At 48.0% G+C, this 57,671-nt stretch carries 44 protein-coding genes (1 of these 44 only partly in view); 29 read left to right on the forward strand and 15 right to left on the reverse strand.

The genetic code is table 11. From position 1 onward, the window contains the following. The first annotated feature begins 456 nt into the window (after positions 1–456). The 6 genes from HMPREF0658_RS07965 (at position 457) to HMPREF0658_RS07990 (ending at position 6,361) form a co-directional block, all read left to right on the forward strand. On the forward strand, positions 457–636 hold the full coding sequence (locus tag HMPREF0658_RS07965; RefSeq protein ID WP_036883764.1) for a hypothetical protein: 180 nt from the start codon (positions 457–459) through the stop codon (positions 634–636). A gap of 20 nt (positions 637–656) precedes the next feature. Next, a complete protein-coding gene (locus HMPREF0658_RS07970; RefSeq protein WP_006950000.1) occupies positions 657–2,354 on the forward strand; it encodes a hypothetical protein in 1,698 nt (565 codons plus the stop codon). A 204-nt stretch (positions 2,355–2,558) separates the two neighbouring features. Continuing rightward, positions 2,559–2,984 (forward strand): HU family DNA-binding protein, encoded by a 426-nt coding sequence (locus HMPREF0658_RS07975; RefSeq protein WP_036883750.1) that lies wholly within the window; start codon positions 2,559–2,561, stop codon positions 2,982–2,984. 318 nt (positions 2,985–3,302) lie between these two features. Then, entirely contained in the window at positions 3,303–4,442 is a 1,140-nt protein-coding gene (locus HMPREF0658_RS07980) for a DNA polymerase III subunit (protein WP_024990855.1), read from the forward strand. 142 nt (positions 4,443–4,584) lie between these two features. Further along, entirely contained in the window at positions 4,585–5,868 is a 1,284-nt protein-coding gene (locus tag HMPREF0658_RS07985) for a PSP1 domain-containing protein (protein ID WP_006950004.1), read from the forward strand. 4 nt (positions 5,869–5,872) lie between these two features. After that, complete coding sequence (locus HMPREF0658_RS07990) at positions 5,873–6,361, forward strand: gliding motility lipoprotein GldH (protein ID WP_040557725.1); 489 nt, start codon at positions 5,873–5,875, stop codon at positions 6,359–6,361. Positions 6,362–8,224: 1,863 nt separating this feature from the next. Here HMPREF0658_RS07990 and HMPREF0658_RS07995 read toward each other — a convergent pair. Next, complete coding sequence (locus tag HMPREF0658_RS07995) at positions 8,225–8,629, reverse strand: OsmC family protein (RefSeq protein ID WP_006950009.1); 405 nt, start codon at positions 8,627–8,629, stop codon at positions 8,225–8,227. 266 nt (positions 8,630–8,895) lie between these two features. On the opposite strand from HMPREF0658_RS07995, the gene HMPREF0658_RS08000 reads away from it, so the two are divergent. The 17 genes from HMPREF0658_RS08000 to HMPREF0658_RS08080 all read left to right on the forward strand — a co-directional run bounded on the left by HMPREF0658_RS08000 (position 8,896) and on the right by HMPREF0658_RS08080 (position 28,390). Beyond that, positions 8,896–10,296, forward strand: coding sequence for an HmuY family protein (locus HMPREF0658_RS08000; protein WP_006950010.1), 1,401 nt, complete (start codon positions 8,896–8,898; stop codon positions 10,294–10,296). Between the two features lie 11 nt (positions 10,297–10,307). Further along, entirely contained in the window at positions 10,308–11,660 is a 1,353-nt protein-coding gene (locus HMPREF0658_RS08005) for an alpha/beta hydrolase family protein (protein ID WP_006950011.1), read from the forward strand. A 387-nt stretch (positions 11,661–12,047) separates the two neighbouring features. Further along, positions 12,048–13,577, forward strand: a complete 1,530-nt coding sequence (locus HMPREF0658_RS08010) for a Fic family protein (RefSeq protein WP_006950012.1) — start codon at positions 12,048–12,050, stop codon at positions 13,575–13,577. Between the two features lie 270 nt (positions 13,578–13,847). Next, positions 13,848–14,357 (forward strand): RNA polymerase sigma factor, encoded by a 510-nt coding sequence (locus HMPREF0658_RS08015; RefSeq protein WP_006950019.1) that lies wholly within the window; start codon positions 13,848–13,850, stop codon positions 14,355–14,357. Beyond that, entirely contained in the window at positions 14,348–14,815 is a 468-nt protein-coding gene (locus tag HMPREF0658_RS08020) for a hypothetical protein (protein WP_006950021.1), read from the forward strand. The genes HMPREF0658_RS08015 and HMPREF0658_RS08020 overlap by 10 nt, the downstream gene beginning before the upstream one ends. Further along, positions 14,805–15,242, forward strand: coding sequence for a DUF6108 family protein (locus HMPREF0658_RS08025; protein ID WP_006950025.1), 438 nt, complete (start codon positions 14,805–14,807; stop codon positions 15,240–15,242). The genes HMPREF0658_RS08020 and HMPREF0658_RS08025 overlap by 11 nt, the downstream gene beginning before the upstream one ends. Before the next feature lie 47 nt (positions 15,243–15,289). Next, positions 15,290–16,126: a hypothetical protein gene (locus HMPREF0658_RS08030; protein ID WP_040557860.1), complete on the forward strand. Its 837-nt coding sequence runs from the start codon at positions 15,290–15,292 to the stop codon at positions 16,124–16,126. A 281-nt stretch (positions 16,127–16,407) separates the two neighbouring features. Then, the gene (rimP, locus tag HMPREF0658_RS08035) at positions 16,408–16,875 is read left to right on the forward strand and encodes a ribosome assembly cofactor RimP (protein WP_006950028.1); all 468 of its coding nucleotides are present in this window, start codon (positions 16,408–16,410) and stop codon (positions 16,873–16,875) included. A gap of 71 nt (positions 16,876–16,946) precedes the next feature. Continuing rightward, positions 16,947–18,209 carry a transcription termination factor NusA gene (gene nusA / locus HMPREF0658_RS08040; protein ID WP_006950030.1) on the forward strand — a complete coding sequence of 421 codons (1,263 nt, stop codon included), beginning with the start codon at positions 16,947–16,949 and terminating at the stop codon, positions 18,207–18,209. A gap of 30 nt (positions 18,210–18,239) precedes the next feature. Next, positions 18,240–21,038 carry a translation initiation factor IF-2 gene (gene infB, locus HMPREF0658_RS08045; RefSeq protein ID WP_006950032.1) on the forward strand — a complete coding sequence of 933 codons (2,799 nt, stop codon included), beginning with the start codon at positions 18,240–18,242 and terminating at the stop codon, positions 21,036–21,038. Between the two features lie 101 nt (positions 21,039–21,139). After that, complete coding sequence (gene sufB / locus HMPREF0658_RS08050) at positions 21,140–22,585, forward strand: Fe-S cluster assembly protein SufB (RefSeq protein WP_006950033.1); 1,446 nt, start codon at positions 21,140–21,142, stop codon at positions 22,583–22,585. Positions 22,586–22,712: 127 nt separating this feature from the next. After that, a complete protein-coding gene (locus HMPREF0658_RS08055) occupies positions 22,713–23,456 on the forward strand; it encodes a hypothetical protein (protein ID WP_006950034.1) in 744 nt (247 codons plus the stop codon). Positions 23,457–23,481: 25 nt separating this feature from the next. Beyond that, the gene (gene sufC / locus HMPREF0658_RS08060) at positions 23,482–24,237 is read left to right on the forward strand and encodes a Fe-S cluster assembly ATPase SufC (protein WP_006950035.1); all 756 of its coding nucleotides are present in this window, start codon (positions 23,482–23,484) and stop codon (positions 24,235–24,237) included. Next, positions 24,237–25,604, forward strand: a complete 1,368-nt coding sequence (gene sufD / locus HMPREF0658_RS08065; protein ID WP_006950036.1) for a Fe-S cluster assembly protein SufD — start codon at positions 24,237–24,239, stop codon at positions 25,602–25,604. Before sufC ends, sufD begins: the two co-directional genes overlap by 1 nt. Positions 25,605–25,632: 28 nt before the next feature. After that, positions 25,633–26,850 carry an aminotransferase class V-fold PLP-dependent enzyme gene (locus tag HMPREF0658_RS08070; protein WP_006950038.1) on the forward strand — a complete coding sequence of 406 codons (1,218 nt, stop codon included), beginning with the start codon at positions 25,633–25,635 and terminating at the stop codon, positions 26,848–26,850. Positions 26,851–26,869: 19 nt separating this feature from the next. Then, positions 26,870–27,466, forward strand: a complete 597-nt coding sequence (locus tag HMPREF0658_RS08075; protein WP_006950048.1) for a ribonuclease HII — start codon at positions 26,870–26,872, stop codon at positions 27,464–27,466. 21 nt (positions 27,467–27,487) lie between these two features. Further along, a complete protein-coding gene (locus tag HMPREF0658_RS08080) occupies positions 27,488–28,390 on the forward strand; it encodes a helix-turn-helix transcriptional regulator (protein ID WP_006950050.1) in 903 nt (300 codons plus the stop codon). 509 nt (positions 28,391–28,899) lie between these two features. Here HMPREF0658_RS08080 and HMPREF0658_RS08085 read toward each other — a convergent pair. From HMPREF0658_RS08085 to purL, 14 genes are all read right to left on the reverse strand, one after another. Next, entirely contained in the window at positions 28,900–29,238 is a 339-nt protein-coding gene (locus HMPREF0658_RS08085; RefSeq protein ID WP_006950051.1) for a DUF2149 domain-containing protein, read from the reverse strand. Then, complete coding sequence (locus HMPREF0658_RS08090; RefSeq protein ID WP_006950054.1) at positions 29,235–29,840, reverse strand: MotA/TolQ/ExbB proton channel family protein; 606 nt, start codon at positions 29,838–29,840, stop codon at positions 29,235–29,237. Before HMPREF0658_RS08090 ends, HMPREF0658_RS08085 begins: the two co-directional genes overlap by 4 nt. Positions 29,841–29,857: 17 nt before the next feature. Continuing rightward, positions 29,858–30,541, reverse strand: coding sequence for a hypothetical protein (locus tag HMPREF0658_RS08095; protein ID WP_006950056.1), 684 nt, complete (start codon positions 30,539–30,541; stop codon positions 29,858–29,860). Between the two features lie 18 nt (positions 30,542–30,559). Next, entirely contained in the window at positions 30,560–34,939 is a 4,380-nt protein-coding gene (locus HMPREF0658_RS08100) for a cobaltochelatase subunit CobN (RefSeq protein ID WP_006950057.1), read from the reverse strand. A gap of 34 nt (positions 34,940–34,973) precedes the next feature. After that, on the reverse strand, positions 34,974–37,112 hold the full coding sequence (locus tag HMPREF0658_RS08105; RefSeq protein WP_006950060.1) for a TonB-dependent receptor: 2,139 nt from the start codon (positions 37,110–37,112) through the stop codon (positions 34,974–34,976). Between the two features lie 4 nt (positions 37,113–37,116). Beyond that, positions 37,117–37,779 carry an HmuY family protein gene (locus HMPREF0658_RS08110; protein ID WP_024990857.1) on the reverse strand — a complete coding sequence of 221 codons (663 nt, stop codon included), beginning with the start codon at positions 37,777–37,779 and terminating at the stop codon, positions 37,117–37,119. A 44-nt stretch (positions 37,780–37,823) separates the two neighbouring features. Next, positions 37,824–38,738, reverse strand: a complete 915-nt coding sequence (locus tag HMPREF0658_RS08115; protein ID WP_006950063.1) for a calycin-like domain-containing protein — start codon at positions 38,736–38,738, stop codon at positions 37,824–37,826. 708 nt (positions 38,739–39,446) lie between these two features. Beyond that, complete coding sequence (locus HMPREF0658_RS08120; RefSeq protein WP_024990858.1) at positions 39,447–41,246, reverse strand: hypothetical protein; 1,800 nt, start codon at positions 41,244–41,246, stop codon at positions 39,447–39,449. A gap of 179 nt (positions 41,247–41,425) precedes the next feature. Continuing rightward, positions 41,426–41,917 carry a 3'-5' exonuclease gene (locus HMPREF0658_RS08125; RefSeq protein WP_006950068.1) on the reverse strand — a complete coding sequence of 164 codons (492 nt, stop codon included), beginning with the start codon at positions 41,915–41,917 and terminating at the stop codon, positions 41,426–41,428. A 58-nt stretch (positions 41,918–41,975) separates the two neighbouring features. Then, on the reverse strand, positions 41,976–42,854 hold the full coding sequence (locus HMPREF0658_RS08130) for a DMT family transporter (RefSeq protein ID WP_006950070.1): 879 nt from the start codon (positions 42,852–42,854) through the stop codon (positions 41,976–41,978). Between the two features lie 22 nt (positions 42,855–42,876). Continuing rightward, positions 42,877–43,710, reverse strand: coding sequence for a DNA/RNA non-specific endonuclease (locus HMPREF0658_RS08135; RefSeq protein WP_006950072.1), 834 nt, complete (start codon positions 43,708–43,710; stop codon positions 42,877–42,879). 27 nt (positions 43,711–43,737) lie between these two features. Further along, entirely contained in the window at positions 43,738–44,313 is a 576-nt protein-coding gene (locus HMPREF0658_RS08140) for a chromate transporter (RefSeq protein ID WP_006950074.1), read from the reverse strand. A gap of 6 nt (positions 44,314–44,319) precedes the next feature. After that, positions 44,320–44,868, reverse strand: coding sequence for a chromate transporter (locus HMPREF0658_RS08145; RefSeq protein ID WP_006950076.1), 549 nt, complete (start codon positions 44,866–44,868; stop codon positions 44,320–44,322). 201 nt (positions 44,869–45,069) lie between these two features. Next, positions 45,070–48,810 (reverse strand): phosphoribosylformylglycinamidine synthase, encoded by a 3,741-nt coding sequence (purL, locus tag HMPREF0658_RS08150; RefSeq protein ID WP_006950077.1) that lies wholly within the window; start codon positions 48,808–48,810, stop codon positions 45,070–45,072. A 352-nt stretch (positions 48,811–49,162) separates the two neighbouring features. Between purL and HMPREF0658_RS08155 the strand changes: the two genes are divergently transcribed. From HMPREF0658_RS08155 to HMPREF0658_RS08180, 6 genes are all read left to right on the forward strand, one after another. After that, on the forward strand, positions 49,163–50,632 hold the full coding sequence (locus HMPREF0658_RS08155) for a leucine-rich repeat protein (RefSeq protein ID WP_006950078.1): 1,470 nt from the start codon (positions 49,163–49,165) through the stop codon (positions 50,630–50,632). Between the two features lie 53 nt (positions 50,633–50,685). Next, complete coding sequence (locus tag HMPREF0658_RS08160; RefSeq protein ID WP_006950081.1) at positions 50,686–52,659, forward strand: TonB-dependent receptor; 1,974 nt, start codon at positions 50,686–50,688, stop codon at positions 52,657–52,659. Continuing rightward, positions 52,656–53,804: a YncE family protein gene (locus HMPREF0658_RS08165; RefSeq protein ID WP_006950083.1), complete on the forward strand. Its 1,149-nt coding sequence runs from the start codon at positions 52,656–52,658 to the stop codon at positions 53,802–53,804. Before HMPREF0658_RS08160 ends, HMPREF0658_RS08165 begins: the two co-directional genes overlap by 4 nt. A gap of 7 nt (positions 53,805–53,811) precedes the next feature. After that, entirely contained in the window at positions 53,812–54,987 is a 1,176-nt protein-coding gene (locus HMPREF0658_RS08170; protein WP_006950084.1) for a hypothetical protein, read from the forward strand. A 77-nt stretch (positions 54,988–55,064) separates the two neighbouring features. Beyond that, entirely contained in the window at positions 55,065–56,810 is a 1,746-nt protein-coding gene (locus HMPREF0658_RS10700; protein WP_006950087.1) for a DUF5074 domain-containing protein, read from the forward strand. A gap of 518 nt (positions 56,811–57,328) precedes the next feature. Continuing rightward, positions 57,329–57,671, forward strand: partial view of a DUF4595 domain-containing protein gene (locus HMPREF0658_RS08180; protein ID WP_006950091.1) — the 5' portion only. 605 nt of this gene lie beyond the right edge of the window; only the first 343 of its 948 coding nucleotides appear in the window; its start codon is at positions 57,329–57,331; the stop codon falls past the right edge of the window.

The raw sequence follows: 57,671 nt of genomic DNA on the forward strand, positions 1-57,671 counted from the left end.
GCCTCTTTCACTACACTAACGGGGACATCTGGCAACGGTTTGTCCCCGTTTTCTTTTCCCCCCGCTCGTAGGGAACCATCGTGCAGGTTACGTCCTTTTTTAAGAAAACCTTTGGGCGTTTCACAAACTTTGCTTACCTTTGCCGCCATGAAGCAAATAAGTAACCATCATACGACGATGAATGCGGTGCAGAAGAAAGTGTGTTTTTCTGCATCTTTTAACGCTTTATATTTGCATACACCAGAAAAAAGTGTAACACACACACACACACACACATTCGCACCGCCAGTCAGATAACACTTTAAACATTTTCACATACGCGCGCGCGAAGCGTGTCGTATCCCCCATAAACAAAGGGCTCACAGGAGTTCCCTTTGTTCGCTTTTTCATGCCCATTTGCATGGTGCGGAAAGGCAGAAATTACTTCAATTTTATTCACTCAAAACAATTAGAAAGATGAAAAGAAATCAGGAAATCAAGCTCCCTTATCTTGCACCGTGGTGTGAGGTCATAGAAGCAGAAAACAATCAATTAATCTGCTCTACAGTTACGCCCCATAACGGTTCACAAGAGGAAGACTACGAAGACAAGGGCGACCAAGAGGGCGACGAGTTTGAAGTAGATTTAGGTTTTTAATCAGTAAAAGGAAAGAAAAGATGAAACAATTACTATGCAGAGCAAGTCTGTTACTCATGGTTGCCTTACCGATGGCTTGCAGCAACGACACGGACAACGACACGACAGAAGATAAAAGAATAACCATTGATGCCGGCAACTTGCAGTTTAGCATCGCAGAAGCAGCGTTTGGTGCCGACACAGAAATCCAGATGCGCAGTGCAAAACCCATTATTGCTCGACAAGAAGTGAATTTGGGAGAGAGTGTAGAAGCAGAAATAAGCATTGAACGCGACCCTGCTCCTGCCGCAACGCGAGCTCCGAAGCCAATGAGTGATGGCAATTACACCATCGTAGCCTACAAAGATGGCGTGCGCATACAACAGAAACTCACCTTTACAGTGAGTAGCGGATTTGTGACGTACACGAGTTCAAGAAGCGCATTCAAATCGTTACCAACCGGCAGTTATAGTTTTGTTTGTTTCAACGATAAGGTACAAGACAACAACGACGGCACATTTACCGTAGATCTTGCCAATGCAGAAACAGCATTGATTAATCACCAAGCAGCAGCCTATACCCAGCACACCAATACCATGGTATTCTTTACTATGCAACGTATGGGTGCACGCGTAAGAACAAAACTTATCGCAGCCATGGAACCTACGGGAGTAAATGGCACCTTGGGTTATCTTGCAAATCGCATTCCTGCATCAGCAGATTATAAGGTAACGTATACAGCAGGTTCATACATCGGTTCATACATACCAAGTACAAACAAGAACACATCTCCTGAGGACGAGGCACAAGCCTACAATGTCTCAGGAACGGTGAATGATGCAACTTTAGGTAGTCTGAATTCCTTGACCGGTAACCAGTATCTTTCGGTGCTTGCCGGCACAAAACCCGAGGATTTGGTGTATAGCATCACGGGCGGCTCGGTCTACAATTCTGCATTGAATACCAACGGCACGCGCAGTTTAAAGGGCTCCATACCCTTCGAAGCCAATGGTTCTTATACGCTTACCATCAAAATCCTGCCGCGCTACCTCTATTTGTATGAAGACGGCAAGACTGGTCACCTCAAAGATGCCGACCGCCAAAGCCACGTGCCCATCGCTGTTGTGTTCGATGCAGTAAACAAAAGAGCTATCTCTTTATGGGATGCTAATGGGGGAAATGGGGCACGATGGTATGCTATAAATGTTACTGATAGAGCAAATGATATTTGGTATTATTCAATGGATGATGCATGGAAACCAACAGAAGATAAAGGCTTATATTGGACATGGGAAAAAGCAGGAACTCGAACTCCTAATACAATAAAAGCGGATAAACCAAGTGAATATCCTGCATTTTATTATGCAGGATACTTTTATGGAAGTGGCGATTTAATTAGCCATTTAAAGGGAAAACCATTAGCCTCAAATTTGAATAAGCGGGAAGTATGGTATTTACCTAGTCTTTACGATTGGAGACAAATTGCTGAAAAATTAGGATTCCGAAACAATCTATCAGTAGGCAATGCAAGATGTAATATCAATGCAATCAATTACGCTTTTAAAGCTGCTAATGGTGCGTCTATAATAGTGTATAATAAATATTATTGGTCGAGTTCAGAATATGGATATGCTCCCGGTAGTAGTCTTATTACATATTTCAACGACATAATAATGAACATAGGGTATCGCCACAGATTATCAACAAATATCTGTGTCCGCCCCTTCGTGGCATATTAAAGCATAGAAAATCACGGTCGGTGAGCGGGCAAAAATGAGCTCACCAGCAGACAAAAGTTTGCTCACCAGCAAAAAGAAATCTGCTCACCAGCAAAATTCTGTCCGCTCACTGACTAAAGAATATAAGCCAAAAAGACGACCGGTAAAAGTAACTCAACCAACCCCGCCGGTGTCTCTTAACAAACGGGGCAACAACTAATGCCAATGGCAAACAAACCTTTACAATTCTTCGTACAGACGAAGACCATGAACGTAGGTCCCAACAAGGGACAAGAGATGCAGACGGCCATACCCACCGGCCGGAAACGTGTAGACTTCCGTAACTTTTGTAAACAGGTGGCCAAGAACACCACGTTCTCAGAACGAGAGGTTGCGGCCATGCTGAACGAGGCTGTCTCTACAGCACGCGACATTGTGGCCAACGGCGACAGCGTGGAGTTTGGCGACATGGGCACGCTTACACCCTCATTTCGCAGTCATGCCGTGCCCAAAGGCAAACCGTTTCATGCTGCCGAACACATCGTTAAACCCGTTGTCCGCCTCACGCTCTCGCGCAAATATTTCGAGCTAAAAGACGTGAGCTTTGAGCAAGTGCCGGCACCTGCGAAGAAAGAAAAGAAGAAACCATAAGGGGGAAACCCGCAGAAGAAAACTCTTTACTAATTGCTATTTGCTATTTGAACATCGGTGGCACGCGTCGAAATGATGCGTGCCACTTGTTTTGTATCGCAAAAGTCAAGTGCTCTATTCTGCTGTGGACATCAAGCGGAGGGCTATGGCATATTGCCTCGCCTGTGGTCTGCCGTTCCTTGGGAGCTTTCTGTTTGATGAGAAACCCATAGGCTCGGTGTTGCTGTGGGCATAGCTGCATGGCTATCAAAATAATGTGAAATACCCAACGAAGCGACTTTTTTTTTGTATTTTTGCACGCAACTACGCCGGTGGAAGATGAAATTTGCAGACGTCATAGGGCAGGAAGAGACGGGCAGAAGATTGCAGATGCTCGTGGAAGAGGGGCGCGTTCCTCATGCGCTCATGCTGTGCGGACCGTCGGGAAGCGGGAAGATGGCGCTGGCATTGGCTTTCGCCTCGCGTCTGCTCTGCACCCACGGACATGCAGACAGCGATGCTTGCGAGACCTGTCCGCAATGTGTCATGCTGCGGAAATGGGAGCATCCCGACCTTCATTTCACCTTTCCCACCATCAAACTCGCGGCGATGGGCAGCGAACATCAACCCGTGAGCGACGACTTCGCTAAGGAATGGCGACACCTGCTCTTGCAAAGTCCTTATTTCACGCTAAGCCAATGGATGACGGAAATGGGCGCTGCCAACCAGCAAGCGGTCATTACGGGTGCCGAAAGCGACGAGCTTTTGAAGAAGCTCAGTCTGAAATCGAGCCAAGGAGGCTATAAGGTGAGTATCGTATGGCTGCCGGAACGCATGAATCTCACCAGCGCCAATAAACTCTTAAAGCTGCTGGAAGAACCGCCGCAGCAAACCGTTTTCATCCTTGTGTGCGAAGACCCGTCGCTGCTTTTAGATACTATCAAGAGCCGCGTACAGCGCATCGACGTGAAGCGCATTGCCACATCGGCCATAGAAAAGGCACTGACGGAACAGCGAGGGCTCGACCCCGATACCGCCCGACGCATCGCCCGAATCGCCGGCGGCAGTTGGACACACGCCTTGGAAACCCTCGATGCCGACAACGAAAACAGGCTTTTCTTCGACCTTTTCATCCTTCTGATGAGATTGGCATACGCCCGCAACATCAAGGAACTGAAACGATGGACGGAGACGGTCTCCGCCTACGGCCGAGAGAAGCAGAAGCGGTTGCTCACGTATTTTCAGCGAATGATACGCGAAAACTTTGTCTACAACTTCAGAAACGCCGACCTCAACTACATGACGGCAGAGGAAGAGAACTTCGCCAAGCGCTTCTGCGTATTCATCAACGAGGCCAACGTTATCGACATCAGCGAGCTTTTAGGACGCGCACAGCGAGACATCGTGCAGAATGCGAATCCCAAAATCGTGTTCTTCGACTTGGCTTTAAAGCTTATCGTCTTGCTGATTAGGAAATAAAGAACAGCACATCACTACGGAACGCGACGGCGCCGACCGCCGCTTCTGTCACCCTATACACCGACCGCCGACAGAGGGCACGCTGCGGAAGTCCGTCTTCCGTTTCACGGCATCTTCGTTGCGGTCTTCAAAAAGCAAAAGAATGGATTTTAAAAACATGCAATTCAAAATAGCCGACCAATGCGGATGCGAAGGTTGCAGCAAAGGTTGCGGCCGGCAAAAGCGGCAACTCAACACGTTCGATTGGCTGTCTGATGTTCCCGGAAACGCAGAGAGCACCGACTTGGTTGAGGTACAGTTCAAGAACACCCGTAAGGGATATTATCATAATGTGAATGCTCTCGACCTAAAAACAGGCGATACCGTGGCCGTGGAAGCCAGCCCGGGACACGATATCGGGGTGGTAACGATGACGGGACGCTTGGTAAAGCTCCAAATCAAGAAAGCAAATCTCAAGTCGGCCGACGACATCAAACGCATCTATCGCTTAGCTAAGCCCGTGGATATGGAGAAGTTTTACGAGGCAAAAGCACGCGAACACGATACGATGATTAAGAGCCGGCAGTTGGCCAAGCAGTTAGGCTTGCAGATGAAGATTGGCGATGTGGAATACCAAGGCGACGGTAATAAAGCTATCTTCTATTATATCGCCGACGAACGAGTGGACTTTCGCCAGCTCATCAAGGTGTTTGCCGACGCGTTCCACGTGCGCATAGAGATGAAACAGATAGGGGCGCGCCAAGAAGCAGGGCGCATCGGCGGAACAGGACCTTGCGGGCGCGAGCTTTGCTGCGCAACTTGGATGAAGAACTTTGTCTCCGTGAGTACCAATGCAGCACGCTTCCAAGACGTTTCCCTCAATCCTCAGAAGTTGGCTGGCATGTGCGGCAAACTGAAATGTTGCCTCAACTACGAGGTTGATACCTATGTGGAAGCCGGACGAAAGATACCGGCCAAAGACATCATTTTACAGACAGCCGATGCGGATTTCTATCATTTTAAGAGCGATATATTAGCCGGACTCATCACCTACTCTACCGACAAACACATGGCCGCTCATCTCGAAACCATCACGATAGCACGTGCCCACGAAATCATAGAGATGAATAAACAGGGAGAAAAGCCGTTGTCGCTCATAGAAAACGACCGGCAGAAACAGCCCGAAAAGCCTGTCGATTTGTTAGCAGGAGAGAGTTTGACCCGCTTCGACAAAGCCAAAAAGAAGAAAAAGCGCAACAAAAACCGCAACCGTGCAACTGCTCTGTCCCGCAAAGAAGGAGAGGAAACCACCCCCAATGCTAACGAACAGGCACCCCGACAGGCTCGGCAACAGAGTAACAGACCCCATCGCCACAGCCGGCAGGACAGCAACGGACAGGCGAACCGCGAACCCCGACAGTCGCAAAACCATCCATCGACCCATTGAAAACATGAGCCGCATCTGTTCCACCTTATATATAATAGCGGTCATGGGCATGGGGCTTCTATCTTCATGCAACCGCCATACGGTGTATGACCACTACAGTCATACGCCGATAGCTGGCTGGGAAAAGAACGATACGCTGGTGTTCGACATACCGAAGCTAACTGCCGGCGGCATGTATCAACAGTTCTTAGGATTGAGAATCAATGGGGCTTACCCCTTTATGAACCTTTATCTCATTGTGGAGCAGACGATAGAGCCCCAACATCGTGTGCTGACAGACACGCTGAACTGCCGACTCATCAACCAAAAAGGCATCAGCGAGGGGCAGGGTATCAGCTACTACCAATACAATTTCCCCATTACACGCATCGATTTGCAAGCCGGCGACAGCCTGCATGTGTGCATTCGTCACGGCATGAAACGCGATATCCTGCCCGGTATCGCAGATATTGGCCTGCGAATGATACGCGATGACCGGCAGCCAGCTCACTAACGGACAATACATACGCTCTTTCAGAGCTTACTCCCGTTATTATGAACGGGTAGAAGATGCATTGGTGAAAATCGCAATTACATGCCATTAATGATTAGAAGGTAAACGCTGTAAGTGCGACAGACCTTTTTATTTCATTTCCAAGTTGATGTTTGATAAAGATGTATCGCACTTACAGCGCTCTATTTCGGGGATTGCTCTATACCCAGCGCTATGCGCTGGGCTGATATCTTACGCGCTTACAGCGCTTACTTCAGAAAATGTTATCTACTCGGTGTTGTGTGCTGGGCTAATATCTTACGCGTTTGCAGAGCTTACATTACATCTCACACTATTCTAATATGGTGTTGATACACCCCACAATCATACTCTTTTAGAACTTATTCCTGCCTCATGAGCGAAACGAATATGGGGCGGTGGAAGCCGCAACTATATGCTATTAATGATTGAAAATAGAGCGCTGCAGGCGCGCAAGATGTCAGCCCAAGGCAACGCCTTGGGTAAACGACCGGCAGAAAAAGGAGCGCTGTAAGTGCGACAGACCTTTTTATTTCATTTTCATATAGATGTTTGATAAGGATGTATCGCACTTACAGCGCTCCATTTCGGGGAATGCTCTATACCCAGCGCTATGCGCTGGGCTGACATCTTACGCTCTTTCAGAGCTTACATTACACCTCACACTATTCTAATATGGTATTGATACACCCCACAATCATACTCTTTTAGAACTTATTCCTTCCTCATGAGCGAAACGAATATGGGGCGGTGGAAGCCGCAACTATATGCTATTAATGATTGAAAATAAAGCGCTGTAGGCGCGCAAGATGTTAGCCCAAGGCAACGCCTTGGGTAAACGACCGGCAGAAAAAGGAGCGCTGTAAGTGCGACAGACCCTTTTCTTTCATTTCCAAGTTGATGTTTGATAAGGATGTGTCGCACTTACAGCGCTCTATTTCGGGGAATGCTCTATACCCAGCGCTATGCGCTGGGCTGACATCTTACACGCTTTGCTTTGCTTCCTCTTCGTGTCAGCGAACTTCGTTTCCGCTCCGCTCCGCACAGCGAACGTTCGTTTCAGAGCTTACCCTACGTCTCATAGCATTATAATATATGCAAATTCGGGATAAGGCTATCAGACTGTAAGCCCCGAGGGGGCGTAAGACCTTAGGCAGGGTGTGAAGCTCGTAAGAGCGTAACCCCTGATAAGCATGTGTAGAAAGATGAACCCCGTAGGGGTGACGGAGGATTAGTGTTCTGTCACCCTTTGCTTCCTCTCCGTTTCAGCGAACTTCGTTTCAGGGCTTAGATAGCGGGATTCCGCGACACAGGGGCTGCGCTATCGCTTACCCCTGTCTAAGGTCTGTCGCCCCTTTGGGGCTATTAGATAAGACTCTCTTATCCCGAACTCGCATATACATAGGTCTTTTCCTCCCCTTCACAGCAAAGAGGGGAAGACGCGTTGAAAGCCTTTTAGTTCATATCCTCCTTGCTATCTTCTCATTTGAAGGAGTAAGGAAACGCAACAGAACATAACTTGCTAAGAAACAGTAACATACAAACAAACAGGAGAAAGCATAGCTTTGAACTCATTGAAGCATAGCTCTGAGCGTGTGAAAGCTATGAGATGAGGGCGTAAAAGCATAGCTTTAAAAAAGCCGCAGGTAAGTGTGGGTTGTAAAGCTGCTGAAAAACAAAAAGCAGAACAGTAGAATCCGTTGTTTTAAAAGCCATCAATCCTTGGTCTCGGAATACTCAGAGACCAAGGATTTTCAGTTTGTTTCGTCTTTCAGCAAGCAACCTCTAAAATAAGAGACGTGCTGCTTGCAATACTTCATCAAGGCATGCAAAGAGTGCCGATGCTTACTCGTAGATAAATGTAAAGTCCTTTTCGGTGTCGAGGGTATTGCCCACGATACAGCCCTTATGTGCAAAGTGTTCTAATTTCTTACGAAATTTCTCGTCGAACTCTGCCTTCAGATGAAACTCAATTTGGAGCCTTTTCACCCGCAGGTTTTCCATATCCAACTCATATTCGCCCACTTCGGCGCGGCAGCCTGTGAAGTCTATGCCGGCTTTTTCGGCAGCTATTTCCATGGTGGTCATGGCACATGCGGCCAAGGAAGTGGCCAAAAGGCTTACGGGAGTGCCATATTCGCCGAGTCCGCCCGATGCTTTTCCCGCATCGGTATGTAAAATCTCGTGGGTGGCATGGTGGGTGGCTTCATTGCGAGCCTTGCCCTGAAACTTAACGGTTGTTACTGACATGATTGCTTGTTTTTAATAAATGAATGGTACAAAAATACGGTTTTTCTCGGAAACAACAAAACTTTTCATCTCTCGCCGCATCTCCGCCATCGTCTTGCCTCCCTATTATTGAGGATTTCCACGGCTTTTTTCATGTCGTATTACCTTATTATATATACGAGCATTGGCCGAATACCAATTTTTAGGTATTGTGATACTGACTGTAAAGACTTAATTTTGCGCCGTAAAACAAACCCATTTAATTATTTACATTATCCAAACATTACATGATGAAAACTTTTGTAAAATCATCCAGCATTGCTGGTGCTTTGATGTGCGGCGTGTTCTTTTTCACCGCATGTTCGCATGATGACGACCCCACTCCCTCGCCTCGTCCGCAAGGAACGGTCAGCACGGAACTGAAAATGACTAAGAGCGGCTTCGCTTATTTCTCGTTTGCCACGAACCAAATGGTAGATGCAACAACGGCAGAAACACCGGGAACGAAGAGCTGGGACATCGCTTTCGACATGCTGAACGGTCGCACCAACAACGGTGCTGTCTACGTGACACGATACACGGACTTTGATGCTGTGAAAACAGTGAAACCCTTTTTAGAGGGAGACGCTAAGAACGAATGGCTTACCGACAGGAAAATGAATGTTATGTCGTTGCGCAGTATGCCTCCTGTCACTGTGGAAAAGATGTGTAACCCCGCCTTTACGGAATGGTACACCATGAAGGGCATGTCGCTGTCTGTAAAGCCTACGGTATATATTGTGCGCACAGCAGACGGTCATTACGTGAAACTCCAGTTCACAAACCATCACGGAGCCGACGGCACTTTGGGAAATATCCAATTCAAGTATGCATATATTGACGAGACAGGAACCAATGCACTTGCCCCCGGAGAATTAGTGGTAGAGCAGCTGGAAGCCGGTAAACTGACCGAGCTACTCAAGAAGAGCAATGTGAAAGAGTTGCGCTACCTCACCATCAAAAGCGGCAATATCAACGATGAAGACCTCGATACACTGAAACAAACAAAAACACTCGAGGTGCTCGACATCAGCGGCGCTACGCTGAAACTATCGGATGAAAGTACCGGTTTTAAAGACTTCAGGAACATCAAGAAGCTCATTGCCCCCGCCAACCTGCAGAGTATTGCCGGTGCTTGGCCGTGGTTTATCTACATGAGCAACCTCGAAGAGCTCGTATTCCCCGGCAATTCGCTCGAGAATATTCAAGCAGAAGGTTTTACGGGTCTGCCCAAACTGCGCAAAATCACATTGCCTTCATCGGTGCTGACCATTGGTGAGGGTGCGTTCCAAGGTGCCGGTCTGGAGGAGTTCACTTTCCCCGAGAAAGTGCAGATCATATCCAAACACTGTCTGATGAGCTGCAAAAAACTGCAAAAAGTAGTGATTCCGGCAGCCGTAAAGGAAATAAAGGCCGGTGCATTTCTCTATGACAAAGCATTGAAAGAAATCGTTTTCAAAGGAACGACACCACCCCAAAAGGCGACAAGTCCGTACGATGCTTTCTCAGACCTTCAGTTCGATGATGCCAAAGGCAACGTGTTCCTCCACTTCATTGTGCCGAAAGGTACCATCGATGCTTATATCAAAGCATGGGGATGGGCAGCAGACGACAAGAAATACTTTCAAGAAGCCACTGACAACCCTTAATTGAGAACTGTATGAGACACAGATATAGCATTTGTCTGTACGTGTTTTTCTGTGGTATCCTCTTGCTCGGCGCTTCCTGTAAGCAGTCCGAACAGGAGGATACTCCTGTAGTTCCGGCCACGGATAGCGAGATTATCAGTTATTATCGGAGCATATCCGATGCCGAGATACCTGCCGCCCCATCGGCCGGAATGTATCGTGAGAAGATAGAACCGGCTGATGTCGGCACACAGCAACGTCGCATTTGGGAACTTTGGAAGCAGGCGCACACGGGATGGACACGCGTTTCCGACTTCGCAGGCATGAACGCAACGTATAAAGAAACGGTATGGGAAATACCCGAAAAGGAACGCATGAAAGTGCGCCTCTTTACCAAAGGTGCCCGTCCTGCCGGAGGTTATCCGCTGATTATCCACCTCCATGGCGGCGGTTTATATGCCGATGCGCCCGGTCCGTGGGAAAGTCTGATTAACACGGAGGAGTTTGAAATCAACTTCGACCTTGCCCATCGTGTGTTCCAAGAGGGACAACCCGTGGCCTATATGGTGCCCCGTATGCCTGACGACCGCAAGGGACGATGGTATTTCCTGCCTAAGCGCGTGGCTTTCAAGCAAGCGATACAGGCGGCAGTACTTAGCGGGTTGGTGAATCCCGACAAGGTATATCTCACCGGTATCTCTGAAGGCGGGTACGGAAGTCTGCGGCTCGGCATCTTCATGCCCGACTATTTTGCCGGCGTAGGCCCGATGGCCGCTGCCGAAAAAATAAACGGAGAGGCACAGAATTACCGCAATACGGCTTTCAGAATGGAAGTGGGCGAGAAGGACTATCAATATGGTCGTGCCGACTACGCAGGTATCTGGCAACTCGAAATGAAAGCTCTGCATGAGCAGTGGCCGGAAGATTTTGTGCACGAAGTGAATCTGCAGGCAGGACAAGGCCATGAAATAGATTATACGAAAGTAATTCCATGGCTGTTGAACTACACGCGAAGGCACTATCCGAAACGGATAACTTACCGCTATTACGACCTCGACGGCAAAGACAGCTATGCTGCCGGCGTGTACTATCTCGGCTTTCAAAACCTGCAACCCGAGAAAGGGAGCAGTTTGTTCTTCGACGTGCAGCACGATGGAAACCGCTTTGTCGTGGAAACCAAAGCAGGCCAAGGGAAGATCGGGGGCAGCTTCTGTCTCTACATCAGCGAGGTGGATTTCTCGCGTCCCATAGAGGTAACGTATAACGGGAAGACTGTTTTCCATGATAAAATAACCCCCAATGTGGGTACGATGGTAGAATCAACGGCACTCTTCGGCGATCCCTCACGCGTGTACCCTGCCAAAGTAACGCTGAAAATGCAATAGAAGAAGAGAGAAAACGCAACCACCCAACGGTCATAAGAGAGCATGGGTTCGATAGAAGAATATCGTGATGCAATCAGACTTGTAAGGGTGGAAGACGACGGACGGAAACAAGCGGAAGCATCGTCCTCGTGAACAGTCAATAGAAAGATAAGCCCCAAAGGAGTGACAGAAGGATTGGAAGCAGTCGGTCTGTCGCTCCTTTGGGGTTAAAGGGAATTATCCTTACAACTTATTGCTACCCGTATGAGGGAACATCCAAAATATTTTGTATTTTTGTCGGGTTAAAACTAATGCTGGTTTAAGTGTTAATACTAATAGTAATGCAGATGTTAATACTAATAACAGTGCAAGTGTTAATACTAATAACAGTGCATAAAAAGGAAAGATATGGCAAGTATACAGGAAAAATTAGCTGAATCTCTGAAGGTGTTGAAAGATTATCAAGACAGTCATAACAATATGATTATCAGAGGATATTCTGTGCTTGGCGATACGCATACCAAACGTCTGTTGGAAAACGGATATCTGCAGCCAATCATCAAGGGGTGGTATATGCCGTCGTTCCCAGGGAATGAGGGCGACACTACCGTATGGTATGCTTCTTACTGGCAATTTATAGCTGCATACGCCAACGGTCGCTTTGGTAACGATTGGTGCCTAACGGCAGAGGAATCGCTCTCTTTCCATGCGGGCGAAACTACCTGCCCTTCCCAATTGATAATCAAAGCTACGAAAGCAAACAACAATATAATAAAGTTGAAGTTCGGAGATTCGCTGATGGATATCTCTGCTGCTCTTCCAAAGAATGTATATGTTGAACCGAGATACGGTATTCGCCTATACACATTGGCGGAAGCTTTGGTTTTCTGCACACCACAGTATTTCATCTCAGATCCCTTGAATGCGAGAACATGTTTATCTCAATTGACAGATGCTTCCGAAATCATCAAGATTGTAGCAGACGAAGGCAACACAACCAGAGCTTCGCGTATCTGCGGAGCTTTAAGGAATATGGGCAAGGGAGAAATGGCAGATGAAATTAGTTCTTTTATGCAGCGACTGGGATATAAACTTCGTGAAGAAGACCCATTTAAGGAAAAATCGCCTCTCATCGACACAATACAATCGCCCTATTCTGTCAGAACGGCTCTTATGTGGACGGAAATGAAAAAGCAAATTCAGTCTTTAGACTTAAAGCTCCAAGTTAGCTCTACTGATAAGGACATTGTTCTTGCCAATATGGAAACCAACTATATAAAGGACTCCTATCATTCTCTTTCTATAGAAGGCTATCGCGTAACAGAAGAACTCATAGAGAAAGTAAGAGACGGCAACTGGAATCCAACAGATAACGAAAGGGATACTGAACAGAAGAATGCACTTGCAGCTCGAGGCTACTATCAGGCTTTCGAAGCAGTGAAGGAAAGCGTAGGGACGATTTTAACGAATAACAACGCTGGTGAGACTGTTGCAAATGATTTTGACAAATGGCATTTCGAACTATTTCAACCGTGTATCACAGCAGGCATCATCAAGCCATCGGACCTTGTCGGATACCGCAATCATCAGGTGTATATTCGAAATTCGAAGCACACACCATTAAGTCCTGATGCTGTTAGGGCTGTTATGCCCACGTTCTGTGAACTGCTCGCCAAAGAGGAAGATGCCTTCGCCCGAGCTATACTTGGTCATTTCTTCTTCGTCTATATCCATCCTTATATGGACGGCAATGGGCGAACAGCACGCTTCATTATGAACACAATGCTTGTTACTGCTGGTTTGCCATGGACTATTATTCCTGTAGAGAAACGCAAGGACTATATGTCAGCACTCGAGAAAGCAAGCGTTGAAAGAGACATCTCCGACTTTGCCAAATTCATACATACACTCATAAGCAAGGCGCAAGTTGAGCTTTAAATAAGGATATGTTCTAAAAAACTCAATTAGAGTATGCTTATCGCAATGTGGCTTATCACTTTGTGTCTTCTTATTATTATAAGCTACCTAAAGCGCAACGGCATTATTCCCTCTCCTGACTTGGCTTGCAACGAGTGGGAGATACTTGTTTTTTAAGACTATGAAGACGGTTTTTAAGACTATGAAAGAACAATAGACAGACGAAAAACGGATTTTTTTGCACCCGAATGTCACAAAACGACGACTCGTCCGTTTACCTATTGAAAAGCGATGGAAATAGAAACATTCAACCAAATGGTGATGAACCTGCGCAGCCGACTGCTCCGTGTAGCAGCAACGCTGGAGGGTGGAGATGTTGAAGCCGAAGATTTCGTGCAGGAAACATTCCTCCGTCTGTGGGCTATGCGCCAGCGATTGGACAGCCACCCCAACATCGAGGCGTTGGCAACGAAGATTGTCAAGGGCATAGCCATCGACCATTGGCGACACAGACAACACGAATGTGCGGAAGGCGAACACCCGAAAGAACTCGCCACGGAGCAAGGCAGCAACGCCACAAAGGACGATATGGAACTGATACGGCTGATTGTAGACCATCTGCCACCGCTTCAACGGCAAATCTTCCGACTCAAGGACATAGACGGATACGAGAACGAAGAGATAGCAAAAATATGCGGTTGCACGCCCGAGGCACTCCGTCAGAACCTGTCGAGAGCACGGCGACGCATTCAGAAAGAGTTTATAAGACTGACAACAGGAGGAAACAAGATATGCAAATAGACGATATTAACAGCTTGGTTCAGAAGTACTTGGACGGCGAAACCACGACAGCAGAGGAGCAGCAGCTACGCAGTTTCTTCGCACAAGACCCGCTGCTGGTGCCCAACGAGCTGAAACCACTGTACGCCCTGTTTCGTTGGGAGAGCGTGGAACGCTGCAAGGAAAGTACGAAAAAGTTTGTACCGACAGCAGAAACCCACACCACGAAGCAACGGAAACGCCTGCCGAGCTGGATAATAGCAGCCGTCTCGGCAGCCGCAGCAGTGGTTGTAACGATGTTTGTGGTACGCCTCAACACAACACAAACAGGCGATTACGCCTTCGTGAACGGCGAGCAAATCACCAACAAAGAGGTGGTGCAGCGCGAGGCAGAGGCGGCACTCGATATGGTTTCGACCGACGGCAACGAGGATTTCAACGCACTTTCACTGATAGGAGGAACAACCGATGAAGAATAAAACGATAAGAACCATACTCACACTGTGCCTGCTTGCCATTCTGATGCCAGCATCTGCACAGAGCGACTTGCAGACGGGCATCGCTTTCGAACGCTTCGGCAAGGCACAAAACTGCAAGATGGTGGTGCTGAACGACGCCACTCTTCGGGGCTACAAGCTCAAGGTTTACAAGTCGCTGACGTATAAGAAGATTGGCGCAAGCATAGCCCCATACCTGAATGCCGACAGAAAGAAAGCCCGAAAAATACGCGAAATCGTAGACGACGGAAAGGTTACGAGCGGCTACTACATGCTGCCGCCGCTGCCTTCGGGCTACAACCGATATATCCTTTTCAGCAATGCGCCGAACGACAGCGGTGCCATCATCTACATAGAAGGCACGCTCGGCCCCGACGACATCATGAAGCTATGCTACAACAAACGCTGACAGGCAGCAACAAACACTCACAGAATAAGAACAAAAAACATACAATTATGAAACATCTGTTATTAACCTTAGCACTTATCTCGGCTGTGCCAGCAATGGCTGCCGAAGAAAACGACACGACTATCCACTACGCCAACAAGCAGATAGTGTTGAGCACGGACAGCGTATCGCTCAATGTGGCTGTCTACAACAACGACGGTAGCACACTCGTGAAGACCAAAGAAACAAGCTTTGTAGACGGTCAGGAGGTCGAACGCTTCTTTGTTTCCTCGCCCTTCGTGCCTGTCCGCAAGAAAAGTGGGAGCACTTTCTATGGTCATATCCCCGATTTCTTCATCGGCGTGAATCTCCTGAACGGCGGAAAAGACATGCACAGCAAGGACGTAAAATCGTTAGAATGGGGAATTACCTTCTTCCAAATAGGCGTCGGACTCAACGAAGCCAACACCTTGGGCATTGTTTCGGGCTTACAAGCAGGTTTTGTACACAACCATTTTCAAACCAATTACATGCTGAGCGACGTAGACGGAACGCCCACACTCGTAAGAAACACCGCTGAAAAAGTAAAGACGAGCTTCATTAAGTACAGCTACTGCAAAATACCGATAATGATGGAGTTGAAGAAAATGGTGCCCGGAAAGCAGATGTATTTGGGCTTAGGCTGCTCGCTCGACATCAAGAGCGAAATAAAGAGCAAGTACAGAATCGGCAGCAAACGCCATACCGTCAGCCGCAACTTGAACACGAACCCTGTGGGAGTGAACCTTGAAGCCTACTTCGGTTTCAATTCGTTCTCGGTCTACGCCCATTACAGTCTTACCAAACTGATGAACAGCGGCCCAGCCTGCCACCCCTTCGGTCTTGGTGTCGGCTTCGGGTTTTAACCCACCTTAAAAGTGATTGGTTTTCTTTGGTCTTTCTTATTGCAAGAGTCACAGGACAAGATCTTCTGCTATATTTCCTGTGGGAATGCCACAGCGGAAAGATGCTGTTATATTTTTATCTATTGGTGTCCGATATTTTCTTCCACTCATTGGAACTTATAAATTAAAGAAAATATAGGGAAAACCTTGCAGAGATTGATTTTTCTTCGTACCTTTGCAGCGTTCAGTGGAATGGGGAGCTCGAAAGAGTTCTCCATTTTCTTTTAATTATACACCCGTTTATGATAGAAAGAAACGTAGTAAAGGCATTCGTTGAAGAGTGGTTGCAGGATAAGGAATACTTCCTCGTGGACATCGAAATAAGCTCAGACAACCGCATTGTGGTAGAAATAGACCATGCCGACGGTGTTTGGATAGAAGACTGCGCGGCCTTAAGCCGCTTCATTGAGGAACACTTAAGCCGCGATGAGGAGGATTATGAGTTAGAAGTAGGCTCAGCCGGACTGGGACAACCTTTCAAAGTGGCGCAGCAATACATCAACTTCATTGGTAAAGAAGTAGAGGTACTTGATACCGAAGGCATGAAATATACCGGCATATTGAAACATGTGACCGGCAACGATTTCGTGATTACTGTACGGGAGAAACAGAAGCAAGAAGGCAAGAAGCGCCCGATATGGGTAGATGTTGACAAGACTTTCCGTATGGATGAGGTGAAATACACACGCTATTCACTGAATTTCAAGTAAACGAATAGGTAGCATCGCCACTGCAACAGGCGGTATACATTTATGGAAAATTCAAAAACAAAAATATAACTATGGCAGTAAGAAAAACTGAAGAGATGGCTCCTAACATGATTGAAACGTTTAAGGAGTTTAAAGACACAAAGAACATAGACCGCACAACCTTGGTAAGTGTGTTGGAAGAGAGCTTCCGCAATGTCATCGCAAAATTGTTTGGCAGTGACGAGAACTTCGATGTCATCGTGAATCCGGACAAAGGAGACTTTGAAATATACCGCAATCGTGTGGTAGTAGCAGATGGAGAAGTGCAAGACGAGAACAAGGAAATATCATTGTCTGAGGCACAGAAGATAGAGAAAGATTACGAAATAGGCGAAGAGGTGAGTGAACCTGTGGACTTTGCAAAGTTCGGTCGCAGGGCTGTATTAAACCTTCGGCAGACACTTGCATCCAAAGTTCTGGAACTGGAACACGACTCCTTATATAATAAGTATAAGGACAGAGTGGGACAAATCATATCCGGCGAGGTGTATCAGGTATGGAAACGCGAAGTGCTGATTGTGGACGACGAGAACAACGAATTGATTCTACCTAAGTCCGAACAAATACCTGCAGACCAATATCGCAAGGGAGAAACCATCAGAACAGTCATACTAAGGGTTGACAACGAGAACAATAATCCTAAGATTATTCTGTCTCGAACAAGTCCGATGTTCCTGCAAAGACTGTTAGAGGCAGAGGTCCCTGAAATTGGAGACGGATTGATTACCGTGCGCAAGATAGCCCGTATACCCGGAGAACGCGCCAAAGTGGCTGTGGAAAGCTATGATGAGCGCATCGACCCTGTAGGGGCATGTGTAGGCGTGAGAGGTAGTCGTGTACATGGCATTGTGTATGAGTTGTGTAATGAGAATATAGATGTGATTAACTACACGTCGAACGTCAAACTCTTTATACAGCGTGCATTGAGTCCGGCAAAAGTATCCAGCATCAACATAGATGAGGAAAATCGCAAGGCAGAAGTATTCCTTAAACCCGAAGAGGTGTCGCTGGCCATCGGACGTAGCGGCATGAACATCAAGTTGGCATCCATGCTGACGGAATATACCATCGATGTCTTCCGTGAAATAGAAGATGGAGACATCGACGAGGATATTTATCTTGATGAATTCTCAGACGAAATCGACAAATGGATTATCGATTCTATCAAGGCCATCGGCTTGGATACGGCTAAGGCCGTTATCAATGCTCCACGCGAAATGCTCGTAGAGAAAGCCGACTTGGAAGAAGAGACGGTAGACAACGTGCTGAGAATACTTAAGGCAGAGTTTGAGTAATAACCCATGACTGATGAATGAGGGAAAAGAATGAGTATCAGATTAAACAAGGCAATAAGAGAATTAAACATAGGACTTCAAACGGCAGTTGAGTTCCTAAGTAAGAAGAGTCAGTTAGGAGAGGTCAAAGAAGATGCCAACTTCAAACTGAGTGACGAGCAGTACCAAGCTCTCGTGGAGGAGTTTCAAAGCGACAAGGAAACGAAGAAGAAAGCTGAAGCATTGTCGCAGAAGAAACCAAAAGAGAAGAAAAAACCGGCGGAGAGTCCTCGGAAATCTGCAGAAGTGATAAAGGCTTCCGCCCGTCAGGAATATACCGTGCTTGGGAAGATGAATCTGGACAAAGCCGGGAAGAAAACCGCAGAGAAACCAGAAATAGAAGAAACTTCCAAGAAAGAGATTCCCCAAAAGGGTGCTATCGTAAGTCCTAAAGAGACGATAAAAGAAGTAACGCCTGCACCGGAAAATAATGTGACTCCGACATCAGAAAAGCCTATGGTGCGGGAAGAGAACGTATCGGAAATAGATAATAAGACGCAGGAGACCGCTGTTGTAAAAACGCAGGATGCAGAAGACGTTGATAACGAGACGAAGTTATTCACGCTGAAAAGCGAACAAGGATTGTCTAACAAGGTGAACGTGGTTGGAAAGATTGACCTCTCCACACTCAACCAAAGTACTCGTCCTAAGAAAAAGACCAAGGAAGAACGGCGAAAAGACCGTGACGAAAAAGGACAGCAGGTACAAAGCGGCGAAAAGAAGAAACGTGCCCGTATTAATAAAGAACGCATAGACATCACTGCCGCTGCTAATCAGAACGGGAACAACCAGAATGCCAAGGCCAATAAGAACAGTAAGAACAAAAACAAGAATGCTGCCGGCAAGGGGAATAAAGGGCACAACCGTAACCAAAAGCCCTTGGAGGTAAATGAGGAAGACGTAGCACGCAAAGTGAAAGAAACACTTGCCCGTCTGACAAGTAAGAGCCAAAACAAGAAAGGCGCTAAGTATCGAAAGGAGAAAAGGGATGCCGTCCAAGAGCGCCTGAACGAAGAACTGAAGGAGGAAAAAGCAGAAAGCAAAACGCTGAAACTTACCGAATTTGTAACCGTCAGTGAACTCGCAACGATGATGAATATCTCTGTGAATCAAGTCATTGGTACTTGCATGAGCATTGGCATCATGGTATCTATCAACCAACGTTTGGATGCAGAGACCATTAACATCGTAGCTGAAGAATTCGGATTCAAGACAGAGTACGTAAGTGCGGAGGTATCCGAAGCCATCACCGAGGAGAGTGACGACGAGAACGACCTAATTCCTCGCGCTCCCATTGTTACAGTGATGGGACACGTAGACCACGGAAAGACTTCACTGCTCGACCATATCCGCAATACGAATGTCATCGCCGGAGAGGCCGGAGGTATTACCCAACACATCGGAGCCTACAACGTAAAGTTGGAAGATGGACGAGAAATCACATTCCTCGATACGCCGGGACATGAAGCCTTTACCGCCATGCGTGCCCGCGGTGCACAAGTGACCGACATTGCCATTATCATCATTGCGGCCGACGACAGCGTGATGCCTACCACGAAAGAGGCTATCGCCCACGCACAAGCTGCCAACGTGCCCATGGTCTTCGCCATCAATAAGATTGACAAACCCGGAGCGAATCCCGACAAAATACGAGAAGACTTAGCAAACATGAATCTTCTTGTAGAAGAATGGGGCGGTAAGTATCAATGCCAAGAGATTAGCGCGAAGAAAGGAATTGGGGTAAACGAGCTGTTAGAGAAAGTTCTCCTTGAGGCAGAAATGCTTGATTTGAAGGCTAATCCTAATCGAAAGGCCACCGGTTCCATCATTGAATCCTCATTAGATAAGGGTCGTGGCTATGTCTCCACACTTTTGGTATCGAACGGAACGCTGAAAGTTGGGGACAACATGATAGCAGGAACCAGCTGGGGACGTATCAAAGCTATGTTCAACGAACGTAACCAGCGTATTGAGAGTGCAGGTCCGGCAGAACCAGCCATTATTCTCGGACTGAACGGGGCGCCCACTGCCGGCGATACGTTCCATGTCTTTGAAACAGAACAGGAAGCACGCGATATTGCCAACAAACGATTACAACTGCAACGTGAGCAAGGCCTGCGTACACAGAAGCGACTCACATTGAGCGACATTTCCCATCGCATTGCCCTCGGCTCCTTCAAAGAGCTTAATATCATCGTAAAAGGTGACACCGATGGTTCTATCGAAGCACTGAGCGACTCGTTCATCAAACTCTCAACAGAGAAGATAAAAGTCAACGTCATTCACAAGGCCGTTGGTCAAATTTCCGAAAACGATGTGACACTGGCCGACGCTTCCGATGCCATCATCGTAGGTTTCCAAGTGCGTCCTTCTGCTGCTGCACGTAAGCAGGCAGACCAAGCCGGCGTTGAAATCAATACCTATTCCGTGATTTATGATGCTATCGACGATGTGAAATCAGCGATGGTCGGCATGCTTGATAAGGTGAAGAAAGAAGTCGTTACGGGCGAAGTAGAGGTGCGCGAGGTGTACAAAATCTCCAAAGTGGGTACTGTGGCCGGCGCCTTTGTTACCGAAGGAAAGGTTCACCGCTCCGACCGTGCCCGTCTAATACGCGACGGTATTGTCATTCATACGGCAGACATCAACGCACTGAAGCGATACAAGGATGATGTGAAAGAGGTGGGTGCCGGTCTCGAATGCGGAATCAGCCTTGTCAATTTCAATGATATTCAGGTGGGAGACATCATCGAAACCTTCATGGAAATTGAAGTACAGCAGAAATTATAGTAACAAATGTGCCCGAGAATATCGTGGTACACGGTTTGCAGATACGACTGTAGGGGCATGCGATAAGTGTGTCCCTACAATTGGCTAAACAGTAATTATGTATGGAAAGTAATGAAAAAAATGCGTATGTAAAGAAAGTGGCCGAGCAGAAATACGAATTCGGCTTCACAACCAACGTACATACCGATATTATAGATACAGGACTCAATGAAGATGTGGTGAGGCTCATCTCGTCGAAAAAGGGAGAGCCGGAATGGCTACTTGATTTCCGTCTAAAAGCGTTCCACTATTGGAAGACCCTCAAACAGCCCTCTTGGGCGCACGTACACCTACCCGAAATAGACTATCAAGCCATCTCCTACTATGCCGACCCCTTGGCCAAGAAGCCCAAGAACAAGGAAATAGACCCCGAGATGGAGAAGACTTTCGAAAAGTTAGGCATACCGCTCGAAGAGCGATTGGCGCTAAGTGGTACGGCTGTCGATGCCATCATGGACTCCGTTTCAGTAAAGACCACCTTCAAAGAGAAACTTGCAGAGAAGGGTGTTATCTTTTGTTCCATTGGCGAAGCCGTAAAAGACCATCCCGAGTTGGTAAGAAAATATATAGGGACGGTGGTTCCTTACCGCGACAATTTCTTTGCTGCCCTCAACAGTGCGGTATTCAGCGACGGTTCGTTCGTTTATATTCCCAAGGGAGTTCGGTGTCCGATGGAGCTTAGTTCCTATTTTCGTATCAATGCAAGAAACACGGGGCAGTTTGAGCGAACACTCATTGTGGCCGAAGACGATGCTTATGTAAGCTATTTGGAAGGCTGTACCGCCCCCATGCGCGACGAGAATCAGTTGCATGCCGCGATAGTTGAAATCATTGTCAATGACAATGCCGAGGTGAAATATTCTACAGTGCAGAACTGGTACCCGGGCGATGAGAACGGCAAAGGTGGTGTCTTCAATCTTGTGACCAAACGCGGCGAGCTGCGTGGAGTCAACTCCAAACTCTCGTGGACACAGGTGGAGACAGGTAGTGCCATCACATGGAAATACCCTTCATGTATCCTTCGGGGCGACAACTCTCAGGCAGAGTTCTATTCCGTTGCCGTGACGAATAACTATCAAGAGGCAGACACGGGTACAAAGATGATACATATCGGCAAGAATACCAAGAGCACCATTATATCTAAAGGTATCAGTGCCGGCCACAGCCAGAACTCCTATCGAGGATTGGTGCGCGCCACAGTCAATGCCGACAATGCCCGTAACTACAGCTCGTGCGACAGTCTGCTTTTAGGGAGCGAATGCGGTGCACACACGTTTCCATACATGGATATCCACAACGATACGGCAGTCATTGAACACGAAGCCACTACCAGTAAGATAGGCGAAGACCAACTCTTCTATTGCAACCAGCGGGGTATACCTACGGAACAGGCAGTCGGACTCATCGTCAATGGCTATGCGAAAGAAGTTTTAAACAAGTTGCCGATGGAGTTTGCCGTAGAAGCCCAGAAGCTCTTATCTGTTTCGCTGGAGGGAACGGTGGGATAAATAAAGAAGAAGAAATCATGCCGGAAGCCAAAATAAATAGGTTACGGCCCGTAAAATCGAGAATCAATAGATATTACCATTCTTAAGGTCTCATGACCGGTAGGAGCTCAATCAAATATATAACTGTATGAAATATCGGATACTGATAGGGCTGATGCTCATGACCTGCACGTTGGTCTCCGCGCAGAACGATACACCGCGCCGATGGGCACTCGATGCTCATGCGGGTGGAGTGAGGCCCATACCGTCTCATACCGACGGAGTCGGCATCAGCAGTTTGTCGAGTATAGGCATACCCGACAGCCATTCCGGCCTCCTCACCAAGCTACATGCCGAGTACTACATCCCATTTTCTCCTTTCTCTGCCAAGGGAGGCTACGAGCACGAAGAGATGGGATTATTGGGTGGAGATGCCTACGCCGATGTGAATCAACTCATGTTAGGTGGCCGCTATTACCCTGCACCCGCAAAGTGGGTGATACAACCCTATGCCGGTCTCGACACCTACTACAATATCGGTGAGAAAACAAAACGCATCGATATGGCGGCTTCCTCGTCCGACCACCATATGGATTACACGCGGAAAGGCATCATCAGAATGCCTACTTTCAGTGTCGCACCGGTTGTCGGTGTCGATATCTATATGTTCACCTGCATCGCTATTCAAATGGAATACGGCTTCAGAATGGGCATCGGATCCAAAACGGAAATCGACTCCAAATACAATTCAAACCCCACGGTCTATCACACCACCACCCACTACCACCGACATACTTTTACCGTAGGTCTCAAACTGTCCTTCCCGTTCCGCTGGACGAGAGCCGATGGCGACAACCTGATCGAAGGACTCTTCGACTGCCTCTTCTATTAACATTCAATCATCAAATATAAAAGATATGCTACAAGTAAAAAACTTACACGCCGAGATTGCCGGCAAAGAGATATTAAGAGGCATCGACCTCACCATCGGCAAGGGAGAAGTTCATGCCATCATGGGGCCTAACGGGTCGGGTAAAAGCACCTTTTCCGCCGTGCTGGTGGGCAACCCTCTGTTTGAAGTGACCCAAGGAGAGGTTACTTTCAACGGCAAAAACCTGCTGGAGATGAAACCTGAAGACCGTGCCAACGAGGGATTGTTTCTCTCCTTTCAATATCCTGTCGAGATTCCCGGCGTTTCCATGACCAACTTTATGCGTGCCGCTATCAACGAGAAACGCAAGTACCATGGACAGGAACCCATGAACACTGCCGACTTCATCAAACTCATGAAAGAGAAACGTCAGATTGTGGAGCTGGATGCGAAACTCTCTAATCGCTCCGTGAATGAAGGTTTCAGTGGGGGTGAGAAAAAACGAAACGAGATTTTCCAAATGGCCATGCTCGAACCGACGCTTGCTATTCTCGACGAGACAGACTCCGGTCTCGACGTCGATGCCCTCCGCATCGTGGCAGAGGGAGTCAATAAGCTCCGTACTCCGGAAACCAGCACTATCGTCATCACCCACTACGACCGTTTGCTGGACATTATCAAACCCGACATCATCCACGTGCTCTACAAAGGCCGCATCGTGAAAACTGCCGGCCCCGAGCTGGCCAAAGAGATAGAAGCACGCGGCTATGACTGGATTAAAGAAGAAGCAGGAGAGGAGTAATGTATATGGCAACACACAAACCGTCCTCCCCCAGCGAGGAACAATACATCAGGCTCTACGAAGAGAACCGCGAACTCATCTGCCGACATAGCGCAAACGTGATGAATGCTATGCGCGAACAGGCCTTTGAAGATTTCAAACGCATCGGCATCCCCACCAAGAAGGTTGAGCATTATAAATACACCGACATGCAGGCACTTTTTGCACCCGACTACGGTCTGAACCTCAACCGAATCGACATCCCCATAAATCCTTACGAGACTTTCCCCTGCGACGTACCCAACCTGAGCACAACACTCTACTTTGTCATCAACGACCGGTTCTACGACAAACACCTTCCTGCCGCCACCCTCCCCGCCGGCGTTATCGTAGATTCCTTGAAAAAAGTCGCGGAAGAACATCCTGAACTCGTAGAGAAATACTACGGTAAATTGGCTGCTACCTGCGATGATAGTATGACCGCCCTCAACACCATGCTCGCACAGGATGGTCTCTTTGTCTATGTACCGAAGAACGTGCGCCTCAACCGTTGCATACAGGTGCTGAACCTCCTTCGTTCCGATGTGGATTTGATGGCCAATCGCAGGGTAGTCATTGCCCTTGAAGAAGGGGCTGAGGCCAAGTTCCTCTTCTGCGACCATGCAGCCGACGACCGCCAATTCCTGACCACGCAAGTCATAGAGGCCTATGTCGGATCCAACGCTTCACTTGACCTCTACTGCCTCGAAGAGACCCACGAACGGAACGTGCGCGTCAGCAATGTCTACTTCGCCCAAGAGGCCAACAGCCGTCTGAATCACAACGTGATTACCCTGCACAACGGCAGCACCCGCAACAGCACCCACCTTGTCTTTAAGGGTGAGGGCGCGGAATGCCACCTGTCGGGCTGCGTGATTGCCGACAAACACCAGCATGTGGACAACAATACCGTCATCGACCACCAAGTGCCCCGTTGCACCAGCAATGAGCTGTACAAATACGTGCTCGACGACGAGGCCACGGGTGCTTTTGCCGGCCTTATCCTTGTGCGTGAAGGAGCACAGAAAACATCGTCCAACGAGGTAAACCAAAACCTTTGCATGACCAAAAATGCCCATATGTACACGCAACCCATGCTGGAGATTTATGCCGACGACGTGAAGTGCTCCCACGGCAGTACCGTAGGCCAACTCAACGATGCCGCCATGTTCTACATGCGCCAGCGCGGTATCAGCGAGCACGAGGCCAAACTCCTGCTACAAGTAGCCTTTATCAACGAAGTCATCGACCAGATGCTACTCGAACCTCTGCGCGACCGTCTCCACCATTTAGTAGAGAAACGATTCCGCGGCGAACTGGGTCGGTGCGCCGGATGCAACATGAAATAATCCTTTTCCATTCCTGTTTTCCATTCCCATGACATATCCTATCAATGACATCCGCCGCGACTTCCCCATCCTCGCAAGGCAGGTCTATGGCAAACCGCTGGTCTATCTCGACAACGGAGCCACCACACAGAAGCCCAAGGCTGTGGTAGAAGCAATAGCCGAAGAATACTACAACGTGAATGCCAATGTGCATCGCGGCGTGCACTACCTCTCACAACAAGCCACCGACCTCCACGAGTCATCGCGCGAGACGGTGCGACGCTTCATCCACGCCGCCAAGACCGAAGAGATTGTCTTCACGAGAGGCACTACCGAGAGTCTCAACCTCGTGGTCTCCTCCTTTGCCGATGCTTTTATGACCGAGGGCGACGAAGTCATCATCTCAACCATGGAACACCATTCCAACATCGTACCATGGCAACTGCAAGCGGCTAAGAAAGGCATCGCCCTTCACGTGATTCCGATAAACGAAAGGGGTGAACTGCGCCTCGATGAGTATGAACGGCTCTTCACCCCCCGCACACGCATTGTGAGCATTACCCACGTCAGCAACGTTCTCGGTACGGTTAATCCCATCAAAGAAATTGTGCGCATCGCCCACGAACACGGCGTACCTGTCATGGTAGATGGTGCGCAGAGTACGCCCCATTTCGCTGTAGACGTGCAAGACCTCGACTGCGATTTCTTCGCCTTCAGTGGTCATAAGACCTACGGCCCAACAGGCATTGGCGTGCTCTATGGCAAAGAAGATTGGCTTGACCGCCTGCCGCCCTATCAGGGAGGGGGAGAGATGATTGAAAGCGTGAGCTTCGAGAAAACTGTTTTCGAGCGACTTCCCTTCAAATTTGAAGCAGGCACACCCGATTATGTGGCCACCACAGCCTTGGCCAAGGCACTTGACTACCTCTCGGCACTGGGTATGCACCGCATCGAAGCCTACGAACGCGAACTCACACACTATGCTATGCAACGCCTCGCTGCCATTGACGGCATCCGCTTCTTTGGCACCTCTGACCACAAAGATGCCGTGGTGAGTTTCCTTATAAAAGACATCCACCCGCTCGACATGGGCACACTCTTAGACCACCTCGGCATCGCCGTGCGCACCGGTCACCATTGCGCCGAGCCGTTGATGATTCGCTTAGGCATACAAGGTACGGTGCGGGCGTCTTTCGCTCTCTACAACACACGTGAAGAAATAGACGCATTAGCCGATGGCATAGAGCGCGTGTGCCGCATGTTCTGATGATAGATACTCCCGCCTTATGCTGAAAAGTCACTACTACAGCGGCTTGATAGAAGCCGGATGCGACGAAGCCGGACGAGGTTCTCTGGCTGGCAGCGTCTATGCTGCCGCCGTTATCCTCCCGCCAGACTACCGGAACGATGCCATCAATGACTCAAAGAAGCTCACACCTCGCCAACGCTATGCCCTGCGGGAGGTGATACAGACCGATGCCATAGCATGGGCTATCGGCATTGCAACGGCCGAAGAGATAGACCGCATCAACATTCTCAACGCTAGCATTCTGGCCATGCACCGCGCTCTCGACGGCTTACACTTGCGTCCCGAAGCCGTTATCATCGACGGCAATCGCTTTCAACCCTACCGCAACCTGCCTTGTCAAACCATCGTGAAGGGCGATGCCAAATACCTCTCCATCGCTGCGGCCGCCATTCTGGCTAAGACCTACCGCGACGATTATATGGACGCACTTGCCGAGGAATATCCCGTGTATGAATGGCACTCTAATAAAGGATATCCCACAAAACGCCATCGGCAGGCCATCAAAGACTACGGTGCATCACCCCTACACCGACAGTCATTCCGACTTACAGCCGACAACGACACCTCACTCTGACCGAATTCCGGTACTACTACTATGAGACATGACAAACTGAAACGGGAACTCGACCTGCTTCTTCTCCTTACCAACAACCGCCAATATACCGTAGCCGAATTGTGCCAACGGCAAAACATCTCACGACGAAACCTGTATTACTACCTCAATTTCTTCCGCGAAAGCGGCTTCCATGTCAATAAAAACGGACAGTACTACAGCATCTCCCGCAATTCTCCCTTCTTTACCCGCCTCTTCAGTCTGATTCAGTTCACCGAAGACGAAGCCATCGTCATGCAACGACTTCTCGAAACAGCCGATGCCGATAACCTTTACATACACAATCTGAAGCAGAAATTCAACCGCTTCTACGATCTTCGCATCCTCTCCGATACCGCATACCATGCCCGTATGTCGCACCATGTAAACGTGCTTTACCAAGCCATCAAGCAACAACAAATGGTCATCATTCACGGGTATTCGTCACCTCACAGCAACACGGTGAGCAACCGATTGGTAGAACCTTTCCTTTTTATGAACAATAATAACGACATCCGTTGCTATGAACTCGCTACCCGTATGAACAAGACTTTCAAAATCAGTCGTATGGAAGACGTGGAGGCAGTGAATGCAGCGTGGCTTTACGGAGACAAACATCGGCAACTCTATACCGACCTTTTTATGTTTAGCAGTGAAGAAACACTGCCCGTCAAGCTGCGCTTAGGGCGACTGTCATACAACCTGCTCACGGAAGAACGTCCCGATGCCCACCGCTATATCACACCCGACGGCGATGAGCACTGGCTCTTTGAAGCACCTGTATGCAGCTATCTCGGCATAGGACGCTTCGTGCTCGGCCTTTACGAAGACATAGAAATCATAGGAGACGACGGTTTTCGTAGCTATATACGCAGCAAGATTGCAGCCATGCAGAACCATCTGTAGCACAGGGACTGACAATAAGTCTGCATTCGTACCCCGTACAGATGCCGTTTGTCCTACGTACAGATGGCGTTTGTATGTAGATGGGTCGGCAACCTTTCTCGGTGCAAATCGTATCGGTTGGGAGATTCTGTCGCACCTACAGCGCTCCATTTAGGGAATTGCCCTATACCCAGCGCTGCGCGCTGGGCTGACATTTTACGCTCTTTGCTTTCCGTTCCGCACAACGAACGTTCGTTTCAGAGCTTACATTACACCTCGTACCATTATATTTCGCATTTGAGGCACTGCGCAATCATACGCTGCCAGCACTTACATTGCCCCCATACCATGATAATAAGGTGTTGATGTGACCTGCAAAACGAGTGTTTCAGCACTTGCCTTATACATCGCAGGGCGGCAATAGGGCATCCATGCACCCTATCGTGCAACATTTTCGGAGATTCTCCGTGTCTTTGGTAAACGTTCAAATAGCCATGCGTTATGATAGGAAAGGAAGGAAGACAGTGTGCTTACTCGGGCACATAAATGATTTGTCCGTTTTCCAGCTGGTAAGCAGTGCCTAACCGTTTGCCTTTCGCACCATTGTTATCGGTGGTTTCTCCCGAGGCTTTATACGTGTTTATCTGCTTTCCTTGCTTTGTAATTATCTCCATATTGTCCTTCCCTGGGTTTTTGACCACAGTAAAGTCCTCATTTCCAAAAACCTCGGTCATATTCATGTGCATCACCATGGCCACCATCAGAGAGACGGCAAACACCATGGCCACGTCGAACAGATTGACAACCACGCTCAGCGGGTCGGCATCATCATCTACTAAAAGACGACTACCTCTTCTCCTGCGGCTCATGGGTGTTCCTCCTTTTGATTCAGTATGCGCGCCACGTAGTCGAGGTTGTTTACGTCTTGAGCGAACCATCGTTGTTTCAACTGTAGGGTAAATAGGCCTACGGCACTGATGACCAGACCCACGACCGTTGCGGCAAAGACCACTTGCATGTTGTAGGCCATGCCGGAAATGTCGCCGGTGGAGAGGCCTACCAGTGCAGGGCTCATGGAGATAAGCGTACCGATAAGCCCGAGAACAGGGCCTAACTTGGCCAGCAGGCGTGATAGATTCACCTCCTTGACGGTCTCAGTTTCATATTGGGTGATGAGATAGTCGGTATAGTCCTCATGGTCTTTGCCGTTGTCGAGCATGTCTTTCAGATAACGGACATAAAGGGAGTCGGTCTTCTGCGGCAGGCTTTCCTTGAGGTTTTCGATACCGTCGGGGGTAAGGTCTTTTATGAGATGGTTGAAGCACTGATTGTTTCTGCGGCGCAGCATGAAGCCATTGTAAGTGCCGCCAAGCAGCACAAGGGCGCGCAGAAAGAAGAGAATCAACAAGATGATGTCGGGAATCAGCAGACTGTTGGCTATCCCGAAAAGGGCACGTGATATATATTCCATTGGTTAAATGTATGATTTTATGATTTACGAAAAAGCCATCTGTAACGGCTGAGAAGCCACCCTAAGCCGAAAAGGAGCGCGAAACCGCCCAATGTAAATGCGAGGGCGAGCCAATCGACAGGATGCTCTTTCACGGCGTAGACTATCTTTCCATTCTCTGTCGCTATCAGTCCGAGGATGCAGATAAAGAGCGAAAGCAACAGATGAACCTCCACCCGATGGTCGCGTTCGGGCAGAAGAAAGCGAAAACTCTCGGCGATGAGTGGTAGCAAAAGCACCACCGCGCCGGCAAAAAGCCATGCTGTGAGGCTGAAATCAACACCCACCGCGGCAAAAAGCGTCTGGGTAAGGAGGTAGAATACGAGGGGAAACATGAGCAGCCCCGGGTACCAAAAGAGCACCTTCGCCCACCATTTGTTGCGTATCGTGTGGTCATCGTTTTGCAGATACGTGAGTGTAAAAGCCAAACAAAACACCGATTCGATGGTTACAATAATGGCCATGTTTTGTAAAACAGCGGTATTTTGCAGGTAGTCGGCTATGCGAGTCTTAGATTGGAGCATGGCGTAATCCATGCTCCAATAGGCAAAACCGCCTAAGACAAGGCTGTAAACGATGCGCTGCCACCACTGCCACAGACTGAGTTTCATGACGCAGTTGAGAAAGATGAACAGCAGAAGTACATAGATAATCTGTTCCATGACACGAGGTTAAGTGGCCTATCGCTCGTTTTTACGTTTACGACGGAGAATCAACAGCATGACGATAAAAGCAGCAAAAACCATGGAAACGATGACGACACCGTTGAGTGAAGTACTCGTTTCGGCGGCATCTTCAGCAGCTTCGTCTGTCTCTTTCTTCATCACCATACTCTTACCGTTGGTCTTTCCTTGCGTAGCAACAGTCATCTGCCTGTTACGCTGCAGGTAAGTCTTTGCGCTTGCCGCAGGTGCTTTGCCCGCAATGAAGTCTTGCAGGGGACGGTTGTTTCCCTCGAACGATGAGCCGGAAGGGCCGAAACGCGTAACGAGTTCGGTGTGGAGGGTGGCGATATCGGCCAACTGCTGTGGCGAAGCTTTCCAATAACCCTTGCGGGCAGTCTCCATCATGGTGGCGGTCATCTCTTCCATAGCAGTGGGATTCACCTTTGCAAACTGCTCCTTGATACCGAGGTCGTACTTGTCTTTGACATATACATTGTAGATTTCGTCCCACAACTCCTTGTCGATGTTCCGAGGCTTCATCACGTTCCATCCATAGGTATTTCTCACCATTTCGGCTATTTCATCGGTGGCGTTTTCACCACCGGATAGTGCACGTTTCACGTAAGATGGGTTAAGAATCTTCGTTCGGGCCTCAACGCCGATGGCCTCTTTGCTGTCCTGCATTCTGTAATTGTTGCGATTGCGGTAATCACTGAAGTAAGCCTCGGGGTCTTTGCCCGTCACATGACGCACAGCAAGACTGACTCCACCCATGAACTCATATACATGATCGAGACTCAACGCGCCCCATGTGTTGTTCTGACGTGGCTGAACAACGACATCTGTGCGGGTGAGTGCAGCCCCAAAGGCCTCATGCACATCGTTCATCCAGTGCTCTTCGTCGCCATAAAAGGCTCCCATATTGTTGATATAGGTCTCGGCTATCTGCCGCTCATTTGTCCAACGGTTGCCTTGTTCCACCATACCTTGAATGCCGGTGCCATAGCCTCCGCCTGCGCCCCCAAAGACACGATAGTGCGACAGCTCACGGGCTTCTTTCGGAGAAACACCTTTGTCGATAAGATAGCGTTCCGATGCTTCCACGCCAACTTTCACTTCATTGGTAAACTTGTCGTCGTCTGCCGCAGCTGCCATCTGCACAGCGCGCGTAATCAGAAAGAGACGGGAGGCAGCTAAGTCGCGCAACTGCCCCGAAGTCTGTACCACCACATCGATACGAGGTCTGCCGAGAGCCGACGAAGGAATGAGTTTGATGTCGCTCACACGGCCATATCGGTCTCTCACCGGTTCTACTCCGAGCATGTAAAGCACCTGTGCAATGGTAGCACCACCTGTCTGTATGAACTCGCCCGACCACAGTGTGTAACTTACTTTACGAGGATATTCACCCCGATGCTTTCTCCGATATTCATCGATGGTATTCTTGGCCAAGGCGATACCTTTCTCCCACGCATCCGGGGTAGGAGTCTCTTCGGCATTGATGGCAAAGAGATTTCTACCGGTCGGCAAGGTATTAGGATTGAGGATGAGGTCTCCACCGGGGGAAGGAGCAGTATATCCGCCATTCAAAGCATTGACAAGAGAAGCCAACTCCAAACTCGGACTCTTTACGAGCAGGTCTTTATACTGACCGATGTTTCTCAATGAAGTCTCCACTTCCGTTACTGCATGGGCAAACTCGATATCCTTGGGGTTTAATGCGTCGGTTTCGGTTGCATGCTGCCTGCCCGCTGATGTGTTGCCCATTTGCTTTTTAAGGCCTTCTTCCATCTTCTTCAAGGCTTCAGGGCTGGCTCCCATCTTCTTGGCCACTGCCAACATACGGGTAGGGTCTTTCTTTGCCAGCATCTTGCGCATCTGGTATCTCATGAATTTGGCTATGGGGCTGTTAGACGGAGCAGGCACTTCCATATCCTTATTCTCCATCTTTCCCATCATACCGCCATGGGCTTTACCCTCGTGCTTCTTATCTTTCCTCGATGCCGCCATCATCATGGCCATCATGCCCTTAGGCATATTCTTCTTTTCTTCTATATCATGAGCTTTTTGCAGTTGAGCAGTGGTGAGACCGGTGATGAGCAATAGCTGTCCATCGGTGAGCGATGAGGGATTGGTATAGAAGCGATTCACCAGCGATTCGGCCTTTTTCAGATATAAGGCGTTGAATTTTGCCTTGTGTAAATACAGGTCGGCGGGTGCTTTTCCCTGCTGTTTGTCGAGTGAATAAAGACTATATGCAATGGGATCGACTGTCATAGAGAAAATAGTAGACCGTATATCTTCCTGCGAATAGGGAACTCCCATGACATAAGGCGTGTCCGTTATCTTCTCAGAGGACAATTCTTCGGCATAATCAGCCAATCGTTGTAGGTCTGTATCGTTGTAAACTCTCTTCAAATCGCCATCCAATCCCAAGTCTTTATGTATGCCTAACTGTATGGCAAGCTGCTTGGCTTCCACAGCGAGGGCATGCTTATTGCCCTTGTTATTGAAGTAAGCAGAGAGTTTATCCTCTAAGTTCTTGTAGGTGTTGCGTAGCTCACTCTCGTGAAAAGCCGGTGTAAGATACGACAACAGACCAGCATATGAGCGTCGTTTGGCTATCATTGCCTCACCCACATTATCAATCGTATAATAATAGAAGTGTGGAATTGCGCCCACAAGCCTGTCCGGCCAGTCATTGTTAGACAAGGCCACTTGCTTCTGCGGGGTAAATTCCAGACTGCCATGGGTACCGAAATGCAGCAATGCATCTGCTTTAAATCCGTATTGTATCCAAAGATACGGGGCAATATAGCTATGCGGCGGCACCTTGTCTGTTCCATGAACAATCTTGAAAACGTCCTTCCCTTCACCGGCCAAGGGCTGCGGTATGAGGACGATATTTCCGTATCTGATGCGTGGAAAGGCCAGACGACCATCTGCTGTCTTTAGTTTGTTGTGGTCTCCGGGGAACTTTCCAAACTCCTTATCTACGTCTTCTATCTTTTGTTTGCGCAGGGAGGCGTGCGTCCAGCTGTCGTATTCCTGTTTGGTCACCAGCTGTGGATGCCCTGTTTTCATGTATCGGGCGACATCGCCTTCAGCAAACGAGTTAAATAAAGAACCTTCCCGAGCTATTTGTTGCTTGAATTCAGTGAGTGAAGCCGGTAGTCCCGATAGGTTATAACCTTCTTTTTTAAGGTTTAAAAGTGTGTTATAGAGCGATTGGGCTACATTCATTCCGCTGGCTACAAGATTGCTTTGTCCCGGTCCTTTGAAGTAAACGATGGCCAGCCGCTTGTCTTTGTTCTTCTTGGAGGTAAGGCGCGAATAGTTATTCACAGTCTTGATGAATGTTTCCAAACGTTCGGGAATGGCATACGGATGCAGCAATCCGTTCTTGTCACGTGTGAGACCAAACAGTGCAGTGGTACGTATCGCACCGTCAATCTCGGGCATGACCACGCTTTGCGACAAGAAACCGCCCATCATTCCGCGAGGGTCTTTCTCCCAATCATCGGTCAATGCGTTTACATCCATTGGGTCAAAAAGCAATATATTGTTGGCTTTGAGGTATTGCACAACATCGTCTCCCAACCTTCCATGTGCGCTGTTGATGACCATATCGGGACGTATCTGCCGAATGAAGTCTGCCATATTCATAAACGAAGACACGGGATAAACGTTGTATCCCTCTTTCACCAACGCACGAACGAGGTCTGTGGGGTCGGTTACCGCACCCGAAACAACCACTTTTTTAGCACCTTTCCTGAAAAGGCCGTGCGTCTTCATGTATTTCTCATAGCTGCTTACAGAGGTAAACTCCAGCTCTTCTTCCTCGTCATTGTCTGTAGGGAAGAAGAGATAATCCGAGGGTTTCTGTTCCGGTTTCTCCGGTGTTCCGGTGAAAATAATCTTCCCGTCCACGTTTCTACGTAAGAAACTGAGCAGACTTCGGTTGTTCTTCCGCCTGCCACCCATCATGTATTTCTGTATGAGCGCTGTCTCTTCTACGGTGAAATTGGAAATATCGTTGTCCGGATTGGTGGCCATCATCGTATAGACGGGTACTCCTTCATTGGCTGTCTCTTGTATCTGCTGCCGTTGTTCGGCCGTTATATTGAACCCCATGCCGTTGATGAGCACTACATCGTAATCGTCCAACGACCCCAACTCGTCGGTCTTCACATCATAGAGTTTGATGAACGGGTTATCGTCGGCCTGCGATAAGGCCTGCATCATAACGGGTTGAAAGTTTACAAGTGCGATTTTCGTGCGGCTCAACCATATATGATAGAAGCCCACAAGTAAGCCCACAAACAAGGCTAAGAGTGCGCCTAACCATATTTTTCTATGTTTTTTAAATCCAAGTTTCTGTTTTATCTTCCACATATCATTGTCGTTTTATTGTCGGAATGCCATCTTTTTATAAGTGTTTGAAGAGTTGTTCCAATTCCACGGCTACGCCCACGGTGAACGAGGTGCCTGTGGTGAATGGCGAATTGTATTGGTATACTTTCGGCCGATAGTTGAAAAGATTGTCTATACCCAAAGTAATCTGAACGGCCTGATAGAGCCGTTGCTGCACGATAAGCCTCCAAAGACTGTATGCGGCCGAAGTGGTTTTCCTATAAGTCTTGGTCGCGGTGTCCAACGTACTGTATGTTCCTTCCGACAGATAACGGCCGTTGAGTGTAACACTCATCTCATAGTGTTTGAAAGTCTTTCTGTAATCCACCTGTGCTGTGAATGTATGCGGACGCGAATCAGACGTTATCGGCATGTTATGACGTGTGAACTCGTGGAAATAGGCGTAAGAGAGTTTTGCTCCGAAACCGCACGAATAGCGTGCCACCACTGTGGCATCTACGCTGGCAAGGCTGGTTCCTTCCACATTGTAGTAGGCCATTGCGCCCTTTCCTGCATCCAAGGCAGGGTTCCAGATGGTAGATATTTCGTTGTCCAAGATATTGTAATACCCTGTCAGTGTGAAGCAATAATTGCGATGAACGTATTCCGCGGAGGTCGAAAAGCTGTTGCTCGTTTCTGCTTTCAGGTCTTTATTACCATATATATAGAATACATTTGCCATATTGAAATTCATGTACATCTCTTTCAGAGTAGGCGCTCTGAAACCTCTGGAATAAGACCCGCGCACTTTTAAGTTGTTCAACGAATACATTCCCGCTATTTTCGGTGTCAGTTGCCACCCATAACCCGAGAAGTAATCGCTGCGCAAACCGGCCACGATATTCCAATGATGAGCGATATTCCAGTCAGCTTGTGCAAAGATATCGGTCGAGAATTGTCTGTGTGATCCCCCATTCACGAACTGATAGGTTTGCAGATAATTGGCCATCATATCTCCGCCCATCGTCAGCGAGAGGTCTTTGTCGAAGGCATGGGTATAGAGTGCGCGCAGGGAGTTTTGCACATTTTTATAGTTGAGTATGTCTTTTTTCGTAACAGGATAGAAGTCACTTTTATCGTATCTATCAAAGTTATAAGACACATCGAGCACGTCTTTCTCGCTCAATGTACCTGCAAAGCGTAGCCCTCCGAGGAAGTCTCTCGAGCGGTCTTTACTATACGCCGACACGTTGCGCTCATGGAAATAATAGCCGGCCTTACCCGTCAACGATGTCTTGTCCGACCACTTGTAGACCAATTTGTCCTTAAAGTTCCACTGTCGGTTGCCATACACTTGTGTGCTGTCTGCACGCCCTTTATCAAAAGCGGTATAAGATTTCATCCGGTCGGTCTGTATGTTCAGCAGGTTGGAGAACCGCCCTGTGCGCGACCCTACCTCTGCTCCGTGGCGTTGTGTACCGTATTTGCTCTCGAAATGAGTATTGAGGTGAACGGTCAGCGGGTCAGCTGCCGACTTTGTAATGATATTGATGACTGCCCCCACGGCATTGGAACCATATAATGCGGAGGCTGCTCCTTTCACGATTTCGATACGCTCGATGTTGTCTACATTCAATCTTCTGTAGTCCACATTGTCGAGTGTCTCACCGGCAAGACGCTCCCCATCGACGAGGAAAAGCAACGAGAGACCGCTCAATCCCTGCATTTTCAACACTTCCTGACGGTTCATGGCATACGAATACTCTATGCCCGGAAGCTCTGCTTCCAGTACATCTCGGATATTCGTGGCATCGAGCTTCCGTATATCGGCAGCCGTTATTACCCGTGTTACCACAGGAGTATTGGCCAGCGTCTTCTTCGTCATGGTGCCGGTCACTGTGACCGCACCTAAGTTGATGAGGTCTTCTTTCATATACATTTTTACTTCCGTTGTGGCCGACGATGACACTTTGACGGTACACCGTTCATAACCGATAAGCATAGCCGTAAGCGTATATTCGCCCGAAGGCACGTTGAGCGTGAATCGCCCCTCTTTGTCTGCCTGCGTGGCATATTTCTTTCCCTCGGTCATCACATAGGCAAAAGGCACGGGCTTGTTGCCATCTGTTACCACGATGCCGTGTATCGGGTCGGCGAAAGTCCGCATTGAAAAGAAGAGCAGAACTGCAAACAGCGGTAAAAGTCTTTTATTCATGGTATCAATCCTTGAATTTTACGGGATAGATATAATCAAAGGAAATGTATCCTTTGATGTTGTATTTGTTGGGATTGGCAAACCCTGTGAAGCGAATCGCTGCTATCGTCTTGTCTTTCATCAGCAGGAGATACACTTTCTCGGAGGGCTTGTAAGCAGGAGGCATTGTGCTCATATTTACATCGAGCCATTTCCCTAACTCTTTGTTCTTTGGCGTATTCGCATAAATCACTTTGCCTTGCATCATGCCGGACATATCTACGATGATGCGGTCTGCAACATCGGGCTTGAACGAAGCATCCGACGGACGTGCATAGGTGCCGTTTCCGGCGTCGCGTCGGAAAGCCTCCAAATCTGCGTAGGAAGTTTCCAATGCCGCACCGCCATTGGTTTTGCAGTCGTAGCGGTGCAATGCGAAGTGCCATTCGGCAGGTATATCAGCCGTGTTGTCATAGAGAAGGGTTTTCTGCGACCCGTTTTTCAGGTTGAGATATACCCAGTTGGTGTACTCTGTGGCATTGATGTTGGTGTACGTATTGTCCTTTTTGTGCTGCGAGGGGTCGCCCTCGGAGGGGTCGTCATAGATGTTATCACACGACAGGAACGATAATACAATCGTCCCTGTCATGATGGATAAACATAGCGACTGTAAGAGGTTTCGTCTCATAGTCGGTATTGATGTTTTGTGATTCGTTGGTGAAAACTCAGCGGTTAGTTAGCAAAGAACTGCTCAAAAGCCTGTAACACATCCTCGCGAACAGACTGCGGAGAGGGAGACTGCGGGGTTCCGAGCTTGAAGACCATGTTCAATCCGCCCATCACTGCCGGTGCCGTAAAGGTAAGTTCCGCAGCTTTCTTGGTCGTACTGATGGTTCCTTTCAGCGTGCAGTCATACTCTTTCTTAGGAGCAGAGCCCATTCCCATGAGCGATTTGCCTGTTCCTTCGAGTTCGTAGTTAGCATCTTTCTGGGTGATTTTCACGTTATCAATCGTGCTTATACCAAAGGTCTTTCCGTCTAATACCACCTTTGCGGTCTTGTTGTCTGCATTGGCCGTTATCGATACGGTAACGTCTTTCTCGGTCATGCCGGCAAACATTGCGGAGGAAGCTGTGAGATAGCCTTTATAGACATCGGCCACGAGCATCGGTAAAGGTGCCGAGCCGTTGTTTACCGTTATCTCCAATCCGCCCATTGCAGCAGGAACGGTAAAGATAAGGCTGTAGGTTTTCTTGTCTTTACTGATGCTTCCTTTCACGTTGCAATCGTATTCAGTAGCAGCACCGCCACCATGCGGAGCAATGGAAGCCTTGCCCATGCCTGCTAAAATGTATTGGTTGTCTTTCAGTACAAAGGTGGCCGAGGGGATGGTCATTGTGCCGAAAACGCCCATAGAGGCATAAACAATCTTTACGGTACCATCGGCATTGGCTGTTATCTGTATTTTTTGATTATCCAATGCCATACCCGAAGGCATGTATTTGAATGTGGCTTTAGCCCAACCTTGATAGGTTCCCTCAGGAGAACCGGTTGTAACGGGGTCGTCTTTGTCGTCGCCGCATGCGGTAAATGTGAGTACTGCAATCAGGAGAAAGAGGCCTTTCTCCAACCAAGTTAGTTTTTTCATATCGTTCTTATTTTAGTTGTAGGTTTTATTTCGGCACAAAAATACGCGTTTATGGCATACCGCGCAATACCTAAAAACGATTAAATTTCCCCGTACCGGCCGATAAGCATGGCATTCGTCGTTGAGAAAACGAAGACTTGCTTCTCTCTCTTGTTCCCGAAACACTTGTGCAAGAGTGGTATAGAAATGCTGCTGCGCATGGTTCGCCACTTGCCCTGTGTGCGCCGGATACAGGTGTGTGAATCGCTGGTGGACGGCGTTCTTTCCTTCCGATAACAACCTTTTACATACCTATTTATGAGGATAAAGCTTTGTTTCAGGGAGGAAGAGGACGGAGAGAAAGCAAGACACAACTGTCTGCCACTCTGCAACGGGCAGGATATATGTCCATGAATGATGTGTCGAAAAGAAGAGCGGATAAGAGAGAAGGATGCAGAGGAGAGGGATTGTCGTAATCTATTGATATACAACCGCATATAAATGAAAATGAAAAAGCATAGCTTTTAGCGTGTAAAAGCTATGCTTCGAGGGTGTTGAAGCTATGCTATGACAACGTAAAAGCTATGCTTTCACAAAATGAGGGCTAAGCACTTGAATCGGCACAGCAGGGAAAAGGCTTGCTTTGGCCTGTCTTCCATGCGTTTTGTAGCGTGCTTTGTATGCCTCTTCCGGTCTTTTCTTTGCGCTTATTCAGCGTGTATCATTGCCTTATTCGACGGTGATTTTCTGCGTGCCTTGCTGGGTGCGTACCACATAGACACCACGTTGCAACTTGGCTTTCAGTACATCTAAACGGGCAGTCTCTGAGCGCATTATCTCATTTCCGGCAAGGTCGTAGACAACGGCAGGTAGCTCGTCTGCCGACAAAGAATGGATGCCGGTGGCTGTTTGGTTATTCACCGAGAGCACAATGTATTGGTCGGCGGCACCGCGTGACTTGAGTTTGATGAATGCCTGATGAACGCCAATCTTGTCGGAGCGGAACAGTATCTTGAATGAACCCCCGTCTTTGGAGATTTGTTTGGGGTCTACCTTGAACTTGCTGGCATTGGGGCCTCCGACAGTTAGCGTAACCGGTTGGGTCAGGTTCTTAGTAGTAACGGTGATGGCCTCGCTCACATTGTCTTTTCCCGCTATGGCATTCATCGCCAATTCGGTAGCAGAGGGTGTGATGACGGGCAGGTCGGTACGTCCGAAAGATACGTCGTCAATGTAATAGGTGGCAGAGTTGGTAACACCACGCTTGCTCTTAAAGCCGAAGCCAATGAAGAAAACATCGTGGATGGGCTGTCCTTCGAGATTGAGATGGTATTCGTTCCATTCGCCCGACTCATCTTTCGTATCGGGTAGATTGAAGCCGGTGATTTCGTTTTTATATATGTCGCCGTCTTTGATATCCATATAGTATATCTTGAACTCATCGGTTTGGTTGTCTTGCAGGTAGTCTCCTCGCACACGAAGGGTGAGCATTTTTGACTTGGCATTTACGAAATCGAGCGGCGGAGTGACAAGCATCATCTCGCAGGGTGTCTCTTCTCCCTGTTCCACCTTTGAGTCGAAAGGTGTTACTTTGGCCATACTTTCATTGGGAAGCGGGTCGTAAGATGGGGAGACAAAGCCCCACCAAGCTCGTTTACCCACAACGGCGGAGTTCGTCCAGCCCGTTATTTGCAGTGGTTTATTCTTCGTTACACCATCGAAATGCTCGTTGAGCAATGTCAGCGGGTTAGCATCGGTCAGTTTCAACTCTACGCCTTCTTTCTGTTCTATGCCGGTAGCGGCAGTGGCGTTCCCTACCACCGGAATGCGCTGCGTTACCAATCCATAGGAAGAAACGATGATGGTATCTTTGTATTCTCCTGTCTTCAATGGGGCGAATGTTACCCTAAGATTAGAAGAAATGTTCTTATAAATCGACGAAGTGCTCACGCGGAAAGCCTTCTTTTGTGCCATTGTGATATACACATTGTCAGCCATGTGGGTGGAAGTGACCTTTATGGTCTGCTCGGTGGTTTTCTTTTCTTCACATGTAAAGAGTGAGAGCGTGTTGGAAGTTGTCGTTACCGACGGCGGATTAGCAGGGTCATAAGCAACGCCCTCAAGGTGTATTAACTGCGATTGCTCAGGTATTGAGGTACAATCGATTGCTAATGTTGCCTTGTGCACATTGACTGTTGTAGGTACATAGGTAACGGTGACGTCGGTTTCGCTTGTTCCGGGTTCGATTTTCGCAGGCGAAACAGCGAATTGCGACGCATGTTTTCCACGTAAATCGAAAAGCACCGGTGTCGTAATCTGTTCTGCTTTTACATGAATTTTACCAACGATTGTCGTCTCACCGAGCTTTCCTTCAGCCCGTTTGAACTTCTCGTGTTCGATGGTTAATGAGCCACCGCCTGCACGTCTCACAGTGACGGTGCCATCTGTTGCGGCCTGTAACACCGGCGTTGCAGACATCGTCATTGCCAAAAGGCAACCGGCAAATAAAGGTAATAGTCCTTTTTTCATAAGCATTGAATGTTTAAAAGAGTATGATTAAATAGTGTTTTTTGCTAACTTTTATGCTTTTCTTTCCCGTTGTTCTACACTTTTTGCAGATTCTTAGTTGGCAAAGATAAGAAAAAAGTTTTGTATAAAACAAAAGGAAAGATAAAAAACTACGACATAAAGACCGACGATGAATCTTACTACAATATCTTTCTTGCAATCCACGCGCATGCTTCTGCATCAGCCAAAGCGTGATGATGATTCTTCAAATCATAGCCACACTCGGTAGCCACTGTATGAAGTTGATGATTAGACAAATGAGGGAAAGTGCGACGGGCTGCTGTTAGGGTGTCGAAAAAGGAGTAATCAGGGTAATCCATTTGATAAACACGGAACACGGCACGTAGACAGCTCTCGTCAAAACGACTGTTATGTGCTACAAGTGGCAGACCTTCGATGAGTGGTTCTATCTGCTTCCACACCTCGCTAAATACGGGTGCGGCATCCGTATCGGCATGTGTAAGCCCGTGAACTCTCACACACCAGTAGCTGTAATAGTTGGGTTCGGGTTGTATCAGCGAATAAAACGTGTCTGCAACGGCACCGTTTCGCACGATAACAAGGCCTACCGAGCACACACTACTGCGTTCATTGTTGGCTGTTTCAAAGTCTATTGCTGCGAAATCTTTCATTTTTCACCTGTATGTTTATTGTATCTGGATTATCGAAAAGATGGGTGTTGTAGTGAAATCATCCCTTTTTCAAGATAAGCATCAACATGGAGACGAGGATGAGAGCAAAGCCTGCAACGACAGAAAAGGTGAGTGGCTCGCCGAAAACGATGATGCCCACACACATGGCGGTCATGGGTTCAAAGGCACCCAACACAGCTACGCTGGTGCTGTCTATCTGCTTCAACGATTTAATCAGTGTAACATTGCTCACTACTGTGGGAAGCAATCCGAGCAAAAAGAGATGCCATAACGCGGAATAAGAGCCCACCGAGGCTATTCGCCCTTCAGTAAACCATGTGTAAAGGGCGATGATGAGCATGGCGAAAAAGAAGATAAAGAAGTTGAGTTTCAAGGCTCCCATGCGTCGAATCCTTAACATCGGAAAGGCCACCATATAGACAGCATAGCTAAAACCCGAAAGAAGTTCGAGTACCAAGCCCGTCCATGAGCGTACGCCTCCTTGGCTTCCTACCCCCGACAGCATAGCTACGCCGCCCACCGCAAGCCCTATGGCGAGCACCATGCTCAGCGACAAGGATTTGCGAAGAAAGATAACAGAGATAAGAGACGTCCATACGGGGTAAGAGAAGAGCAGCGTGGTGGCGATGCCACTTGGCAGATACTTATATCCTTCGATAAGACTGATGGACGAAACAGCATACAACGACGACAGGAACAGTATGCGAAGAAAGTCGCCGAAATGAATTTTCAGACGCGTATGGTTCAGCATCAGCATGACAAGCATGATGAAGCAACCGAACGAAAACCGATAGATGAGCACTGTGGAGGAGTGCATTCCCTCCTTTAGAACAGGCACGGAAAAGAGCGGAATAAGCCCAAATGATGCCGCAGAGACGATAGCGTTGGTATAGCCTTTTATTCTTTTGTTGTCCATCGGGTAAGTTCTCAACATCCGTTTACTTCAATCCCCACGCCTCCGGGATGAGTTCCCGTTCCACGCGGTCTTCTATTTCATCAGGCAGATTGCAAAAGAAATCGATGCCGGTGCGCTGTTCCAATTCATCGATACTGATGGCATATTGTGCCAACTGTTTGCCGTTCGCCCGCTCGTTCTTGTGTTCCGTCCATATGCCTATCGCCTTGTAAGTGTTTCCTTTCTTGCAAAGCACAGCCATATAGAAGAACTTTGGTATGAGCAGACCTTTCTTTGTGTATCCGTAAGTCTGGCTTTTATGGTCTATGGTAGCAGCTTTTACGACATAGAGGGTGTCTCTGAAGGCCGCGTTATTCCACTTTCTTACCTGTGCTTCGAGCTTACTCCACAGTCCGCCGTTATGCTTCTGATATTGCGGTTGCATGTTACTGAGCAGAAAGGTCTGGTCGTTTTGCTCACGAGAGCAAAGCCTGTCGGCCGAGGGGCACAGATGTCCGCGCGAGAAACCTGAGCCGGCATACTGTGAAAGGGTTGTTCTGTATTCTTTCGGAATAGCTTTATCCTCTCGGAAAGTGTTTGTGCGACGGCCGCTTGTGCAGGTATTGCCGTCGTACATCTCGTAACATGTCCATCGGTTGGCTTTCTTCCGGCAGTTCCACTCTAAGCTGAAATTGATGCCATAGTCAGCCGTTGTATGTACAATGAGCAGATTTTTCCTGCCGCTCTTCAGTTTCGGATATTCCAAACGCAAAGCGCGCGGGTCTTCATTCTTGTTTTTGTTGGCCGGCATAAGGTCTTTACCTGTTGCGGCAAGCGCGATGCTGAAGCAAAGAAAGACAGCGGAGATTCGTTTCATGACCCGGGTATCAAAGGGTTATAGCTATCAGTACAGAAGCAGCAGGCCGGCAAAGGCGGCATAGACAATCATGCGAATCGGGTTTACTTTCACCACTTTCGTACCGAAAAAGGTTGCAGCAAACAGGGCGATACTTATCCAAAACTGCCACGGATTGTCCACCGGCGAGCCGAAATTCTCGGCATTCATGAGCAGCAACGTTGCTGCGGCAAGCAGTCCCACCACAGTAGGGCGCAGCCCGTTGAACACCGATTGCACTACAGGCGTGTTCATATATTTCATAAACATCTTGCTGATAAGAATCATCAAGATAAGCGATGGCAGCACCAGAGCAAAGGTGGCTATCGCGCTTCCCATAACAGCGGCAAGCGTATTGGCACTTTCGTTGTACACGGTCGTATAGCCGCAATAGGTAGCGGAGTTGATGCCGATGGGGCCTGGGGTCATCTGGCTGATGGCCACAATATTGGTAAATTCGGCCGATGTCATCCATTTGTGATGTAGCACCACTTCCGTTTGTATGAGCGAAAGCATGCCATAGCCACCTCCGAAGCCGAAGAGGCCGATTTGAAAGAATGTGATAAAGAGTTTCAAATATATCATAACGCGTCAGGATTCCGTGGGTTTTACGAACTTTCCATACAGGTATCCACCTGCGGCAGCTGCCAGAATCATATAAATAGGGTTCACACCCATGAGCCAGATGAGTAGCGCACAGAGGATGGGAATCCAGCAATTCATGAGCGAAATCTTTGCACTTTTGGCCAGATTGAATGTGGGCACGGCGATGAGGGCTACCACGGCGGGACGTATGCCGCGGAATATCGACTCTACCACAGCATTGTCTTGGAATCTATGAAAGAACATCGCGATGAACAAAATGATGAGAAAAGAGGGCAACGCGGTACCGAAACTCGTGCAGACAGCTCCTTTGAGTTTCCGCAGTTTGTAGCCTATGAAGATGCTGATATTGATAGCGAAGACCCCCGGACAGCTCTGCGCAACGGCGATAAGGTCGATAAACTCCTCTTTGTTGAGCCACTTGTGGCGGTCTACCACTTCGCTTTCAATAATAGGTATCATAGCATATCCGCCGCCAAGGGTGAATGCGCCAATCTTGAAAAAGGTTTTAAAACTCTGCCAATAGATATTGTTCATTGTTTCCGGTTCATGTTTTGAAAGCGTGGTTCCTCGGGGATGACGAAAGGCGGGTTGTATTCCGTTTTTGTCATTGCTAAGCTTTTAGCGTGTAAAAGCATAGCTCTGACAGCCTAAAAGGATAGCTTTAAGCGTGTAAAAGCACAGCTTCTCCCATCGTCTTGCTAACGTATTGATATGCAGTTGCTTGCAGGCTGTTTTCTATCGGGCATGTTGTTCTATCCAAATACGTGCATTGACAAAGGCTTCCATCCAAGGCGTTATTTCGTCGTTGCTCCGTTCGCGCGGATAGAAAGCATTCTGCCAAGGGAATATGGCGCGCTCGGGATGGGGCATGATGGCTAAATGCCGTCCGTCGGGAGAGCAGATGGCAGCCGCCCCGTAGTCAGAGCCGTTGGGATTGCCCGGGTATTCCGAATAAGCATATTTTGCCACAATGCAGTATTTCTCTTCTGCTTCGGGCAACTCGAAGCGGCCTTCGCCATGGGCTACCCATAAGCCAAGACGACTTCCGCTCAAAGAACCAAACATTACGCTGCTGTTCTTCGGTATGTCTATTCCAAGGAATTGACTCTCAAACTTCTGAGAGCGGTTGTGCAGCAAGCGGGTCTTCTTCTTGTGCGAAGGGTTGATGAGGTTGAGTTCTACCATTAATTGACATCCATTGCAAACACCCAACGAGAGGGTATCGGTACGGGCATAAAACCTCTCGAGGGCTTCTTTGGCCTTGGGATTGTAAAGGAATGCGCCTGCCCAACCTTTGGCACTACCCAATACATCGGAGTTGGAAAACCCGCCGCAGAATACAATCAGCCGGATGTCTTCCAGCGTTTCACGCCCCGTTATGAGGTCGGTCATCATGACATCTTTCACATCGAAGCCGGCAAGATATAAGGCGTAAGCCATTTCGCGGTCGCCATTGGTGCCTTTTTCGCGTATGACAGCCGCCTTGATGCCTGTGTTATTACGTCTGTCGGGCGAGAGATGATACTGTGAAAGCCTGCCTGTGAAGTTGCGGTTGAAGTGTACCGAGAGGGGCTGGGCTTTGTAGTGGTCGTACCGTTGCTTGGCACAGCCGTTGAAACTCTGCTTTTCGTCGAGCAGATAAGAGGGTTTGTACCATACATCGCGCAAGGCATCGATGTCGAATGTGTGGGTAAAAGCCTCTTTCTTAATGGTCAGCGCGCGTTCGTGGGGTGTGGGATAGCCTATTTTGGCGTAACCGATGCCGGCCTCGTCGAACAGTTCGCGCAAGGCTGTTTGATGAGTATCGCTCACCTGAATGACAACCCCCGGATTTTCGGCAAAGAGCATCTTTACGATGTCCGCTCCCTGAATATCGTGCAAATGGATATGAAGGCCGCCATCAACGTTGGCAAAACACATCTCAAGCAGCGTGACCACAAGGCCGCCGGCACTAATGTCGTGACCGGAAAGCACCCATCCTTTCTCAATAAGGCTCTGCAATGTGTTGAAACAATCTGCAAAATAAGAGGCATTCCGCACTGTGGGCACATCGTCGCCGACGAAACCGAGCGACTGTGCAAAGGCGCTTCCGCCCAATCGTTGCTCATCGAAAGAGAAGTCGATATAATAGAGCGAGGTGTTCTTGTCATTGACCAATACGGGCGATACCACTTTTTTTACGTCGCTGACCTCGCCACCGCTTGTCACAATCACTGTGCCCGGAGAGATGATTTTCTCGCCATTGGGATATTGCTGGGTGAGCGACAGGGAGTCTTTTCCTGTGGGGACGTTGATTTGCAACTCGCAACAGAAGTCGCTCAAAGCCTCTACGGCAGCATAGAGACGTGCATCTTCACCCTCTTGCGAACGACAAGGCCACATCCAATTGGCCGACAACGACACGCTTTCCAACCCTTTTTTAAGAGGTGCCCATACAAGGTTGGTGAGTGATTCAGCCACCGATAACACCGCGCCGGCTTCGGGGGAGATAAGACCGGCCTGAGGGGCATGCCCCAAAGCTGTGGCAATGCCGCTCTTTCCACGATAGTCCAAAGCCACTGTTCCGCAATCGGAGAGGGGCAATTGGAGCTGTCCTTGGCATTGCTGACGTGCCACCTTGCCCGTTACGGAACGGTCTGCCTTGTTGGTGAGCCAATCTTTGCAGGCCACAGCTTCTAAGCTGAGCACGCGTTGCAGGTAAGCATCGAGACGTTGGGCATCGGCTGCGGCAGTCTCTGTATGACAGTCGATAGGGGCATATTCCACAGCGGCGTATCGGCGTTCCACGGTCTTGTCTACCATCACCGTTTGGGGCGAATGGCCGAACATCTGGGCTACGTCCATGTCGAAAGGCTTTTTGCCGTCGGCCTGAACAAACGAGAAGTGGGCATCGCCTGTGGTTTCTCCCGCCACATACAGAGGGGCACGCTCGCGTTCGGCAATCTTGCGTACCTCGTCGATATGCTTTTCGTCGATAAGAAGCCCCATTCGTTCCTGACTTTCGTTGGCTATGATTTCCTTGGCCGATAAGGTTTTATCGCCGATAGGCAGCTTGTCCATCTCTATCCTGCCGCCACATTCTTCCACCAACTCCGAGAGACAGTTCAAATGTCCGGCAGAACCATGGTCGTGGATAGATACCACGGGGTTCTCGGCAGCTTCGGTCAATGCCCTGATAAGATTGTAGGCACGCTTTTGCATCTCCGGATTGGCACGCTGAATGGCATTCAGTTCTATGCCGTTGGAATAGCGACCGGTGTCTACGGAGGAGACACTGCCGCCGCCGAGACCAATTCTATAGTTGTCGCCACCCACAACAACCACCTTATTACCTTTCCTCGGTGTGCCTTTCAGGCAGTCTCTCCGCGTGCCATAGCCTACGCCTCCGGCCAGCATAATCACCTTATCATAGGCGTATTTCTCAGCATTTTCGCCGTGTTCAAACGTCAATACGGAGCCGGCAATCAACGGTTGTCCGAACTTATTGCCAAAGTCGCTGGCGCCATTCGAGGCCTTGATGAGTATTTGTTCGGGTGTTTGGTAGAGCCACGGCCGAGCGGGCAGGCTGTGTTCCCACTCCTTTTCACCGCCCAAACGCGGATAGGCCGTCATGTAAACGGCTGTTCCGGCGATAGGCCAAGAGCCTGTTCCTCCGCCCATACGGTCTCTTATCTCGCCTCCTGTGCCTGTAGCTGCTCCGTTGAAAGGTTCCACGGTAGTGGGGAAATTATGCGTTTCGGCTTTCAGAGAGATAACGCTCTCGATGTCTCTGATGTGGAAATAATCGCTTGTTGTGAAGCACTCGGGGGCAAAAAGCTCTACCACGGGGCCTTGGGCGAAAGCTACGTTGTCTTTATAGGCACTGAGTATACTGTTGGGATGTTCGCGGGTGGTTCGCTTAATCAAAGCAAACAAGGATGATTCTTTTTCTTTTCCATCGATGATAAACAAGCCTCCAAAGATTTTATGCCGACAATGTTCGGAGTTAATCTGTGCAAATCCAAAGACTTCGGAATCGGTCAGCGGGCGTCCGAGCTGTCGGGCTACATCGTGGAGGTAAGCTATCTCCTCGCGGGAGAGTGCCAATCCTTCCTGCTCATTGTAGCTTTCGAGGTCTTCCACCTGTTTGATAGGCTCGGGAAGATGGTTTGTGGTAAAGATGTTTTGGTCTAAACCGTCGTACAGTCGCTGCAACATAGGGTCGTGTTCCGCCTCTTTTCCCGCTACGGGCACGTATTCCTCTATACGCGAAATGCCGTGGAGATTCATGTTTTGGGTCATCTCTACGGCACTTGTACTCCATGGGGTAATCATTTCTCTGCGCGGTCCGACAAACCAACCGGTCTGCCTGTTACTGCCCATCGGTCGGGCATCGCCGAACAACCAGCAAAGCCTACCCGTTTCATCCGCATCCGGCATGTGGTCGACTTCTGTGGCAATTACGCTTCTCGAGTGGGTGTGAAAGAAAAGAATCATATCGTATATATTAAATAGGTGTCAGTGTTATGTGTGCAAAGTTACGGAAATAAATCCATAATTCCCCTTCAGTTTCCTATTATCTTTTTTGCCTCTGATGAAAGTTATATGACAAATAAAATTGTCTATACAACTTGCAAAAGCCTTCAATCACAAATGTTCATTCACCCCCAATCGGTCATTTTACGGCTTCCATGAAAGCCCATTCTTTTGTAAAGAAAAGTTTTTGTGTTTTTTTGTCCTAAAATTTTTCTCTGTTTTCATAAAAGTTTCTACCTTTGCAACAATAAAATAAATTTGAGAGGAATTAAAAGACCTAATAAGCATAAACATTCATTCATTAATAAATACTATGAGAGTCAAAATTTTTTTTGTGGCCTGCATCGCATTGCTTGCCGCATGTTCAGAGAGTGAAAAACCATCGAAAAAAGTAGTTGAAAACGGCGTTCTGGTGGCTGTGGATGAGTCGATGATTAAAGATTCGGTACTCGTTCTTGATGAAAGCATCACCGAAGTGGCCGATTCTCTTTTCAAAGGGTACCCACAGATAAGAGCCATTGTTGGGTTGAATCTGACCAAGGTGGGTGCGGGTTGTTTCAAACAGTGCGAAAACCTCAAAGAGGTGAAAGCACCCAAACTTGCCGTTATCGGTGAGAAAGCGTTTGAAGGCGACGGGCGGCTGGCATCTTTTGAATTGAATACCGTGCCGCAGGTGGGTACAAACGCTTTCGCCGGAACCCCTGAAAAGAATATTCAATCGACGAAAGAACCAGCTGCGTTTAAGCCGTTGCAACAGTATGGATTCTATGCAGTAAACGGTATCCCGTTGGGAACGGTATTCGAGGGCTTCAAAGGGACTTACTTCCTCTTTAATCCCGGTCATGTAGAAATACGTGACATGAAGCTTGTTGAAGCCGAATGCTATATGGCTTCCTTGAAAGTGTTTAACTGGAAAGGTGAGGAAGTGGAAACCCATGCGTTCGACAACATTGGAGTGGAGACCGGCTATGCCATTACGGGAGACTACCTGCTTATCTGGTATGAACGAGACAACTTTGCAGACCAAGATGCCTACACAAGGGTTAAACTCTATTCCAGAAAAGATTTGAAACTCTTGAAAGAAGTGACCTTTGACTACCATCATAGCCCGAATGTACCGTCTTATTCGCAGATTATCGGTGCCTTTGTAACGTATGACGGCAGAGTTATGTTCAGTTTCTTCAATAATATCCGAGAAATAGACATGTCGGAAGGATTGGAACCCAGCCAGAGAATCATCAACAGCCTTGAGGGAATTAACCTTTCTTATTCGGGAAATTATATCGTATATCCTGACTATGTGGTGGGCTGGAACAACACCTCTATCGGCCTGTATGTTTATAGCTTCCGAGAGAAAACGTCAAAGGAATACAGGGTACACCGGATTGAGAGCGTGCAAAGGTGGAATGAAGGAAGTGAAGATGCGTTTCTCGTAAACAGTAAAGAGGGCGATGAAATCTATTCCGTGAAAGACGGCAAGTTGCAGCGCTCGTTTGAAAACATGCTTTTCGCTCACAAACAGTATCCGGGCAAAGAGGAAACCGTTTGGTTCGATGGCAGCAAACTTGCTTTCACAAAGGACTATGTGAAAGCAACCAAAGAGGTCAAACTGCCCGACGACGGCGAACTGACCAACGTTGCTTTCCACGACGGAATACCGCAGGCCGTTGCGATATTTGCTAAAGACAAAAAGACAAAAGCCTATTTGTGGGACATTTATCAAGATAAGTGGAAACAGATATGGACAGGAGGCAAAAAGACAACAGTCATATTCAACAACTAACATAAGAACAGTATCTCTCCAGCGGGGAGAGATACGCAAATGAAGCATTCACAATGAAGAAAGCGATTCTATTGTCATTCGTGTTGTTACCTTTGTGGGCAATGGCACAGGTAGACTCTGTGAACAACCTGCAAGAAGTACTCGTATTGGGGAAAAAGGTGAACACAGAGGTCATTAAACCACAAACGCTGACGAGCAAGGAACTGAAAAATCTGAACTCTCTTAATGTTTCTGACGCATTGCGCTATTTTGCCGGCGTACAAATAAAAGACTATGGGGGTATCGGAGGTATAAAGACGGTGAACATCCGGTCGATGGGTACGAATCATGTCGGTGTCTTTCTCGATGGCGTTCAGTTGGCAAACGTGCAGAACGGGCAAGTGGATTTAGGACAGTTTTCATTGGCTAACCTTGAATCCATCTCCCTTTACAACGGACAGAAGTCGCAGATATTCCAAGCTGCGAGAGACTTTTCTTCTTCCGGATCTATCTATCTCGTTACGCGACGACCGACTTTCGGCAATAAAAGCTACCACTTGAATGTATCGTTGAGAAGAGGCTCGTTTAACCTTATCAACCCTTTCGTGGGTATAGATTTAAAACTATCGCCTTTAACATCGATGTCGCTTTCCACAGAGTGGGTTTCTTCGAGTGGTGAATACAAGTTCCGGTATCGAAGGAAAGCACCGAGGACGGGCGAAATCGTTTATGACACAACGGCTGTACGCCACAATGGCGACATCAGAGCATTGCATACGGAAGCATCGTTGTTTGGCAGCCTTTTCACCGGAGAATATTTCATAAAGCTCTATAACTATACTTCCGAACGCGGAATCCCGGGAGCTATCGTAAACAATGTATGGCGACGCGGGGAGCGACAGTGGGATAATAACTCTTTTGCGCAGTTTAGATTTACGAAGAGTCTTGACAAACATTCGTTTAAACTGCAATCCAAGTATGCATACTATCTTACCAAATATGTGAACAAAGATACGACTGTCGTGATGATTGACAACCTCTATAAGCAGAAAGAGTTTTACCTCTCGACGGCTTACCTCTATCAACCTTTTGATAACTGGTCGATTTCCGCTTCTTACGATTTTCTCTGGAATAAGATGGACGCAGAGATGCTGAAGTTCCCTTATCCAAGGAGAATGTCGCATTTTGCATCTGTTGCTTCCTCGCTCAGTTTGGGAAACTTGCATCTGCAGGCCTCTTTGGTGGCCAATTTTGTGAAAGACAAGATTAAGCTGATTCAAGACCCGAAGGATAAAACGAGTTATGCGCCGGCATTCATTGCCTCTTGGCAGTTCCTGCCATGGCTTTCCGTCAATGGATTTTACAAGAAATCATTCAGAATGCCGACCTTTAATGACCTCTATTATGCGGAGATTGGCAACTCGAAACTGAATCCGGAATATACAACACAATATGATTTAGGGCTTTTCCTGAATAAGAATTTCAAAGGATTTGTCAAGAACTTTTCACTCAGAACAGATGCTTATTATAATAAGGTGAAAGATAAGATTATTGCTTATCCTAAGGGGCAACAGTTCCGCTGGACGATGTTGAACCTTGGCGAGGTGCAGATTAAGGGCATCGATGCATTGATGTCGGTAACCGTATCACCGCTAAAAGATTGGACAATTACGTCTAAGTTTCAGTATACCTACCAGCAAGCTATCGACGTGACCAATCCTACAGACACCTATTACAAAGATCAGATACCCTATATTCCTCATCATTCCGGTTCTGCCATCATTCAGTCGTCGTATAAGGGATGGAATTTGAACTATTCATTCATTTATACCGGAGAACGCTACAACCAGCAGGAAAACATTATCTACAACTATACCCAGCCGTGGTACACATCGGATATGTCTCTCATGAAAGAGTTTAAAATCAAAGATGTGGGGTATCGGGTACAGTTGGAAGTTCTCAACCTGTTTGCGCAAGATTATGATGTCATCTTAAATTATCCGATGCCTAAGAGAAACTATCGTATAACACTCAATGTAACTTTATGAAAAAGGTATGGCTTTTATTTGCAGTTGCTCTTCTGCTGTATGCTTGTCGTGAAGATGAATTGGTGGTTCCCTCTCAGTATGAGATAGTAAAAGACCTTCAAGACAAGACCTATCGAGGGCTCTATCTCTTAAATGAGGGCAACATGGGTTCTAACAAGGCATCGCTCGATTACTTGGACTTTGAACGCGGATACTATGTCCGGAATCTTTATTCGGAGAGAAATCCGCATCAGATAAAGGAGTTAGGAGACGTGGGCAACGATTGCCTTATTTATGGAAGCAAGCTCTATCTTGTCATCAACTGTTCTAACAAATTGGAGATTCTCGATGCGAAATCGGGTGTTTCGCTTGGAAAAGTGGACATTCCCAACTGCCGGTACTTGGTTGCCCACAAAGGAAGCATCTATGTCTCTGCATACGTTGCACCCGTATCATTGAATAATCCCAATGCCGAAAAGGGTGCCGTTTACAGAATAGACACACTCGATTATAAGATTACGGAACGATGTGAAGTGGGCTATCAGCCCGAAGAAATGGCGGTGTATGGTGACATACTTTACGTTGCTAACTCCGGTGGCTACATGGCACCAAACTATGATGACACGTTCTCCGTTATTTCTTTGCAAGACAATACCCACATGACACATGAAGACCAAGTGCATGTGGCTATCAACCTCCATCATCTTAAATTCGATAAATACGGCCAGATGTGGCTCACCTCGCGTGGAGATTATGAGGACACTCCTTCCAACATATTCTGTATAACCAAGGCAAATGGGAGTTTTGACTATGACCAAATCAAGCCATTGAATATCCCTGTTACCAACTTCGATATTGTGGGAGACTCTCTCTACTATTATTCCGTTGCGTGGTCTAATTACACGCAGGAGAATACCATTTCCTACGGAATCATCAATATCAAGACGAAGAAGAAAGTCACGGACAACTTTATCACAGATGGCACACAGTCTACGATTACAATTCCGTATGGTATCAAGGTGCATCCCGTCACGAAAGACATCTATGTAACCGATGCAAAGAACTATGTTTCCTCCGGTACGCTGAGGTGTTATTCTAAAGAGGGGAAGCTGAAATGGGAAGTAAGAACCGGTGATATTCCCGGGCATATGTGTTTCTTTAAGTAAAAAGAGTATGAAAAGGATATATTATTTTTTGTTCCTGTCGTTGCTCGTTACAGCCTGTAACCGTGATGACTACGAGAATCTCTCATTGGGGTTAAGAGATTATTACAACCTCCCGCGCTTTAAGAAATTGGAGTTGAAGTCGCCTTATGAGGGTTCTCATCAGTGGATTCTCCATACCGACCATGGCGATTCCCTCCTTTCCACCTCCAAGGAATTTTTCTTTATCAAAGACCAAGAGAGCACTTACAATCTTGAATACAGGCTCGACGACGGGATAGAGAAGCTGAGTCACAAGTTTACTATCAATGTGCATAAGGAATCGCCCTTGTATCAGTCGCGCGTGACACAGGTCTTCGATTATCGGCCGGCACCCGGGCAATTTGTTAATACCATGCCTAAATACGTTAAGGGAGACACGCAACGGGATATGAACACCAAGGTACTCAATTGTCTGAGAAGAGACATTCTCATTTCTCTTGGAGCTTTCGGCGGTTATGTGGTGATGGGATTCGACCATTCCATATATAATAAGGAGGGCGCAGACTTCTATATCAAAGGCAACTCTTTCTATTCCGACATGTTAGACCCTGATGACCCAAAGGGTGGCTCTTCCGAGTCGGGCATCGTCTACGTATCTATGGATAGAAACAAGAACGGCTTGCCCGACGACGAATGGTACGAGTTGAAGGGTTCGGCCTTTGCCCAGACCGACAGAACCTATGAAATCACCTACTCTTACCCGACGGAGCACGAACCCGTTCCCGACGGAATGATGACCGATACCCTTTATTGTCCATGGAAAGATAACAGGGGGCACGAAGGACATGTTTACAAGAATCAGTTCCACGACCAATCTTACTATCCCGAATGGATTAAAGAAGATTTGGTGTTTCATTGCTCTAAGTTGCCTTCCAACGCAGAAGACAAATCCGGCTCCGGCACCTATTGGGTACAGTGGTGTTTCGACTGGGGATACGTAGACAATCATCCCAATGCCCAGATAGACAAGAACTCGTTTGACATATCCAATGCCGTAGACAAGAACGGTTTGCCCGTGCATCTGCCTTGTATCGACTTCGTAAAGGTGCAGACAGGCCAGAATCAGTATTGCGGATGGTTAGGCGAAACGTCTACCGAGTTCTCCTATTTCATCGATCTGAACTTAGGAAAACCTAATGTCTGATTCCTCTGCCACAAGCGGCAGAGACACTAACGAGAGAAAGACCTTTTTCAATTTATAACTAATCAAACTTCACAACTATGAGAAAATTAATACTGCTAAGCATCGGAGCACTCTTCTCCATGCAGAGTTATGCACAATCCGTGCCGACCTTTCAGTCGCAACGTCTTCACATTTTGAGTAAAGAAGACTCCATAAGGCTTGCCAAGCTGAAGAACGTACCCATCACGCCTGTTGCATCCACGCGTGCCGGAGCGGGATTTACGCCCCACGACTATTCCAAAGGTTTCTTCCTCGTAAATGAAGACTGGTACGGGCACCGCAATTCTACCATCAACCATTTCGACGACGATTGGAACATAGAGTACGAAACGGTGAAAAGCAACAATCCGGGGAAGTCTCTCGGTTGCACCAACCAATATGCTATGATTTGGGGAAACAAAGTGTTCTGCGTTTCCAAGCAAAACCAAGACCCGGGCGAAAAGGACGTCGTGGGTGCCCGCTTCACCGTGCTCGACAAGAAGACGATGAAGATTGAAGTGCAATTCAAGGAGTTTCCCAACAAGGCCGACGGCCGCGGATGCGTTGGTGTGTCGCCCTCTAAAGTCTATGTGGGCACATCGTCCGGCATTCTCGTATATGATATTGGCAAACAGCAATTCACCAAAGCCATAGAAAAGACCGGAGCAACAAAACCCAACGACCTCTATCACGGGCAGATTGGTTCCATGGTCAGAATGTATGACTACGTCTATGCCGTGCACCAATCGAAAGGTCTCCTCGTCGTTGATGCCGATGCAGACACATTGGTCTCTGTCATCACACCGTTGACTGTCGTTAAGAACAAGAAAGGAAAGCCGGTAGATTTGGGCTTCGGCTCGGTCGTTGCCTCTAAAGACGGCCGCCTCTGGCTATCTGTCTGCGACCCCTCCGGCTCGGGACAAGCCTACAAGTTCTTAGAATGCTATGACCCGAAGACCAAGCAGCACACCGTGATGCCCATTGACGACAAATTCTTCGGCCCGGGCAACTCGTGGTACGCATGGACACCCGACGGCTTCTGTGCTTCCACCCAAAACAACGTACTCTATTGGAACGGCGGACGCAATTCATGGTTCTCCAACAAGATGATATTCAAGTTCGACATCGATAAAAACGAAATCACCAAGTTCATCGACATCGAAGCCACCAAATGGAAGATGTACGGTTGCTCGTTCCGCATACATCCCGTCACCGATAAGTCTATCATGTCGCAGTACATCGATTTCGGCAACCCCACTTACCAGATTGTAGAGTCCGATACAAACGGCGACAGCATCAAGTGCGTGCCGCTCAAGAAGCAGTACTGGTTCCCCTCCATTCCCATGTTCCCCGACAACGCACTGCCCAAGTACAACCATTCATTCCTGAGAAATGCCGGTTACAAGTCCAATGCCATCGAGGCCGAAGTAGGCAAAGAGGTGAAGCTCTCGCTCAAAGACATGGCATCAGATGCAGACAACATGGAGTGTCTCATGATAAAGTGGGTCTACAAAACCACCGACAACGTGAAAGGTGCATACGTTTCTAACGACACGCTTCACTTCACACCCAACGCAAAGGGGCAGGGTATGATTGCCGTCAGGTATTGCTCCAACGGACAGTTCAATACCGCCACCTTCGATGTAAAAGTGAAGGCAGCAACCACCGGCATAGAAAACGCTCGCACAACCAAGAAAGTGGTAGCCATCTACTCCATCGACGGCAAGAAACTGAAAGAACAACAACGAGGCATCAACATCCTCAAATATGAAGACGGAACGGTAGAGAAAGTTATCGTCCGCTAATACTTACTTGCGAAAAAGGTCTGCGAGGGTGCCGTCATCGGTACCCTCCTTTTCATCCCAAATCGGCCATAAGATCCTGTACGGATTTTGTCTGATGAACGGTCAGATTGTTTGTCGTTCTATCAGCGTGTGAAAGCATTGGTCTTGTTGTAGCCATCTGTGCCACATACAAACACCACCTTGTCTGAAGTAGGACTACATCTTATCTGAAGTAGGAGTAGATGGCATCTGAAGTAGGAGTAGATGGCATCTGAAGTAGGAGTAGATACCAAAGATGGGAACTACGTGGAAACCGAATAAGTGATGAAGGATGAAGGATAGGGGCGACGAATGATAAAGCATCTCTTTCTTGCTTTATAAAAAAACGCTACCTTTGCACGTGATTTAAATGATATATATAACGACGTGATAGGCCGTGCAAACGTATCGTCGGGTGCTTCGACGGACGAAAACAAAGCACTTGAGCCTCGCGATGGAGACAAGATGAGACAATTAGTTAAACCCTAAAACAAATTGATATGAAGAGAATTTACGCATTAAGTATCGTGTTCTGCCTTTTCGCAAGCATGGCAATGGCACAGACAGAGAAACGTTTGGTGAAAATGAAAGATGGCGCCGACTGGGCTGAAATGAAGTATCGCGCCGACGGAAAACTGCTTACTTTCACTCAAACCGACTGGTCGTCTGACACCGGCGAACAAGAAATCTACGTTTTCACTTTCACCTATAATACCCATCAAATCGTGATGAAAAGTGTGACAGACAACAACCCCTCGACGACCGACACTTGGACATCTACCCTGAAGAATGGGCTTGTTGTGAAAGATGTAGTCAACATCAACGGCAATCCGGACAATGATA

Source organism: Hoylesella marshii DSM 16973 = JCM 13450 (genome assembly GCF_000146675.1).
Lineage (GTDB): Bacteria > Bacteroidota > Bacteroidia > Bacteroidales > Bacteroidaceae > Prevotella > Prevotella marshii.

Coding starts and splice junctions, on each gene's coding strand:
- HMPREF0658_RS07965 (WP_036883764.1), top strand. CDS start 457: ATGAAAAGAAATCAGGAAATCAAGCTCCCTTATCTTGCACCGTGGTGT.
- HMPREF0658_RS07970 (WP_006950000.1), top strand. CDS start 657: ATGAAACAATTACTATGCAGAGCAAGTCTGTTACTCATGGTTGCCTTA.
- HMPREF0658_RS07975 (WP_036883750.1), top strand. CDS start 2,559: ATGGCAAACAAACCTTTACAATTCTTCGTACAGACGAAGACCATGAAC.
- HMPREF0658_RS07980 (WP_024990855.1), top strand. CDS start 3,303: ATGAAATTTGCAGACGTCATAGGGCAGGAAGAGACGGGCAGAAGATTG.
- HMPREF0658_RS07985 (WP_006950004.1), top strand. CDS start 4,585: ATGGATTTTAAAAACATGCAATTCAAAATAGCCGACCAATGCGGATGC.
- HMPREF0658_RS07990 (WP_040557725.1), top strand. CDS start 5,873: ATGAGCCGCATCTGTTCCACCTTATATATAATAGCGGTCATGGGCATG.
- HMPREF0658_RS07995 (WP_006950009.1), bottom strand. CDS start 8,629: ATGTCAGTAACAACCGTTAAGTTTCAGGGCAAGGCTCGCAATGAAGCC.
- HMPREF0658_RS08000 (WP_006950010.1), top strand. CDS start 8,896: ATGATGAAAACTTTTGTAAAATCATCCAGCATTGCTGGTGCTTTGATG.
- HMPREF0658_RS08005 (WP_006950011.1), top strand. CDS start 10,308: ATGAGACACAGATATAGCATTTGTCTGTACGTGTTTTTCTGTGGTATC.
- HMPREF0658_RS08010 (WP_006950012.1), top strand. CDS start 12,048: ATGGCAAGTATACAGGAAAAATTAGCTGAATCTCTGAAGGTGTTGAAA.
- HMPREF0658_RS08015 (WP_006950019.1), top strand. CDS start 13,848: ATGGAAATAGAAACATTCAACCAAATGGTGATGAACCTGCGCAGCCGA.
- HMPREF0658_RS08020 (WP_006950021.1), top strand. CDS start 14,348: ATGCAAATAGACGATATTAACAGCTTGGTTCAGAAGTACTTGGACGGC.
- HMPREF0658_RS08025 (WP_006950025.1), top strand. CDS start 14,805: ATGAAGAATAAAACGATAAGAACCATACTCACACTGTGCCTGCTTGCC.
- HMPREF0658_RS08030 (WP_040557860.1), top strand. CDS start 15,290: ATGAAACATCTGTTATTAACCTTAGCACTTATCTCGGCTGTGCCAGCA.
- rimP (WP_006950028.1), top strand. CDS start 16,408: ATGATAGAAAGAAACGTAGTAAAGGCATTCGTTGAAGAGTGGTTGCAG.
- nusA (WP_006950030.1), top strand. CDS start 16,947: ATGGCAGTAAGAAAAACTGAAGAGATGGCTCCTAACATGATTGAAACG.
- infB (WP_006950032.1), top strand. CDS start 18,240: ATGAGTATCAGATTAAACAAGGCAATAAGAGAATTAAACATAGGACTT.
- sufB (WP_006950033.1), top strand. CDS start 21,140: ATGGAAAGTAATGAAAAAAATGCGTATGTAAAGAAAGTGGCCGAGCAG.
- HMPREF0658_RS08055 (WP_006950034.1), top strand. CDS start 22,713: ATGAAATATCGGATACTGATAGGGCTGATGCTCATGACCTGCACGTTG.
- sufC (WP_006950035.1), top strand. CDS start 23,482: ATGCTACAAGTAAAAAACTTACACGCCGAGATTGCCGGCAAAGAGATA.
- sufD (WP_006950036.1), top strand. CDS start 24,237: ATGTATATGGCAACACACAAACCGTCCTCCCCCAGCGAGGAACAATAC.
- HMPREF0658_RS08070 (WP_006950038.1), top strand. CDS start 25,633: ATGACATATCCTATCAATGACATCCGCCGCGACTTCCCCATCCTCGCA.
- HMPREF0658_RS08075 (WP_006950048.1), top strand. CDS start 26,870: ATGCTGAAAAGTCACTACTACAGCGGCTTGATAGAAGCCGGATGCGAC.
- HMPREF0658_RS08080 (WP_006950050.1), top strand. CDS start 27,488: ATGAGACATGACAAACTGAAACGGGAACTCGACCTGCTTCTTCTCCTT.
- HMPREF0658_RS08085 (WP_006950051.1), bottom strand. CDS start 29,238: ATGAGCCGCAGGAGAAGAGGTAGTCGTCTTTTAGTAGATGATGATGCC.
- HMPREF0658_RS08090 (WP_006950054.1), bottom strand. CDS start 29,840: ATGGAATATATATCACGTGCCCTTTTCGGGATAGCCAACAGTCTGCTG.
- HMPREF0658_RS08095 (WP_006950056.1), bottom strand. CDS start 30,541: ATGGAACAGATTATCTATGTACTTCTGCTGTTCATCTTTCTCAACTGC.
- HMPREF0658_RS08100 (WP_006950057.1), bottom strand. CDS start 34,939: ATGTGGAAGATAAAACAGAAACTTGGATTTAAAAAACATAGAAAAATA.
- HMPREF0658_RS08105 (WP_006950060.1), bottom strand. CDS start 37,112: ATGAATAAAAGACTTTTACCGCTGTTTGCAGTTCTGCTCTTCTTTTCA.
- HMPREF0658_RS08110 (WP_024990857.1), bottom strand. CDS start 37,779: ATGAGACGAAACCTCTTACAGTCGCTATGTTTATCCATCATGACAGGG.
- HMPREF0658_RS08115 (WP_006950063.1), bottom strand. CDS start 38,738: ATGAAAAAACTAACTTGGTTGGAGAAAGGCCTCTTTCTCCTGATTGCA.
- HMPREF0658_RS08120 (WP_024990858.1), bottom strand. CDS start 41,246: ATGAAAAAAGGACTATTACCTTTATTTGCCGGTTGCCTTTTGGCAATG.
- HMPREF0658_RS08125 (WP_006950068.1), bottom strand. CDS start 41,917: ATGAAAGATTTCGCAGCAATAGACTTTGAAACAGCCAACAATGAACGC.
- HMPREF0658_RS08130 (WP_006950070.1), bottom strand. CDS start 42,854: ATGGACAACAAAAGAATAAAAGGCTATACCAACGCTATCGTCTCTGCG.
- HMPREF0658_RS08135 (WP_006950072.1), bottom strand. CDS start 43,710: ATGAAACGAATCTCCGCTGTCTTTCTTTGCTTCAGCATCGCGCTTGCC.
- HMPREF0658_RS08140 (WP_006950074.1), bottom strand. CDS start 44,313: ATGATATATTTGAAACTCTTTATCACATTCTTTCAAATCGGCCTCTTC.
- HMPREF0658_RS08145 (WP_006950076.1), bottom strand. CDS start 44,868: ATGAACAATATCTATTGGCAGAGTTTTAAAACCTTTTTCAAGATTGGC.
- purL (WP_006950077.1), bottom strand. CDS start 48,810: ATGATTCTTTTCTTTCACACCCACTCGAGAAGCGTAATTGCCACAGAA.
- HMPREF0658_RS08155 (WP_006950078.1), top strand. CDS start 49,163: ATGAGAGTCAAAATTTTTTTTGTGGCCTGCATCGCATTGCTTGCCGCA.
- HMPREF0658_RS08160 (WP_006950081.1), top strand. CDS start 50,686: ATGAAGAAAGCGATTCTATTGTCATTCGTGTTGTTACCTTTGTGGGCA.
- HMPREF0658_RS08165 (WP_006950083.1), top strand. CDS start 52,656: ATGAAAAAGGTATGGCTTTTATTTGCAGTTGCTCTTCTGCTGTATGCT.
- HMPREF0658_RS08170 (WP_006950084.1), top strand. CDS start 53,812: ATGAAAAGGATATATTATTTTTTGTTCCTGTCGTTGCTCGTTACAGCC.
- HMPREF0658_RS10700 (WP_006950087.1), top strand. CDS start 55,065: ATGAGAAAATTAATACTGCTAAGCATCGGAGCACTCTTCTCCATGCAG.